Source organism: Dyella sp. 01L423 (genome assembly GCF_056399945.1).
In genome coordinates, this window is the sequence record NZ_JBFTSI010000005.1 from 337165 (window position 1) to 394835 (window position 57671).

The following is a 57671-nucleotide window of genomic DNA, read 5'->3' on the forward strand; positions in this document are numbered from 1 at the left end:
CTTCGTGTTCGGCAGCGACCTGTGGCTGATGGACGTGGCCACCGGCAAGGAGATCCGCCTGCAGGGTCTGCCCAAGCCGCTCTCCATCGCTACCTCCGCGTGGTCGCCGGACCAGCGCTATCTGGCCTTCAACCAGGTCAATGCGCGTGAAGGCACCAATGAGTTGTGGCTAGTCGATATCGGTGCGCGCACCACACGTCGCCTGATCTCGTTGCCGCTGAACACCGTGGCCGGCCGCGGCTACCGCTGGATGCCGGACAGCTCGCAGCTGCTGGTGCAGTTGCAGCCAGAGGGGCAGGGCGCCGCGCCGGTCGGCAACAGCATTCCGACCGGTCCCGATACGCAGCAGACGCAGGCCGGCAGTGGCGTGAAGGCGATCCGCACCTACGAGGACATGCTGCGCAACGAAGACGATGCGAAGCTGTTCGAGTACTACCTGCGTTCGCAGTCCGCGCTGGTGTCGCTGGACGGCAAGGTCACCAAGCTTGGCGAGTCAGCCCTGACGCTGGGTATCGCGCCATCACCGGATGGGCACTATTTGCTGCGCGAACGCGTGGAGCGCCCATTCTCCTATCTCGTTCCCGTGGACAGCTTTCCGCGTCGTATCGAAGTGCTCGATCGCGACGGCAAGCTGGTGAAGGAGATTGCCCATCTGCCCTTGGTGGAAGGCTTGCCCACCGGCAACGACGCCGTACCCACCGGCGTGCGCGAGATCACCTGGCGCGCCGATGCACCGGCGACCCTGGTGTGGGCCGAGGCACAGGACGGCGGCGATCCGGCACGCAAGACGGACATCCGCGACCTTGTGCAGATGCAGTCGGCGCCGTTCGATCAGGCACCAGTCACGCTCGCGAAACTCGGCAGTCGCTACGGCGGTGCGTACTGGGCCAACGGCGATCTGGCGCTGATCGACGAGTTCTGGTGGAAAACGCGCCACGTGAAGCAATGGCGCGTATCACCCGACCACCCGACGCAAGCGCCGGCCCTGGTGCGCGAGGGTTCCTCGGAGGACCGTTATCACAACCCCGGTACGCCCGCGACCATGCTCGATGAGCACGGCGAATCGCGCCTCATCGTCACCGCCGACGGTCAAAGCATCTACCGCCTCGGCGAAGGCGCTTCACCCGAAGGCGACCGCCCCTTCATCGATCGCGTCAACCTGCAGTCGGGCAACAGCACGCGACTGTTCCAGTCGCAGGCGCCTTACTACGAGGCCCCGCAGGTCTTGCTGGATGCGGAGGGAACGCGTGCGCTGGTTTCGCACGAATCGCCCACCGAGCCGACCAACTACTACGTGCGTGACCTGGCCGCGAACGGCAAGCTGCACGAGCTCACCCATTTCCCGAATCCGCTGCCGCAGTTGAAGGGTGTGAAGAAGGAGCAGATTCGTTACAAGCGCAAGGATGGGGTGGAGCTCACGGCGACTTTGTATCTGCCGCCCAACTACGATCCGAAGAAGGACGGCCCGCGCCCGATGCTGATGTGGGCTTATCCGGCCGAGTTCAAATCGGCGGATGCGGCGGGACAGGTCACCGACTCGCCGTATCGTTTCAACCGCATCAGCTACTGGGGTCCGCAGGCGTTCCTCACCATGGGCTATACGGTGCTGGACAACTTCTCCGTGCCCATCGTGGGCGAGGGCAGCAAGGAACCCAACGACACGTACATCCCGCAGCTCGTGGCCAGTGCGGAAGCCGCAGTCGATGAAGTAGTGCGCCGTGGCGTGGCCGATCGCAACCGCATCGCGGTGGGCGGCCACTCCTATGGCGCGTTCATGACCGCCAACCTGCTGGCGCATACGCGCCTGTTCAAGGCCGGCATCGCGCGCAGCGGCGCGTACAACCGTACGTTGACGCCGTTTGGCTTCCAGTCCGAAGAGCGCAACTACTGGCAGGCAACGGACGTCTACAACACGATGTCGCCGTTCAACTATGCGGAGAACATCAAGGACGCGCTGTTGATGATCCACGGCGAGCAGGACAACAACTCCGGCACCTTCCCGATCCAGAGCGAGCGCATGTATGCCGCCATCAAGGGCTTGGGCGGCACCTCGCGCCTGGTCCTGCTGCCGAACGAGGCGCATGCCTATCGTGCACGCGAATCGATCATGCAGATGCTGGCGGAGATGAATAGCTGGCTGGAGACGTATGTGAAGCAGGCGAAGCCGGCATCGGAAGCCATGAAGTCGGCCGCACCGTAGCCATAGAAGCAAGAGCGCCTTCGGGGCCGAGCGGCCCTTCGCAGGTCATCCCTGCGGAGGCCCTTGACCGTCATCCCTGCGAAAGCAGGGATCCAGCGCCTTGGCACTCCGTGGCGCAATGAAGGCGCTGGATTCCTGCTTTCGCAGGAATGACGGCAAACGGGAGGTGACGGGTGCGAGCTGGCACGTGAACCGTTTTTGTCGCGCTGCACAAATCATCTCTCGTTGCGGTAGTCTTGGACGTCCAGACATCCGCAACGTGGCATCGATGAACCAGCACCGCAGTCCTGAGTTCGCCCCGCACGACGCGCCTCTGCGCGAAGACGTTCGCCGTCTCGGTACCCTGGTCGGCAATATGCTGGCCGAGCAGATCTCGCCGGACTTCCTCGAGGAGGTCGAGCGCATCCGTACCGCGGCCATCGAGCGCCGCGTGGAAGACGCACCGCTGGACGTGCTGGGCAGCTTGCTTACCGGGCTGGACACGGACAAGGCCGAGTCGCTGGCGCGCGCGTTTGCCACCTATTTCCAGGCGGTGAACATCGCCGAACGCATCCATCGCATCCGCCGCCGTCGCGACTATCAGCGCGAAGGCGGAGCGCCTCAGCCCGAATCGCTGCTCGACGTGCTGATGCGGCTGAAAGCACAAGGCGTGGAAGCGGGCGAACTGATCGAATGGCTGGAACGGTTACAGGTGGAACCAGTTTTCACCGCGCACCCGACAGAGGCCGTGCGTCGCTCGCTGCTGGAAAAAGAGCAGTCCATCGTGCGCGCCCTGGTCGATAACTTCGATCCCACGCGAACGCCGCAGGAACGCAAGGAAGACGACGACCGCATCTTCATGGCCTTGAGCGCCGGTTGGCAGACTGCCGAAGCGTCGTCGGTGAGTCCTACCGTGCAGGACGAGCACCACCACGTCGGCTTCTATCTCGCCAATCCCATCTATCGCATCGTGCCGGCGCTCTACGAATCCTTGGCCGATGCGCTGCAGACCGTCTATGGCGTGGCCGTGCCGATTCCGCGCCTGCTGAGCTTCGCCACTTGGGTGGGTGGCGACATGGATGGCAATCCGAATGTCGGCGCCGCCACCATCGCCAACAGTCTCTCCACCCAGCGCGCGCATGTGCTGGAGCATTACATCGAAGATATCGCCGGCCTCGCGCGCCTGCTGAGCCAGACGGAAGATCGCGTGCACGTGGGCAGCGATCTGGCCAACCGCCTGCTCGACTATCGCACGCGTTTTCCCGAGGCCGCCGCCAAGGTGCGGCCGCGCCACGCCGATATGCCGTACCGCAGCCTGCTCACCATCATCGGTGCACGTCTGCAGGCCACGCTTGAGGACGATCATCCCGAGGGTTACACCTGCGCCGACGAACTGCTGGACGACCTGCGCCTGATCGCGGTGAGCCTGATCGATCACCATGGCCTGCATGCCGGCGCTTATGCGGTGCGTCGCCTGATCTGGCGCGTGCGCACGTTCGGCTTTCATCTCGCGCGTCTGGATGTGCGCCAGGATTCGCGCGTGCACGACGATGCGCTGGGGCAACTGTTGAAGGACGATGACTGGTCCTCGCGCAGCGCAGATGAGCGCACCGAGCGCCTGCGTCCGTACGCTGGTGGCCAAGAATCGCTGCCCCATAGTGACGACGCCACTGTCACTGCGCTGCACGACGTGTTCGCCACCCTGCGCGACGCGCGCGGACGTTACGGTGCGGATTCGCTGGGTCTGTACATCATCAGCATGGCGCGCTCCGCCGCCGACGTGCTGGCGGTACTCGCGTTGGCGCGTTACGGCGGCCTGAGCAAGGAAGGCCGCGTGCCGCTGGACGTGGCGCCCTTGTTCGAAACGGTGGACGACCTGACCAATGCGCCAGCGACCTTGCGCGCGCTGCTCGATGATCCCGTCTATCGCGACCATCTCGCTTCGCGCGGCAATCGCCAGTGGGTGATGCTCGGCTATTCCGACAGCGGGAAGGATGGCGGTACGCTCGCTTCGCGCTGGGGTTTGCAGCGCGCCCAGGTGGAATTGCTGGAGGTGGCGGCCGACGCCGACATCCGACTGTCGTTCTTCCACGGTCGTGGCGGCTCCGCCAGCCGCGGCGGTTCGCGCATCACGCCCGCCCTGATGTCCTCGCCGCGCGGTTCGGTGGCTGGCGTGTTGCGCGTGACCGAGCAAGGCGAAGTGATCCATCGCAAGTACGGCATCCGCGCACTTGCCCTGCGCAATCTCGAACAGACGGTGGGTGCCGTGTTGCGCGCCTCGCTGCGCCCACGCACGCAAGAGGCGCGCGAAGACGACTGGCGCGAACGCATGAGCCGGCTCGCGGCGCGTAGTCGCGAGCAATACCGAGCCTTCGTGGATCGCGACGGTTTCGTCGACTACTTCCGCTCAGCCACGCCGATCGACGTGATCGAGCGCATGACTTTGGGTTCACGCCCCGCACGTCGCCGCAGCATGCGTGGCGTGCAGGATCTTCGGGCGATTCCGTGGGTGTTCGCGTGGACGCAGTGCCGCTCGATCCTGCCGGGCTGGTACGGACTGGGCACGGCACTGGAGTTCGGCGCTGCGGAATATGGCGAGCAGGCGATGTCTGAAATGGCGCACGACTGGCCGTTCTTCGCCAACATGTTAGACGACGTGTCGATGGTGCTGGCCAAGAGCGATCTTGGCATCGCCGAAGCTTTCTCCAGACTCGCCGGCCCGTCGCACGAGCCGTTCTTCGGATTGATCCGGGAGGAATTCGAGCGCACGCGCCATTGGCTGATGCAGCTCAAGCGCAACGACAGCCTGCTGCAGAATGCGCCACGACTGGCGACTTCCATCGACCTGCGCAATCCCTACGTCGATCCGATGAGCCTGCTTCAGGTCGACCTGCTCAAGCGCTGGCGCGAAGGAGGGGAAAGCGACGAAGCGTTGCTTGCTGCGCTGGTGGCGTGCGTGAATGGTGTGTCGCAGGGGTTGCAGAATACGGGTTGAGACTGAGGCAGTCGCGCACAGGGTGCGCTCCCACAACGAGCGCTCGTTTGTGGGAGCGCACCCTGTGCGCGACTGCCCTTCGCGTCAACCGTCCAGCTCTGCCCAACGCGCATACGCCGTATCCAGCTCCGCCTGCAACTTGGACAACGCTTCGTTCGCCTTGGTAAGTGCCGCGTTGTCCTGCCGGAAAAACTCCGGATCGTTCATCGCCTCGCTGCGCGCGGCAATGTCGGCTTCCAAAGTTTCAATTTTCTTCGGCAACTGCTCCAGCTCTCGCGCATCCTTGTAGCTGAGTTTGCGCTTTGCCTCTGCGACTGGCGCCGCGGCGACTGCGACGGTCTTCTCAAGCGACTTGATCGAGGGCGCCAATGCCGACGGCCGCTGGCGCAGCCAGTCGGTGTAACCGCCCACGTATTCGCCGATCTTGCCGTGGCCTTCGAGCACCAGCGTGCTCGACACCACGTTGTCGAGGAATTCGCGGTCATGCGACACCAGCAGCAGGGTGCCCTGGTATTGCGTGAGCAGTTCTTCCAGCAACTCCAGCGTTTCCACGTCCAGATCGTTGGTGGGTTCGTCCATCACCAGCAGGTTGGACGGCTGCGCGAACAACTTGGCGAGCAGCAAGCGATTGCGTTCGCCACCCGACAGCCGCGTGATCGGCGCACGCGCGCGTTCCGGCGAAAACAGGAAATCCTGCAGGTAGCCGATGATGTGCTTGCGCGAACCATTGAGCTCGATGAATTCGCGGCCTTCGGCCACGTTGTCCAGCGCGTTGAGCTTGTCGTTGAGCTGCACGCGATGCTGGTCGAAATAGGCGATCTGGATGCCGGTGCCCAGCGTGGCGTGGCCGCGATCGGGCTTGAGTTCGCCCAGCATGATCTTCAGCAGGGTGCTCTTGCCGGCGCCGTTGGGGCCAATGATGCCCACGCGGTCACCGCGCATAATGGTGGTGCTCAGGTTCTCGATCAGCACGCGGCCGCCGTAACTCTGGTGCACGTGCTCCAGGTCGATCACCTTCTTGCCCGACGCCTGCGCATTGGCCATCGTCATCTTGACGTTGCCGGAGAGTTCGCGACGCTGCGAACGTTCCACGCGCAACGCCTTCAGGGCGCGCACGCGGCCTTCGTTGCGCGTGCGGCGTGCCTTGATGCCCTGGCGGATCCACACTTCTTCCTGCGCGAGCTTCTTGTCGAAGTGGATGTTGGCCTGTGACTCGGCGTGCAGGCGTTCTTCGCGGCGGCGCAGGTAGTTGTCGTAGTCGCCGGGCCAGTCGGTGAGCTGGCCGCGATCGATCTCGACGATGCGCGTGGCCAGAGCACGCAGAAAGCTACGGTCATGCGTGATGAAGATGATGCTGCCTTCGAACTGGCGCAGGAATGCTTCGAGCCAGCCGATGGCTTCGATGTCGAGGTGGTTGGTGGGTTCGTCGAGCAGCAGCACATCAGGCTTGCGCACCAGCGCCTGCGCCAGCAGCACGCGACGCTTCATGCCGCCCGAGAGCGCAGCGAAATCGGTATCGCCGGGAAGCTCAAGCCGCGTCAATACATCGGTGACGCGTCGGTCAAGATCCCAGCCGTGCTGCGCTTCGATCTGCGTCTGCACATCGCCCAGCGCATCCATGTCGCCTTCGGCGAGCAGGTGGTGGTAACGGGCAAGCAATTGGCCTAGATCGCCAAGGCCTTGCGCGACCACATCGAACACGCTGCCGGCCGTGTCTTGCGGCACCTCCTGCGCCATGCGCGCAACGACGACGCCGTTTTGCACACGCACTTCGCCATCATCGGCTTTGAGTTCGCCGCTGATGAGTTTCATCAAGGTGGATTTGCCTTCGCCATTACGACCGACGATGCATACGCGCTCGTTCGTCTCGATGGAGAGGTCGACATGTTCGAGCAGGAGGGGGCCGCCGATGCTGAAGTCGACGCGCTGAAGTTGGATTAGGGACATCCGGACATTTTAGGGGATGCGTCGTGTCGATCGTTCGCTTTTGCTGCTCAATCCCGACGCACGCCTGCCGATAGGGTCAGTTAGAGGGGAAAAAGCCGTGGCCGATGAACGGGGTGGGCGTCTGGCGGAGTAATTGTTTTTTAACGAAAAAAGTTCGCGCCTACACGCAAATAAGCCTTTCGCCATACGCCATTTGCGGGCACACTCCCTTGACGCGTAGACATCGCTTTCACGGTGAAATTTACGTTACGACGGCGCCGGTGCGCCGTCGCTGTTTTATCGTCCATGGAAACATGGACTTATGTGATCTAATTCAAGTATTGTCTTGACCCGTGGCGCTGTGTTGCGGTTCAGGGTCTGTAACGCCGGTTGAAGCGGTGGCGAGAGCGAGGAACTGGGGTGGCTATCAAGTCCAACACGCTGGCCAGGGGAGCATCCTGGCGCCAAGGTCTACTGGCACTGCTGGTAGGCGTCGCCGGCTGTTTCGCGAGCGTGGCTCATGCGGGCTATGCCGCCATCGTCATCAATGAAACCGACGGCCAGGTCATCACCGCGGTGAATGCGGACGAGCCGAACCATCCGGCCTCGCTGGCCAAGATGATGACGATGTACCTCGCCTTCCAGGCGATCCAGAACGGCACGCTCAAGATGGACCAGGAGCTTCCCGTTTCTTCGTGGGCTGCCGCCAAGGCACCGACCAAGCTCGATCTGCGCAACGGCCAGACCATCACGGTCGAAGACTGCGTGCTCGGCATGATCACCAAGTCGGCCAACGATGCCGCCACCGTGGTCGCTGAAGGCCTGGGCGGTTCGGAAGGTCACTTCGTCGAGATGATGAACGCGCAGGCCCAGCTGCTGGGCATGAGCAACACGCGCTTCGCCAACGCCTCGGGCCTGCCCGACCCGGAAGACACCACCACGGCCCGCGACATGAGCAAGCTGGCCATGGCGCTGTACCACGACTTCCCGCAGTACGCGCATTTGTTCTCGACCAAGGACTTCATGTTCCGCGGTCATCTGGTGCGCGGCCACAACAACCTGATGGACAAGTACCCCGGCATGGACGGCCTGAAGACTGGCTTCACCAATGCCTCGGGCTTCAACCTTGCCTCCACCGCCGTCAAGGACGGTCGCCGCCTGTTCTCGGTGGTGATGGGCGGCCGCACCGCCGGCACCCGTGACCGCCTGATGGCGCGCCTGCTCGACGACGGCTTCGAGAATCAGGAAACGCCGGCCGAGCTGGTGGCGCAGGCTGGCGAAGCGCCGGCAGGCCTGGCCAGCGGCAAGGCTCGCCGCGGCAAGGGTAGCGTCGCCGCCAAGGGCACAGCCCTGGCCGATGCCACGCCGGCCTCGCGTCGCCACCATCGCCGCGGCTCGAAGACGGACACCGTCGCCACCGCGGCGACCTGCTCGAAGAAGAAAAAAGGCGCCACCTGTCCCGCCACCACCGCCCGTAGCACCAAGGTCGCTGCCGCTGCCGGGCAGAAGGTCGCCTCGGCGGGTGGATCGCCGGACAAGTAAGCGTTGCTTCAAACCAGATCGCGATAACGGGCTGCCTGCGGGTGGCCCGTTTTGTTTTGGGGCGCGGGCCGGGTGATTTCGGCCATACGTTGCGGTGGATTGGCGCGGGCGGCACTCTTGGGGTGTCTGCTTTCGACCCGGGGTGGACCTGGACAGGAAGAACAAATTGAGCATTGGGGAGGCTATGAACTATCGACGCATGGGGGCGTTTTCGATGCTCGTGCTTCTGGCATCGATTATTCCAGGGCTGATCCTAGCCATGATGCTCGGGTGGAAGCCCTTGCTTTTTGGACTTGCACCGGATGACGCGGGCGCCAGCTTTCGGCTGATCGATCGCATCGCTACAGGTGCGGCGGCGAGCCTAACCTACACATGGTTTCTCTGGCCCGTTACTAAGCGGCTTCTGGCTCATGTGGTGATTGTTTTCGTTGCCGTGGAGGCAGTTCAATCGATAGGCGGGCTGCTGCTAGGTGGATCCATTGCCGATGCGCTTGTCTGGCAGGCATTTCTCGTCGATGCGCTCTATGCCGCCGTCGGATTGACGCTGGTAGTTGGATGGCGATCGGTACGCTTAAGCATGGCATCGTAACGTCAGCTTCCGACTCGAAGCGCACGTTCGCAAAGCCAAAGGCAAGAGTTACCGGCAACGATTCAACTAGATCTCATGAGTCAGAGACTCAAGGCAAGCACTTCCCGTGCAGAATCAACGCACGCGAAAGCAAGGCCATCTGCGCATCAAGCTCACCAACTCGTTAAGTAAAGGTACGCCATGAAGCTCACGCTGAAAGCCTTGCTATTGGCATCCGTTGTCGCTCTGGCTTCCTCGCTCACAGTTGCCGCGCCACTGGCATCATCGGCAGACACCATTGCGAAGCACGCGGTCGCTGCCCCTTTGCTTGGCACATGGTCATTGGACACCTCACGCATGCCGGTGCCGCTCGAACAGCGTCCGAAGAGCGTGCGATTTACGTTCGACGATGCAGGCAACAACGCCTGGAACATGCACGTCGATATCGTTTATCGCCCCGGCGAGGAGGTGCATTCCGTCAGCACGCCGGTGCTCGATGGATCGTCCACGGTCATCACGAACAGCCCTGAGGCGGATACGGGGACGTTCAAACAGCCGGCGCCCAACGTGCTGATCATGGCGTTGCAGAAAGAAGGAGTGTTGGTTTCGACGCGAATTTATTCGGCATTGCCGGATGGACATACCATGGTCGAAACCGCGGTTTATCCTGGACAAAGTGGCACGCCCGTGATGAAGACGAACTACTTCACACGCGTTCGCTAGGTCGACGATTCGAGACGGCAACACGCATGTCCCAAAAAAAACGGGCCGCTTTCGCGGCCCGTTTTCGTGTTGAAGCAAGCGATGCTTACTTCAGCTTGGCATCGGCGCGCAGCGCTTCGGCCTTATCGGTCTTTTCCCACGAGAACGCGGTGTAGGTCTTGCCGTCCGGACCCTTCACTTCGTACGGGGTGCGGCCGAAGTGACCGTAGCTGGCGGTCTGCTGGTACATCGGGTGCACCAGGTCGAGCATCTTGATGATGCCGTACGGGCGCAGGTCGAAGTGCTTGCGGATCAGCTTCTCGATCTTCTCGTCGGCGATCTTGCCGGTGCCGAAGCTGGTCACCGAGATGGAAGTCGGCTCGGCCACGCCGATGGCGTAGCTGATCTGCACTTCGCAACGGTCGGCAATGCCGGCGGCGACAATATTCTTCGCGACATAGCGGGCAGCGTAGGCAGCCGAACGGTCAACCTTCGACGGATCCTTGCCCGAGAACGCGCCACCACCGTGACGGGCCCAGCCGCCGTAGGTGTCGACGATGATCTTGCGACCGGTCAGGCCGCAATCGCCCACCGGGCCGCCGATCACGAACTTGCCGGTCGGGTTGATGTGGAACTTGGTGCCCTTGTGCAGCAGCTTGGCCGGCAGCACCGGCTTCAAGATGTGCTCGCGCACGGCTTCGATCAGATCCTTCTGCTTCACGCTCGGATCGTGCTGGGTCGACAGCACCACGGCGTCGATGGCGGTGGCGACACCGTCTTCGTAACGCAGAGTGACCTGGCTCTTGGCGTCCGGGCGCAGCCACGGCAGCGGCGAGTTCTTCTTCTTGCGGACCTTGGCCTGCTGCTCGACCAGACGGTGCGAGTAGTAGATCGCAGCCGGCATGTAGTCCTTGGTCTCGTTGGTCGCGTAGCCGAACATCAGGCCCTGGTCGCCAGCGCCCTGTTCTTCCGGCTTCTTGCGGTCCACGCCCTGGTTGATGTCGGGCGACTGCTTGCCGATCAGGTTCAGCACGCCGCAGGTCTCGCCGTCGAAGCCGACGTCGGAGGAGTCGTAGCCGATGTCGACGATGACCTTGCGGGTCAGCGCTTCCAGGTCGATCCAGGCGCTGGTGGTGATCTCGCCGGCGACGATCGCCACGCCCGTCTTCACCATCGTTTCGCAGGCCACGCGCGCACGCGGATCCTGCGCGATGATCGCATCGAGGACGGCATCGGAGATCTGGTCGGCGACTTTGTCCGGGTGGCCTTCAGAAACCGACTCGGAGGTGAAGAGGAAGTTGCTCATCGCGGTATATATCCTTCCTTACGGATAGAGAGATGAAAGGGGGTGGCGCATGATACACGGCCTACCCCCGGATTGCAGCCTCAGCTTGGCGCCGGGACATGACGATTTCATGCCGATTCAGCCATTTGGACGGCTTTGCGGCTCATTCCGGGGCACTCCCGGGCATGCCTGGGCTGCCTTAGGGCTCCAGGGCAAGCCGTCAGAATACTCCAAGGAAGTCGTAGGGGGTCCCCTGGCTGGGTGCGAGCACGGGCTCGGATGGTTGCCTCAGCGGCGGGGACTGAAGCCGTCGTCGCTCCACTCGTCGCTGCCCACACCGTGATGCACGAAGAACAGCCCGTCCGGGTCGTAGCGGCGCTTGGCGGCGGCCAGGCGCGGGTAATTGGCGCCCCAGAACGAGCGCTGCCAGTCGCGCTCGAAGTAGTTGCTCTCCGAGACGTAGGAGCCCGCGCCAGGTGCGACCTTGAGCAGGGCGTCCATCGACTGATCGATGCGGGCCGCGTCGCGCCGGGCCTGCCCGAGGTCGGGCGCGGCCCCTGGCATGCCGGGGAACGCGGGATCGCCCTCGCTGCCGGTGATGGCGAGGGCGAAGGCGTCCATCGCACCCGGGTTCATGGCGGTGTCGCGCGAACGGGCGATGGCATCGGCAGGGCCGCCGGCCAGGCCCTTGTTGAAGTGCAGCGAAAAGCCCCAGTGGCGCGTCGCCTCGAACATGGCGTCGGCGAGCGCATCGAGTTGACGTTCGTCCAGCAGCGACTGCGGCAGCCACCCCGAGCGGTAGCCGTGGATGAACTGACCGACCTGACCTTCGTCACCGGCCCACAGCACATGATTGCGCGGTGCCTCGGGGCGTCTGTCGGACACGATCAATTGCGGCGCGTGCTGGCGGAAGAATTCCGCGTCCCAGAAATGCCGCGCGGGCAGGGCAATGACGTGGGCTTCGTCCTTGAAGCGATACGCAGGGCGCGCCTTGATCCATGCAAAGAACGGCGCCCACACCTGTTCGGCCTCCTGCTGACTCAGGCCCTGGAACACCATCGAAAGGTGCAGCATGTTGCCGCCGTGGAACTTCAGCTGCTCGCCCCAGTGCGGATTGAACAAGGCATCGCGGTAGAAGCGCATGGTTTGCCCGATCAGTTCGCGAAACGCCTGATCGGAGTCGGCTTCGATGGCGCCGAACACCGCGCCAAAGGTGTCGGGCAAATCGTGCGTGAGCAGGGTCAGCCTGGTCACCACGCCGATGCTGCCACCGCCTCCGCCCTTGATGGCCCAGAACAGTTCCGGCTCGCGGCAGGCGTTGACCACATGCACCTTGCCGTCCGCCGTGACGACCTCGGCCTCCAGCAGGTTGCCGCTGGCCGTGCCAAACCGTTTGGAGAAGCTGCCGAAGCCGCCGCTCTGCACCAGGCCGGCCACGCCTACTGTCATACAGCCGCCGCCTTGCACGTAGCGCCCGCCCTGGGTGGTGACCGCGGTGTATGCGTCGACCCACATGGCGCCTGCTCCCACCGTCACCGCGGAGCGTGCTGCCTGCGTATCTGCGCAGCCCTGCGGCACAAACGCGTCTTGCAGCTCGATGTGGTTCATATGACGGGTCCAGATCAGCAAGGAGTCCGGTGCGTCGGACGTACCCTGGTAGCTATGGCCGCCGCCTTTCACCACCAGCCGCAGATGATGTTCACGGGCGAAGTTCACCGCGGCGACCACGTCGCTGGTCTGCTCGGCGGCCACCGCATAGACGCTGGGACGCGAGGTCCAGGCGTCCACCCAGCCGCTGGTCTGGGTGAGCGAGGGCGTGTCGCCGAGGAAATAGGGATTTCTGACCCGCTTCAGCGCCTCCTGGCAGGCCGCGTTACCGGCATCGCAGGGCTCGAACGGCGACTGCAGCCGCTGCAGTCGACCGCCCACGGCGCGTCTGAGCTGCTCCCACTGCGCTTCGCTGGGCCAGCCCGGATCGCCGGGACGCACGCGGGCACGCAGATGGGTGATGCCTTTGAGCGCCTCACGCGCCGTGGCGATCGAGAGCGACAGCGCCCAGGGCAGCAAGGGCAGGGCGAGCGCAGCCTTCAGCAGATCGCGGCGATGCATGGCGGACTCCGGGTGGGATGGCATGTCGTCACTGTGCCCCGGCGAGCATCCAGGACAAGCGCGAAGTGACCAATAGAGCCGTAGCCGGGACGAGTTGTGGGCTGGCGGTGACAGGATGGGCCCGTCCAGGAGAGCCAGTTGGACATACCTGTCGAGACATCCATAATCAAACACTCCCCACCTGATGTAGGAGCGAGCGAATGAAGCGATTGAGCTGGCTGGCGTTCGGCCTGATTTCTCTGCTGGCTACGGCCATCACGCACGCGGACAGCGCGCCGCCCTCGCACTGGCAGCCCGATATCGCTGCGTTCGTCGCCGCCGACCATGAGCATCCACCCGCCCAGCATGGCGTGCTGCTCATCGGCAGCTCCTCGATCCAGTTCTGGAAGTCGCTGGGGCAGGATTTCCCCGGCATTCCGGTGATCAACCGCGGCTTCGGCGGATCGGCGCTGCCCGATTCGACTTATTACGCCGACCGCATCGTGTGGCCTTACAAGCCCAACCTGATCGTGATGTACGCCGGCGACAACGACATCAACGATGGCGCGACGCCCGACCAGGTGCTTGCTTCATTCCAGAAGTTCGTCGCCCGCGCCCGCGAAGGCGTCCCCAACGTGCCGATCGTTTATATCTCGATCAAGCCCAGCATCGCGCGCCTCGCGCTTTGGCCGAGCATGAGTGCGGCCAATCACGAAATCCGCGATTGGGCGGCCACCCAGAAAAACGTACGTTTCGTGGACATCGCCCCCGAGATGCTCGACGCGCAGGGCAAGCCGCGTCCCGAGCTGTTCCGCCCCGATGGCCTGCATATGCTGCCGGCCGGTTACGCGTTGTGGATTGCCACGTTGAAACCCGTGCTGGCCGCGTATGGCTTCGTGGTGAAACCTGGCGCCTGATTTCCCTCGTGGTGCGCTGTCTTCGCACAGCTTCCTGCGTCCCACCTCGCATGAACCTGCTTTGTTGTTCGGCTAGCCTGCGCCGGCAACCAACAGGGGGAAGTCATGATCGGACGGTGGTGGTTTGTGGCAGCGGGATTGCTGTGCGGCACGGTGTGCGCGCAGTCGGTGCAGGCGCCGGCATTGAAGGCGGGCGACAGCTGGGTCTACGTCGACACGGTGGAGTCGGGCCCGCAAGGTTGGTCGCGCAAGAATGAAACCGTCACCGTCGAGCGGATCGAAGGCGACAGTATGCTGATCGCCAACAAGCAGGAGGGCTCCAGCCAGCCGCCCGTCGAACGTCTCGTCGGGCTCGACTGGAGCCGTACGCGCGATGTGAATGGCAAGCAGCAAGTGGTCAATCGGCCGTTGGCGTTTCCGCTCATGCAGGGCAAGAAGTGGCGCGTGGAATACACCGAAGCCAACCCGAACCGGCAGCACACCAGCGAAACCTTCGGCAGCGAGTACACCGTGGTCGGCTGGGAAGACGTGCAAGTGCCGGCCGGCGCATTCAAGGCACTGAAGATCGAGGCGCAGGGTCAGTGGAGTGCCGTGGTGGCGCCGTCGATCTCCAGCGATGCGCGCGGACATGTGGACGCGGATGGCGCGGTGAGCGTTTCGCAGAGCCAGGTCACGCGTCCGCATACGGCGAGCGGTCGCCTGTACAAGGCATTCTGGTACGTGCCTGAGCAGAAGCGCTTCGTGAAATCCGTCGAGGAGTATTACGACAGCAAGGGCGTGCGTTCGTCGCGTTACACCGAGGAACTGCAATCGTCGAAACTCGCCGGGTGATGCACTCTTCTCAATAAACCAGCGCTCGCGCCTGCACGAAGGCGAAAAAGAACACCGCGTTCGGATCATTGCGCACGGCCTGCAATTCGCTGCGCATGCCTTCGACCGTGGCGGAATCGACCTTGTCGGCAGCCACCAACTGGTCGGCTGCCGACAACAGCACCTCTTGCCAGAATTCGATCATCTGTTTGCGCTTGCCGGGCTGGCGGTTGTCCAGGTGGAAGCTCTTTACTTCGGTCTGCACGTCGCGATAGCCGCTCGCCAACAGCAAATTGCCGAGCTTTGCGCCGATGAACGGATCGCCGCCGCTGTCGTACTGGTAATCGTTGAAGGCCATCCAGTAACGCAGCAGGTGCGGCGAGTAGGGGTCGAGGAAGAACGACGAATTGAGCACCTCGGTCACATAGACCACCGCGCCCGGACTCAACACGCGGCGTACTTCGCTGAGCACGCGCGCGGGGCTGGGCATATGTTCGAGCACCCAGCACAGATAGGCGGCGTCGAAGCTGCGGTCCGGGAACGGCAGGTCGGTGGCATCGGCCTGCTGCAGGGTATAGCGCGAAGTGCACCATGCCGACTGCGCGAGATTGCGCTCAGCCGCCGCCAGCTGTGCCTCGGAACGGTCCACGCCGGTGAGTTCCAGGTGCGGAAAGCGCCGCAACAGAATTTCCGTCTGCGCACCGACGCCGCAGCCCACTTCCAGCAGACGGTTGGCCTCGCTGAAATCAATCCGGCTGAACAGGATATTTTCGAACATGCGCGCCTGGCGCGTCAGTCGCGACTGCTCCTCGGACGAAAAGCCGTGGATATAGGGAAATTCACCGGTGACGATGCTGTTCAAGATCCTTCCCCTCGCCGAGGAGTGCAGGCTGTTTACTCTACGCCTGTGCCTGTCTAGGGAAGGTGTCGCGTAGCCGTCAGCGTGCCGTGCTCGGCGGCTTCGCGTGTGGATGCGACTGGATGAAGGCCAGCACGTCGACCAGCGTCGGCGCACCATCGCGCAGTGGCCGCGACAACGCAAATAACAGAGCTTCGTGGCCCACACCGGGATAGGTCCGCAGTGTGCTGTCTCCGTGCGCGGTCTGGGTGGCGCGGTACAGCGAGATGGCGTTCGACGGTTCCACCTCGTCGTCGTCGGTGCCCTGCAACAACAGCATGGGCGGCTCCTCGCCGCGCACGTGCGACACGGGTTGCCCTCGGCGCTGCAGCTCCGTTGTGCTGCCGAACACGCCGCGCATGATGGCGTCGTCCTGCGGCACGGGTACGAAATCGTAGCAACCGGCCAAACCGATAAAGCCCGCAAGATCGGCGGGCTTCATCTCGTGGGCCTCCAGCCAATGCGGATCAGTGGCCAGCAGCGCGGCGATCTGGCCACCGGCGGAGTGTCCCATCACGAAGATGTCGTCCGGCGAGCCACCGATCCCGGTCGCGTGTGCGTGTGCCCAGGCGACGGCGTTGGCGGCGTCCTGCATGAAGCCATCCAGCGTCACCTGCGGATATTTGCGGTAATCGGGAATCACGGTGATCACGCCGTGCGCCGCCAGCGCCGTGCCCACGAAGCGGTACCAGGCGCGTTCGCCGCGTACCCAGGTGCCGCCATAGAAAAACACCACGATAGGCGCATGGCTGGCTTGCGCAGGTGCATACACGTCCAAGGCCAAGCCATGCTCGCGGTCGAAGACGATGCCGCTCCGCGGCGTGATCGCGTGATGCTGATCGGTGGCGTTAAGGCCGGCAAATAACGTGGCCTCGCAGCCGCTCAAAAGCACGGCGACCACCAGTACGAGACACCGGCGCAAGAGCCGGGTGAACGACAAGCTGTTCGACAGCGGAAGTGTCATGGAGGGCGAGGGTGGTGAGGCCTGCTCATCATGCCTTGAAGTATCACGCAAAGGCTTGCGGCGAACTCAGGCCGCCAGGCGCGTGCCTTCCTGCAGGCCGTCGAAATAATCGCGCGTGAGGCGCAGCTGATCCAGCGCGTTCTCCGCCTGGTTCACCACATGGCGGAAGGCGGCGTTTTCCGCACGATCCTTCGCGTACCAGCCCAGGTGTTTGCGCGCGATGCGCACGCCCTGCAGTTCGCCGTAGAACGCGTACAGGTGTTCCAGGTGATGCACGAGGATGTCGCGCACCTCGGCGGGCGTCGGCTCCGGCAGGGCCTCGCCGGTGCTGAGGTAATGGCTGATCTCGCGGAAAATCCACGGCCGGCCTTGTGCGCCGCGTCCCACCATCACGGCGTCGGCGCCGGTGACGTCGAGTACATGCCTGGCCTGTTGCGGTGTCACCACATCGCCATTGGCGAACACGGGAATGCGCACGCTGGCCTTCACGGCGGCGATGGTCTCGTACTCCGCGTCGCCTTCGTATTTGTCGGCACGCGTGCGGCCATGCACCGCGAGCGCGGCGATGCCGGCGTCTTCAGCGATCCTGGCAATGCTCAGCGCGTTCTTGTTCTGGCGATCCCAGCCGGTGCGGATCTTCAGCGTGACCGGTACGTCCACGGCATCGACCACGGCCTTCACGATACGCGCCACCAGCGGCTCGTCCTGCAGCAGTGCCGAGCCGGACCACACATTGCAGACCTTCTTGGCCGGGCAGCCCATATTGATGTCGATGATCTGGGCGCCGTTGTCGGCGTTATAGCGCGCCGCTTCCGCCAGCATCGCCGGGTCGTAGCCCGCGATCTGCACGCTGACCGGTTCGGGTTCGCCGTCGTGGTCCATGCGCTGCAGCGACTTGCGCGTGCGCCAGAGGCGGGGATCGGCGTTGGTCATCTCCGACACGGCCAAGCCCGCGCCCAGCCGTTTGCACAGCAGGCGGAAGGGCTTGTCGGTGACCCCGGCCATGGGCGCAAGCACCACGGGCGGGTCGATACGGTAGGGGCCGATCTGCATCCGGCCATTGTACCCGGCCTAGAAAACACCTGCTTTTTGTGGGAGCGCACCCTGTGCGCGACAGGCGTCCGAGCGCCATCGCGACAACCGGCTATCGCGAGGCGCTCGGACGCCTGTCGCGCACAGGGTGCGCTCCCACAGACGAAAGGTTCTGCGTCAGTGCGCCAGCTTGGCCGCCAACGCTTCCGCCGCGGCACGATCATGCTTGTGCTTGAACAGCACCATGAACAACACGGCCACGATCAGCGAATAGCTGGCGAAGGTGATCCAGATCCCGTGCCAGTCTTTGCTCTGGTCCGGATAGGTGAAGAACGCCTCGATCACCAGGCCGCTGATCGAGCTGCCCAGCACCGCGCCGACGCCGTTGGTCATCAGCATGAACAGGCCCTGCGCGCTGGCGCGGATGGACGGGTCGCTCTGGCCTTCCACGAACAGCTGGCCGGAGATGTTGAAGAAGTCGAACGCCATGCCGTACACGATGCACGACATCACGATCATCCACAGGCCCGAACCCGGATTGCCATAGGCGAACAGGCCAAAGCGCAGCGTCCATGCCAGCATGCTGATCAGCATGACCGTCTTGATGCCGAAGCGGCGCAGGAAGAACGGAATGGCCAGGATGAACAGCGTTTCGGAAATCTGCGAGATGGACATGATGATGGCGGGGTAACGCACCGCCACCAGATCCTTGTACGCATCCATCTTGGCGAAGTCGTGCAGGAAGGTATCGCCATACGCATTGGTCAGCTGCAAGGCCGCGCCCAGCAACATGGAGAAAGTGAAGAACACCGCCATGCGCGTGTCGCGAAACAGCTTGAACGAGGTGAGGCCGAAGGTGTCCAGCCACGACTGGTTGTCCCTGCGCTGGAAGCGCGGCGGGCAGGGCGGCAGCGTGAAGGCGTAAAGGCCCAGCAACAGAGACGCGCCCGAGGCCACGTAAAACTGGCCCGACGAGGTTTCAAGGCGCAGCAGGCTCACCGTCCACAGCGCGGCGATGAAACCTACCGTGCCCCACACGCGGATCGGCGGGAAATCGCGCACGATGTCCTTGCCGTCGCTCTTGAGCGCGTTGAACGCCACCGCTACGGAGAGCGCGATGGTCGGCATGTAGAACATCATGTTGATCAGCATCACCCAGAACATCAGGCCGGGCGACTGCACCATAGGCACGCAGAACAGCACGCCAGCGCCGCAGATGTGGAAGACGCCGTAGAGCTTCTCGGCGTTGATGTATTTGTCCGCGATCACGCCCGCGATCGACGGCATGAACAGCGAGGCGATGCCCATGGTCGAGAAGATCGCGCCGAACTGCGCGCCCGACCAATGCTTGGTCTGGAACCAGTACGCGCCAATGGTGAGCAGCCACGATCCCCACACAAAAAATTGGAGGAAGTTCATGGCAATCAGGCGCAGGCGCAGATTCATCAGCGTATGTCTGTCTGTGTAGCGGTTACGGGTGAGGGCGGCACGCCAGCCCCCCCAGGCGGGCGCGAGCCGGACCTGTGTGGACGAGCCGGTGATCCCCCTGCAGAGGGCTTGGGACGTCCCAAGGCCGTGTCAAAACGGGCAGACTAGAGGACCACCGCGGTGGCGACAAGCTGCGCCGCCACGAAGAAACCGGCCCCATTCCCCGAGGAGACGCCCGTGAGCCTGTTTCTGACCATTGCCCTGGTGCATCTGGTGGCTTTGTTGAGCCCCGGTCCGGACTTCTTCTTTGTGTCGCAGACTGCGGTGAGCCGCACCCGGCGCCAGGCGATGTTCGGCGTGCTGGGCATCACCCTGGGCGTGGTCGTATGGTCCGCCCTGGCTCTGGCGGGCCTGCAATTGCTGCTACAGCGGCTGGCCTGGCTGGAGCGCCTGATCGCGATTGCGGGCGGCCTCTATCTGACCTGGGTGGGCATCAAGATGCTGCGCGGCGCGATCAAGGCGCCGGTGGCGACGGGTGAGCCGCGCGCCGTGCTCCAGCAGAGTGACTGGACCACCTTGCGCGCGGGACTGCTCACCAACCTCTCCAATCCCAAAGTAGTGATCTATTTCGGCAGCGTGTTTTCTGCCTTTCTCGGTGACCGCGTCGACGCCGCCACGCGTTGGGGCTTGTGGACCCTGGTCGTCGTCGAGACGTTCGTCTGGTTCACCCTCGTGGCGGGCGTATTCGCTTTGCCGGCCATGCGCCGCGGTTATCTGAGGCTGTCGCGCTGGATCGATGGGTTTGCCGGCGCGGTGTTTGTGGCGTTTGGCTTGCACCTGATCTTTGCGCGCAAGGCGTAACCGAAAACCTGCGACCCACCGTGTGGGAGCGCACCCTGTGCGCGACCGTCCCCTGTCAGGCTGCCGCTCCGGTGGGTTGTCGCGCACAGGGTGCGCTCCCACAGCGGTGAGATTTCGCCGGAACACGGCGCCTAACCCTTGCAGGAGCGCACCTTGTGCGAGACGTTTCCGCTCAGTGGAGGATGGTCGCGCACAAGTGCGCTCCTGCAAAGGTAATACCGCGTCGATGCAAGTCAGGGCAGCAACTTGCCTGGATTGAGGATGCCCTCGGGATCAAAGGCTGCCTTCACGTTGCGCATCAGTTGCAACGTCGATGGCTCCAGCGCGAGCGGCATGAATTCCTTCTTCACCAGGCCGATCCCGTGCTCGCCCGATAGCGTGCCTTCCAGCGAAATCACCAGCGCGAAAACCTCTGCGAGACAGGCATGCGACCGTTCGCGTTCCGCCTCATCGCGCGGCAGCAGGTTCACGTGCAGGTTGCCGTTGCCCGCATGGCCGAAGCTCACGATCAACACGTCGTGCTTCTTCGCCAGCTGCTTGATGCCATCCACCAACTCAGGCAGATGGCTCACGGGCACCACCACGTCCTCGTTGATCTTGTTAGGCGAGATGGTGCGCTGAGCGGGGGATAGCGCCTTGCGGGCCGACCACAGCGCCTGCGTTTCCTCGGCAGTCTCGGCCACGCGCAGGTCTTCCAGGCCATCGCCGCGAGCGGCGCGGGAGACCGCATCCACGGCGCTGGGCAGGGTCTCCGGCTCGCCGTCTACTTCGATCATCAGCATGGCGCCCGCCAGCGGCACGGTGTCGCCGCCGTAGTCGCGGGCGAGCTTCAACGCCACGTCGTCGATGAATTCCAACGCACACGGCGTGACTGGCTGGGCCATGATGCGCGCCACCGCGCGCGCCGCTGCCGAAACATCGCGATAGGTGGCGCGAAGGGTGCGCAGCGCCGAGGGCTTGGGTGTGAGCTTGAGCGTGGCTTCCGTGATCAGCGCCAGCGTGCCCTCGGAGCCGATCAGCAAGCGCGTCAGGTCGTAACCCGTCGCGCCCTTGCTGGTATAGGTGCCGCAACGGAAGCCGTCGCCGGTGCCGGCCACCGCGCGCAATCCCAGCGTGTTCTCGCGCGGGCTGCCGTATTTCACCGTGCGCGGGCCGGCGGAGTTGCAGGCGAGATTGCCGCCGATGCTGCACCAGGGCGACGACGAGGGGTCGGGCGGCCAGAAGAATCCGTACGGCTTCAAGGCTTGTTGCAGATCGCCGTTGAGCACGCCCGGCTCGACCACGGCGAGTCGATTGTCCGGATCGATGCGCAGAATGCGGTTCATCCGCTCAAAACTCACCACCACGCCGCCGTCGACCGGCACGGTAGCGCCGGTCGTGTTGGTGCCGCGACCGCGCCCAATGACGGGCACGCGGAGTTCGCGACAGGCGACCATCAGGGCTACGGTCTGTTCGTGCGTGGTGGGAAACACCACGGCATCGGGCAGCGCGTTGCGCCGCGAGTTGTCATAGGCGTAGGCAAGTCGTTCGGCCATGCCTGTGGCCATGGACTCGCCTGGAAAATGCGCGCGTAGCGTATCGAGCAGGGCATCGGGTAGCTTCATGCCGGCAGTATCCCACTGTCCGCTGCCGCTTGCCCTTGATGCGCGGTCAATGCGCGGGTTCGGCAAACTTTGCCGCTGGCTGCTCGGCGGCGGCCGGAAGCAGCGCCTCGATCCGATCGCGCACATAGGGGTAGAACGGGTTCGAGCTGATGCGCAACGCCGCATCGAAATTGAGGATCAGCGTACCTCGTTCGCCACGAGGCGCCTGAGTGCCTAGGCGAATGCCGAAGTTTTCGGACAGGTCGGGTGCGGTTCCGTACAGCGGGTCGCTGGGCGGAAAGGGCAGCGCGATGTGCGACAGCGAAAAGATGGTGTCCGGGTAAAGGATGGCAAGCGGCGCCGTGCTGGCCGTGCTCTGGCCGGCCTCCCTCGTGCGTGTCACGGTGTGGTCGTCATTCACCTCCGCGTTGGCGATGACCGTGCTGCGGTAGGCCTGCGGCCCGGACGGAAGCATGCGATTGACCGCGGTGAGTGCGCTCGGCTTCAGCAACGTATCGAAGCGCTGATTTCGGTTCACGTCGAACAACACCACTTCGCTGCCATTGGCGGGCACGTTCGCGTAAAGCGTATGCATGACGGCCGAGGCACTCACCGTATCGTCGACCACCGATTGGAAACTGAGTATCGGCGGCAACCGGCCAAGCTGATGTTCGCGCGCCATGCGCAGCATCTGGCTGCGGATCGCATCGGTCAGCAGATACGACTGCCGCGCCGCATTCACTGGGAACGAGTTGTACTTGAACGGGTTGTATTCGGGCAGCAGATCCAGCCACGCGGCCTTGGCGAATCGCGGCAACAGCGACGGCAGGCCTGCGAGTCCGGCGAATCGCGCAAAGCTGGTGACTCCGATCATCGGCGAGAGCAGCACGAGCCGCGTCGGCATGGGCAGCTCAGTGTGTTCGCACGCATCGAGCGTGTACTTCACCGCGAGCGCGCCACCATTGGAATAGCCCACGATATGGATGGGCGCGTCGGGTCCCACCCGTCGCCGCGCTTCACGCATGGCCAGACGTGTTGCCGCCAGCCATTGCGGCCAGTCCGCCGTAGTCAGTGCCGCCGGCACCGTGCCATGGCCTGGTACGCGCAAGCCAATCGCGACGAAACCATGGGCGCGGTACAGCTCCGCGATATCGCGCAAGCTATAAGGCGAATCGCTCAAGCCATGGATAAGCACCACGGCGCCCACCGGCGTGCCCCTTGGTTCCAATACATACGAGCGATTCCAGTCCTGCGCGAAATGCCCCGGATACATCGGCGCACCGTCAAAGTATCGATTCACCACGACACGCTGCGCCGGCTCCAGCTTGTCGGTGACTTCAGCCTTCACTTCAGCGAACGCTTTTTGCTCCGCGGCCAGATAGCCGGCCCAGTCGGTGGCGTCGATCTGCGACGGTGAAAGCTCATCGGGAACGAAAGTCTGCCACGGCGCGAGCGGGTCGCCTTGCTGCGAATCCCAGGCGCGAATGGCCAACAGGGAAACGAGGAAGACCAGAATGATGATGGCCGTCCATTTGCCGGTACCGATCAGCATGCGAACCATGATGCCCCCGCGTCCTGGCGTCACCGGATGGCGACCGTTCTTTGCAGTGTGCGCCGCCAAATATGTGCAAACCGTCGACGACGGCGCGTCAGCCTAGCCGGCTTCGAACGCGCCGCGCCACCAGTGCATCTCGGCGCGATCCGTCGGGCCGTCATAACCCACCACGTCGAACCGGCAGGCCCGATGAGCATGCTGCGGATGTTCGGCCAGCCACAGTTCGGCGGTGCGGATGAGCTTGCCCTGCTTGCTGCCGTTGACCGAGGCGGCTGCGCTGCCGCAGCCGCTGGTGAGGCGATGGCGCACCTCCACGAACACCACGGTGCCGCCATCCATCATCACCAGATCCAGCTCGCCATAGCGCGTGGTGTAGTTGCGCGCCAGCAGTTTGAGGCCGGCGCGCTGCAGTTCTGCGCAGGCGCGTTGTTCGAAAACTGCGCCGGCAGCGCGCATCAGGGCGTGCGCGTTTTAATGGGTGGTGGACTGCTCGGGCTGGAGCTGCTGCGAGGTGCCGGCCTCGGTAGGCGGTGCCATGGCCGGTGCGCTATCCATCTGCAGGCTGCCATTGAGAGGACGGGCGAGGCCATCCTGGAACCTGGCCCATACCAGCACGCGACGGACGCGGCCGAACTGGTCGGAAGTCAGCTGACCGCTGGCGCCGGGCAGATAGCTGCCAGGATGCGCGCGCAGCCAGTCGACATAGGGCGCGAGGTTCCATGCATCCATGCCGAAGGCGAACAGGCGCGCGGAGGTGCCGCGCGCTGCGGGCAACTGGCCCGCGATATCGCCGTGGTTGGGCAGGCCCGGCTGTACGTCGAACAGCCACGGCGAGTCGCAGAATTCGACACCTTCGAGATCACGATTGGCGCTTGCATCATCGACACCGGCATAGATGTGCGAGGTGCCGTACGCCTGCAGATTGATCTTGGCGAGCTTCAGCTGCGGCAGCAGCAGTCGCGCCTGCTGCGGACGCATGCTGATGAAGATGCCGGTGTCCTTGTTGGCGCTGGCGTCGCCGCTGTCCGTCGGCATGCCCAGGCCCGCAATGGTCGAGGCGAAGTTGACACCGCTGCCGGGCAGGCTGCCCACGCCGGCGACCTTGCCCCCGCGCGCTTCGAGTTCCGCCTTGAACGACTTGGACGCGCGTTGCGCGAAGTCATCGTTGCTGACGATGACGAAGGCATTGACGATGCCATTGTCCGCCATGTGGTCGGCCGCCTGGGCGCCTTCGGTTTCCGGCAGCAGGCCGAATTCGCTCACGCCGCTGGCGGGCAGGCTCTTGTCGTCAGGATGGTTGAGCGCGAGCAGCGGCACCGGCAATTGAGGCAGGCCGAACAGCGCCGACACTTCACCGCGAGTCAGCGGCCCAATGATGAGTTGCGCGCCATCGTCCACCGCTTGCTGGTAAGCCTTGATGGCGCCTGCCGAGGTGCCGGCGCTGTCGTAGACCTTCACCGGCGGGCGCGGCATATGGTTGTGTGCGGAATCGGCATAGGCAGCAAAAAAGCCCTCGCGGATGGCGGTGCCGGCGGCAGCGAGATTGCCGCTGGTCGGCAGCAGCAACGCGACGTGCGCCGGCATCTTGAAGCCTTCGCGCACATTGGCGCCTTCGCCGGGCATCAGCGTGCCCACTTCTTGTTCCAGCGCGGGTGCCGGATGCGCCACGGCGACGCCAAGCTGGGTCAGTGCTTCATTGACCCACGGCAGCATGCGATCGCTGGGTTGCATCGCCGCAGCGCGCTGCTTCAAGGGATCGATGCCAAGTTGGGTGAGCAGGGCGACGACCTGCTTGCGGTTCTGCGCCTGGTCGAGGCCGCTCAATTGGCCGTCCATTTCAACACGCGTGCGGGCCGCGCCCCAGAGATCGCCGGTCTGCTGCATGGCTTGAGAACGCAGCTCAAGCAAACGCAGCTGCAGTGCCGGCGGCACGCTGATATTGGGCTGGGTGGTCAGTTGCAGTGCGCGCGGCGCATTGTGCTGTTTCAGCGCCACTTCGGCTTGCAGCAGGTCCAGTCGCGAGGGCTCGTCACCCGTGAGTCGCTGGCGACGGATGCCGTCGAGCAGTGGTGCTGCGCGATCGAGCTGGCCTTCCTGCCGGTAGGCTTCGGCGGCGAGCAATTGATAGTGGTCGCGGTTGCTGCCGGTCTGGGCGAGTGCCAGATAGGCCTGGGCGGCTTCGTCGAGCTTGCCCTGTTGCACCAGCGTGTCGGCTTGCTGGCTCGCAGCAATTTCGGCCGGCGATCTTTGCGCGGCCGGCGGCACGCAGCCGCTCAGTGCCAGTGAAATCAGCAGGGCAACGCCTGCGGCGCGGGTCAAGCGCATGGCCAAATCCCTTCGAGCTTTTTGACGACATGGTCGGCGGATGGGCGATGATAGCCCATTGGGTTGCCGCCCCGATGCATAGGAAACAGCAAGATGTCACAGATTCAGCCAGGTCTGCTATGGGTGGTCGCCACGCCGATTGGTCATCGCGATGACTTTTCCGCGCGTGCCATCGAGACGCTGCAATCGGTGGCGGTGATTGCGGCCGAGGACACCCGGCACAGCCGTCCCTTGCTGATGCACTACAACATCGGCACGCCGCTGGTGGCGTTGCATGAGCACAATGAGCGCGAGGTGGTCGATGCCATCGTGCGCCGGCTTCAGGGTGGCGAATCGGTCGCGCTGATCTCCGATGCGGGCACGCCGCTGATCAGCGATCCGGGGTTTCGCCTGGTGCGCGCGGCGCGTGCGGCGGGTATCCGCTGTGCGCCGGTGCCCGGTGCATGCGCGGCCATTGCCGGACTTTCCGTGGCCGGACTGCCGAGCGATCGTTTCGTGTTCGAGGGATTTCTTCCACCCAAGGCCGCGGCCCGTCGCACGCGTTTGCAGGAACTTGCGGGCGATAGCCGCACGCTCATCTTCTATGAGTCCTCCCACCGCGTGGCTGAAAGCCTTGCCGACATGCGCGATGTCTTTGGCGAAGCGCGTGAAGGCGTGCTCGCCCGCGAAATGACCAAGCTGTTCGAGACCGTGATAGGCGAACCGCTGGGCGAGCTGGCCACACGCGTTGCCAACGATCCGAACCAGCAGCGAGGCGAAATCGTGATCCTAGTGGCGGGGCGCGGCGAGGAGACCGATGAGCGCGAAGCGGAAGGTCGACGCGTGTTCGCCCTCCTGCGTGAAGAGCTGCCTCCTGCAAAAGCCGCCAAGCTCGCTGCCGCGATTACCGGCGCCCCGCGCAAACTCCTCTACGAAGGCTGAAGCGGCAACCTGTGTAGGAGAGCACTTGTGCGCGACCGCGGCACATCAGCGCTCCGCGGTCGCGCACAAGTGCGCTCCTACCGATGTATTTCGACGCTTCGCGGGTCGTTGAGACTTAAATCCATTAGAATCCGCGGTGGAGTCGGCCGGACAGTCGCGTCGCGCGCAAGCGCATCGAGGAAAGTCCGGGCTCCACAGGGCAGAGTGCCAGGTAACTCCTGGGCAGCGTGAGCTGACGGCCAGTGCAACAGAGAGCAGACCGCCGAACGGCATCTTCGGGTGCGCGTGGTAAGGGTGAAAGGGTGCGGTAAGAGCGCACCGCACGCGGGGCTAACGTCGCGTGGCACGGTAAACCCCACTCGGAGCAAGACCAAATAGGGGAACGATAACGCGGCCCGCGTTGTTCCCGGGTAGGTTGCTGGAGCCTGGTGGTGACGCCAGGCCGAGAGGAATGACTGTCGCGCCGCAAGGCGTACAGAACCCGGCTTACAGGCCGACTCCACCTCCTTCACGACCGGTCGTCACCCCTCTCGCCGTCATCGGCGGGGTGGTGACGGCCGTGCGGCAGGGCCATGAACGGCGATTCATTTCCGATCGCCTCAAAGGCCTCGTCCAGCGTGACGGATGGCATGGTTGAAAAGTAAAAAAACCTAACCTTTCAAACACCTTCGAGTGTTTCCTCAGAAAGGGCTGGAATTACTGCCAGATCATTGCCTTTCTCATTGATTCACAAGAAAAATTTCCTTGACAGTCTCAGGGGGCGAGACTATCGTGGGTTCCTGTGTGAAATCGTGGGAATTCGTGGAGTCTATTGGCCGTGTTCCAGGGCGAAACCGCCATCACTGTTGACGACAAAGGCCGGCTGGCCATACCGACCGCGTATCGCGAGTTGGTGGCCGACGCCTGCGCCAATCGTCTGGTGATCACCTACAACCCCTTCGAGTCGGGCTGCCTGTGGCTGTTCCCGTACGCGGAGTGGGAAAAGGTGCGCGACCAGGTCAACGCGCTTCCCAAGGTCAAGGCTGCCCATCGCGACATGCAGATGAAGCTGGTCGGTGCCGCGGCGGTCGTCGAGCCCGATTCGGCTGTACGCATCCTGCTGCCGGCGAGCCAGCGGGCGACCACGGGCATCGAGAAGAAAGCGGTTCTGCTGGGCATGGGCAACAAGTTCGAGCTTTGGAGCGAGCAGGCTCACCTAGCCAAGATCCGCCAGACCATCGGCGAAGACGAGATCACCAACGAGATGGCGGAGCTGCAGCTGTAACCGGCAACGGTGACAGCGCGGCGGATGGAACGGGACGGGAGCGGGAGTGCGGCGGCATGGCCGAGCAGTTAGTGCACATCCCGGTGATGCTGGGTGAAGCAGTGGAGGGACTCGCCGTGCAGGCTGGCGGGCGTTATCTCGATGGCACCTTTGGACGCGGCGGTCACGCTCGCGCGGTGCTGTCACGCCTGGGTCCCGACGGTCGGCTGTTGCTGATGGATCGCGATCCCCAGGCCATCGCCACCGCGCAGGCCGAATTTGCCAGCGATCCGCGCGTGTCGATCCGCCACGCCAATTTTTCCAGCATGGCCGAGTGGGACGAAAGCGCCGGCGGCCTCGACGGCATCCTGCTCGACCTCGGTGTGTCCTCGCCCCAGCTCGACGAAGCCGCGCGCGGTTTCAGCTTCATGGCCGATGCGCCGCTGGACATGCGCATGGATACGACGCAGGGCGAAAGCGCGGCGGAGTTCCTGGCCCACGCCTCGGAGAAAGAACTCGCCGACGTGCTGTGGAACTACGGCGACGAACGCTTCAGCCGCAAGATCGCCCGCGCCATCGTCGAAGACCGCGTGGAGAACCCGATCACCCGCACTGGCCAATTGGCGTCGCTGATCGAGCGCCTGATCGGTCGCCGCGAGCCGGGCAAGCATCCGGCCACGCGCAGCTTCCAGGCGCTGCGCATCCATGTGAACGGCGAACTGGAGGCGCTGGAGCATGGCCTCAACGCGGCGCTCGAGCTGCTCAAGGTCGGCGGCCGCCTGTCCATCATCAGCTTCCATTCGCTGGAAGATCGCGCGGTGAAGCTGTTCATCCGCGACCACTCCGGCCGCGTGCAGGGCAGCCGACGTGGTCCGCCGGTGGAGGCTGCGCCTGCTCGCCTTGCAGCGGTGGGCAAGGCCCAGTTCCCGTCCGATGCCGAGCTGTCCGTCAATCCGCGCGCCCGTTCGGCGGTGCTGCGCGTGGCGGAGAAGCTCGCATGAAGGTACTGGGTGGCCTCTTCATGTTCATCCTCCTGGCGGCGGTGCTTTCCAGCGCCATCGCGGTGGTGTGGACGCGTCATGAGAGCCGCGTGTTGTTCGTCGAGCTGACCCGCCTGCAGAACCAGCGCGACGACCTCAACATCGAATACGGCAAGCTGGAACTGGAGCAGGCCACCTGGGCCGAGCCGCGTCGCGTCGACGACGAGGCCCGCCAGGCGCTGGGCATGCTCAATCCCAAGCCGCAAGACATCCAGTTGGTGCGCCGATGAGGCCGCGCCAGCGCACATCCTCATCTTCTTCCCGCCGCAACGGCGTGGCGCCCAGCGCCCGCCGCCGCATGCTGGTGGTGAGCTGTGTGCTGGCCGTCGCCTCACTGGGATTGGTGGCGCGCGCGTTCGACATGCAGGTGGTCCGCAAGGACTTCTATCAGAACCAGGCCGACGCCCGCATCCTGCGCGAAGTGCCCATCGCGGTATCGCGCGGCACCATCTTCGATCGCAATGGCGAGCCGCTCGCGGTGTCGACGCCGGTGGTGTCGATCTGGGCGAACCCGGCCGAAGTGCTGGACAACGAAGACAAGCTGCCGGCGCTGGCCAAGGCCATCGGCATGGATCCGGATGCGCTCAAGCAGTATCTGGCGCAGCGCTCCGAGCGCGAGTTTGTCTATCTGAAGCGGCAGATGTCGCCCGACGCTGCGCAAGTCGTGCTCGATCTGGCGGTGCCGGGCGTGGATGGGCGGCGCGAGTTCCGTCGCTTCTATCCGTCCGGTCCGGTGACCGCGCATGTGCTGGGCTTCACCAATATCGACGACCACGGCCAGGAAGGCCTGGAGCTGGCGTTCGACGACTGGCTGGCCGGCAAGGAAGGCCGCAAGCGCGTCATTCGCGATCGCCAGGGTCATGTGGTGGAGGATCTGGACCTGGTGCGCGCGCCGCAGCCGGGTCGCGACATCACGCTCAGCATCGACCGTCGCATCCAGTTCCTCGCCTATAACGAATTGAAGAACACCATCGAGCAGTCGGATGCCGACTCAGGCTCCATGGTGATCATCGACGTGCGCAACGGCGAAGTGCTGGCCATGGTGAACTGGCCGACGTACAACCCGAACGCCTTGCGCGGCAGCAACCCATCCAGCCGCCGCAACCGCGCGATGACCGACGTGGTGGAGCCCGGTTCCACCATCAAGCCGGTCTTGATGGCCGCCGCACTGTCCAGCGGCAAGTACACGCCGACGGGTCCGATGGTCGACACCGGCAACGGCCACTTCTTCTATATCCGCAAGGACATTCGCGACACGCACTCGAACGGCATGCTGTCGCCCACCGGCATCATTGCCAAGTCCAGCAATATCGGCGCCGCCAAAGTCGCGCTGACGCTGGATACCGATCTGATGTACCAGACCTATCGCGCGTTCGGCTTTGGCGCCAGCACCAACAGCGGGTTCCCGGGCGAAGCCTCGGGCTATCTGAGGCCGGGCAAGAGCTGGGGCATGCTGGAAAAGGCCATCCTGGCGTATGGCTACGGCCTTAACGTGACGCCGCTACAGCTCACCAATGCCTACGCCACCATTGCCGACAACGGCGTGATGCACCTGCCCACCTTCGTGAAGGGCTCGGACAACGAAGCCAAGCAGATTATCGACAGCAAGGTCGCCAACGAATTGGTGCAGATGATGGTGGCTGTGACGCAGCCGGGCGGTACGGGCGCGCCGTATGCATGGATCGCCAACTATGGCGTGGCCGGCAAGTCCGGAACGGCGCACAAGGCGACGGCCGGCGGCTATTCCGAAAAAAACTACAGTTCCGCCTTTGCCGGCGTGGTGCCCGCGTCCAATCCGCGTCTGGCGGCGGTGGTGATTGTCGACAATCCGAGGAAGGGCAGTTACTACGGCGCGCTGGTTTCCGGTCCCGTGTTCTCCAAAGTCCTGGACGGCGCACTGCGGTTGCTGGATGTGCCGCCGGACAATATTGGCCGCTGGTATGTCGGCGGGCCTTTGCAGGGACAAAACGGCCTGACAGGAAACAAGCCGCCCACGGTCGAAACCGTGGATGACGCACCGGTCGACGAGGCTCCGCAATGACCGCCCGCCTCGACCAGCTGCTTCAAGGCATCGCCGAGACCCCTGGTGTCGGCGATATCGTCGTTTCAGGACTCACGCTGGATTCGCGCCAGGTACGTCCCGGTGACGCGTTCTTTGCGCTGCGCGGCACGCGCGAGCACGGCATCGCCTTTGCGCGCGGCGCCGTCGAACGCGGCGCACGCGTGGTGTTGGCGGAAGCGCCGGCCGCGCACGCCGAAGGCATCGACGTGCCGGTGCTGTGGGTCGATGGCCTGCACGGCAAGGTGGGCGAGATCGCCTCGCGTTTCTTCGGCCGTCCTTCCGAAGCGCTGCGCGTGATCGGCGTCACCGGCACCAACGGCAAGACCTCCACCGTGCAGTTGCTCGCGCAGGCGCTGGAGTATCTGGGTCATCGCGCCGCCACCATCGGCACGCTGGGCGCGGGCCTGCATGGCCGCATCAACGAAGGCGAGCGCACCACGCCGGACGCGATCAATGTACAGGGCCTGCTGGCCTCGTTCCGCGATGACGGCGCGACGCATGTGGCCATGGAAGTGTCTTCGCACGCGCTCGAGCAAGGCCGCGTGGCTGCGGTGGCGTTCGACGTCGCCGCGTTCACCAATCTCACCCGCGACCATCTCGATTACCACGGCAGCATGGAAGCCTATGGCGAAGCCAAGGCGAAGCTGTTCGCATGGCCCACGCTGCAGGCGGCCGCGATCAATATCGACGACGCGTTTGGCCGCACGCTCGCCCAGCGCTTGCCGCAGGGCGTGCAGGCGCTGCGCCTGAGTGCGGAAAATCACGCTGAGACCGATGTGCGCGCGCTGAACATTGTCACCTCGGCCGAAGGCCTGGCGTTTGATGTGCAGACGCCGTGGGGCGCGCATGCCGTGCGCAGCCGTCTGCTTGGCCGCTTCAATGTCGCCAATCTCCTTGCAGTGATCGCCTGTCTGGGTGCGCTCGGCGAATCGTTCGAGCGCGTCGTCGAGGCGGTGGCATCGCTGGAGCCGATCAACGGACGCATGAATCGCCTTGGCGGTGTCTCGCAGCTGCCGCTGGTGGTGGTTGATTACGCCCACACGCCGGATGCACTGGAACAGGCGCTCAGCGCATTGCGCGCGCACTGCGAAGGCCAGCTGATCTGCGTGTTCGGTTGCGGCGGCGAGCGCGATGCGGGCAAGCGTCCGCAGATGGGCGCCATCGCCGAGCGTCTGGCGGACCGCATCATCGTGACCGACGACAACCCGCGAGGCGAAGACGGCGACGTCATCGTGGCGCAGATCGTGGCCGGCCTGCGCAAGCCCGACCTGGCCACGGTGCAGCGCGACCGCGCGCAGGCGATCGAGCTGGCCTTGTCCTTGGCGCAGGCCGGCGACGTCGTGCTGATCGCCGGCAAGGGTCACGAAACCTATCAGGAAGGTGCGCACGGCAAGCGCCCATTTGACGACCTGGCCGTGGCACGCCAGGCGCTGGAGGTGCGCGCATGATGCGTCTGAGCGCCATCGCCCTGTGGGCCCGCGGCCACCTGATCGGTGCCGATGTGGACGTCATGCGGGTGACCATCGATACGCGCAAAGTGCAGCCTGGCGATCTGTTCGTCGCCATCAAGGGCGAGCGCGTCGACGGCCATGATTTTCTGGCCGATGCGATGGCTCGCGGCGCCGCGGCCGCGCTGGTGACGCGCAAGGTTGATTCGCCGCTGCCTCAAGTGGTCGTGGACGACACCGAGCTCGCCCTGGGCGACCTGGCCAGTGCGGTGCGCGCGCAGACCAACGTGCGCGTCATCGGCATTACCGGCTCCAATGGCAAGACCACGGTGAAGACGCTGACGGCGTCGATCCTGTCGCGCCACGGCCGCACTCATGTCAACGCCGGCAACTACAACAACGAGCTCGGCCTGCCGCTGACCTTGCTGGCGATGCCGCAGGATACCGAGTTTGCCGTGCTTGAGATGGGCGCCGGCAAGCCGGGCGACATCGCTTATCTGGCTGCCATCGCGCGGCCCGATATCAGCCTCGTCAACACCATTGCTCCGGCGCATCTTGAGCGCATGGGTAGCGTGGAAGGCGTGGCCGAAACCAAGGGCGCGCTGTATCAGGCTTTGCCGGTCGACGGCGTGGCCATCATCAATGCAGACGATGCGTTCGCCAGTTTCTTCTCGGGCCTGGCCGGTTCGCGTCGCCAGTTGCGCTTTGGTTTGGATCACAAGGCGGATATCGGCGCCGACATCGTCGACCAACGCGTGGACGGCTCGCACTTTGTGCTGAGCACGCCGGTGGGCGACGCGGATGTGCACCTGCCGCTGGCGGGTCGCCACAACATCGCCAACGCACTGGCGGCCGCCGCTATTGCGCTGGCGCTCGAAGTGCCGCTCGACACCATCGTGGAAGGCCTCGAGCAGGTGCCTGGCGTCGCCGGTCGCCTGCAGCTGGAGCGCATGCCCGCTGGCTGGACGCTGATCGACGACAGCTACAACGCCAACCCCGGCTCGGTCGGCGCCGCCATCGACACCTTGGCACTGGCAGAAGGCGAGCGCTGGCTGGTGCTGGGCGACATGGCGGAGCTCGGCGACAACGCGGCGGCGCTACACGCCGGCATCGGCGAGCGCGCCCGCCAGCACGGCATCGACCGCATGTTTGCCGTAGGGCCGTTGAGCGCGGCGGCAATCAAGGCGTTCGGCGAGCGCGGCGAGCATTTCGCCGACAAGGCGGCACTGACCGCCGCACTCAGGCAACAACTGCACGGTGGCGTGATCTGCCTCATCAAGGGCTCGCGTTCCGCCGGTATGGATCAAGTCGTAGCCGCACTGCGCGGCAGTAAGGGAAATGGGGAGGGCGCATCCGATGCTGCTTGAACTCGCAGACTGGATGGGCAGGCACTTCACCTCCCTGCATTTGTTCCAGTACATCACGTTCCGCACGATCATGGCCGCGCTCACCGCGCTGTCCATGTCGCTGTTGTTTGGCCCCACGCTCATACAGAAGCTCGCCGATCTCAAGGCCGGGCAGGTGGTGCGCAAGGATGGCCCGCAGACGCATCTGTCCAAGGCCGGCACGCCGACCATGGGCGGGGTGATGATCCTGCTCGCCGTCACGCTCTCCACGCTGCTGTGGACCGACCTGCACAACCGCTATGTGTGGCTGGTGCTGGCGGTGCTGCTGTGCTTTGGCGTGATCGGTTTCTACGACGACTACAAGAAGCTGGTGCTGAAGGATAGCCGCGGCCTGGCCTCGCGCTGGAAGTACTTCTGGCAGTCGGTGTTCGGTCTTGCTGCCGCGCTGTTCCTCTATTACACGGCGCCGCATGCGACGGGTGGCGCGCCGGTCGCCGAAACCGCGCTGTACGTGCCGCTGTTCAAACAGGTCGCGCTGCCGCTGGGCATCCTGTTCGTAGTGGTCGCCTACTTCATGATCGTGGGCTTCTCCAATGCGGTGAACCTCACCGATGGGCTCGACGGCCTCGCCATCATGCCGACCGTGCTGGTGTCGGGCGCGCTGGGCGTGTTCGCCTATCTCGCCGGCAACCGCGTGTTCTCCGAATACTTGGGCATTCCGTCGATTCCCGGTGCGGGCGAGCTGGCGATTTTCTGCGGCGCGCTGTCGGGTGCGGGCTTGGGCTTCTTGTGGTTCAACACGTATCCCGCACAAGTTTTCATGGGCGATGTAGGCGCGCTGGCCATCGGCGCGGCGCTCGCCGCAATCGCGGTGATCGTGCGCCAGGAAATCGTGCTGCTGGTGATGGGCGGCGTGTTCGTGATGGAAACCGCCTCGGTGATGATCCAGGTGGCCAGCTTCAAGATGACCGGCAAGCGCGTGTTCCGCATGGCGCCGATCCATCACCATTTCGAACTCAAGGGCTGGCCCGAGCCCCGCGTGATCGTGCGTTTCTGGATCATCAGCGTCGTGCTGGTGCTGATCGGCCTCGCCACGTTGAAGGTGCGCTGAGATGATCTTCGACGCCACCCAAGCCAAACGACGACAGGGACCCCGCGGCAGCTTCGACATGCTGCTGGTGATCGCGCTCGTCGGTCTGGCCTGCGTCGGTGTCGTGATGGTGACCTCCAGTTCCATTGCCGTGGCCGACAGCCAGCACATAGGCGCGTTCTACTACCTGAAGAAGCATCTGTTGTTCCTGGGTTTGGGCGCGATCGTGGCGACCTTTGCCATGCGCACGGAACTGAAGCTGCTTGAAAAGCACGCTTGGATGATGTTCGGCAGCGCGGTCTTGCTGTTGGTGCTGGTGTTCGTGCCGGGCATCGGCATGAGGCTCAATGGCGCGCATCGCTGGCTCAACTTCCGCATCACCACGTTTCAGCCGGTGGAGGCGGTCAAGCTCATCCTGGTCGTGTACGTCGCCAGCTATCTGGTGCGCCATCGCGAAAGCGTGGAAACCAGCTTCTGGGGGCTGTTCAAGCCGATCATGGTGGCGGGCCTGTTCGTGGTGATGCTGCTGGTGCAGCCGGACTTCGGTTCCGCCACGTTGATGATCGCGGTCACCATCGGCATGATCTGGATGGGGGGCGCCAATCCGGTCTATCTCGGCGGCATGGGTCTGCCGGTGGTGGCGTTGCTGTGGTTCGTGGCGAAGTTCGAGCCGTACCGCATGCGTCGCCTCACCTCGTTCGTCGATCCGTGGGCCGATCCGTTCAACGACGGCTTCCAGCTCACCCAATCGCTGATGGCGATTGGTCGTGGCGAGTGGACGGGCGTGGGACTGGGCTCCAGCGTGCTGAAGCTGTCCTATCTGCCCGAAGCGCACACCGACTTCATCTTTGCGGTTATCTCCGAAGAATTCGGCCTTGCCGGCATCCTGTTCGTGATGCTGCTGTTCGGTGTCGCCGTGGGCCGTGGCCTGTACCTGGGTGCCAAGGGCATGGAGATCGGCCAGCGTTTCGCCGGCTACGTGGCCTGCGGCATCTCGATGATGATCGGCCTGCAGGCGATGGTGTCCATCGGCGTGAACCTGGGTGCCTTGCCGACCAAGGGCCTTACCTTGCCGCTGATCAGCTACGGCGGTTCGTCCATCGTGCTCACCTGCGCGATGGCCGGCGTGCTGTTGCGTACGACCTATGAAATCAATCGCGCGATCGATGCGCGACAGATGGCTACGCGCATGCCGGCCAACGCCGTGCCCGATGCGAACGCCGCTGCCGCGGCACCTGGACGCGAGGCGGTGACCGCATGAGCGCACAGCGTCCCGTGCTGATCATGGCCGGCGGTACCGGCGGTCATATCTTCCCCGGCCTGGCCGTGGCCGAAGCGCTGCGGGCGCACGGCGTGCCGGTGGTCTGGCTGGGCGCCGAGGGCGGCATGGAAACCAAAGTGGTGCCGGCCCATGGCATCGAGCTGGTGACCGTGCCCGTGGGCGGCCTGCGTGGTAAAGGCCTAAAGACGCGGTTGATGGCGCCGATGATGCTGGCGCGCGCGCTGCTCTCATCGTTGTCTGCCTTGCGTCGGATCAAGCCGCGCAGCGTGCTGTCGATGGGTGGCTACGTGGCCGGGCCCGGTGGCGTTGCGGCACGACTCACCCATCGCCCGTTGCTGGTGCACGAACAGAACCGCGTTGCCGGTTTCACCAATCGCAAGCTGGCCGCGCATGCGCAGCGCGTACTTGCCGGCTTCAGCGATACCTTGCCCAATGCCGAGTGGGTCGGTAATCCGGTGCGTGCCTCCATCGCCGGCTTGGCGTCGCCGCGCGAGCGCATGGCTGGTCGCACAGGTCGCCCGCGTCTGCTGGTGCTTGGCGGCAGCCTCGGCGCGCGCGCGCTCAACATCGCGCTGCCGCAGGCGCTGGCACTGATGTCGCCGACACAGCGCCCGGAAGTGCTGCACCAGTGTGGCAACCGTGGCATCGACGAGGCACGCGCGGCCTATGCGAAGGCCGGCGTGGAAGCGCAGATCGTGCCCTTCATCGAAGACATGGCCGGCACCTATGCCTGGGCAGACCTCGCCGTTTGCCGCGCGGGCGCACTGACCCTCGCCGAGCTCACGGCTGCCGGACTCGGCGCCGTCCTCGTGCCATTCCCTTATGCGGTGGATGACCACCAGACCCGCAATGCGGAGGCGCTGGTCGCCGCGCATGCGGCCGAGTTGATTCAGGAGAAAGATCTGGACGTACAGCAGTTGGCGCAGCGCTTGGAAGCTCTGCTGGATAGCCGCGAACGCATGATTGCGATGGGCGAGGCCGCGCGCACGCTGGCCAAACCCGATGCCGCGGACGTGATTGCCCGTGCCTGCATGGAGGTGGCCGCATGACGCCGCGCCGTCTGCTCGCGCACGAAGATCTGATGACCACCTTCCGCCGCGTGCACTTCATCGGCATCGGCGGCGTGGGCATGAGCGGCATCGCCGAAGTGCTGCACAACCTCGGCTATGCCGTGTCCGGTTCCGACCGCTCCAACTCGCCAACCGCACAGCGTCTGGCGAGCCTCGGCATCGTCGTGCACGTGGGACACGCTGCCGAGCACATCGGCGACGCCGACGTGGTCGTCACCTCCAGCGCCATCAAGGCGGAGAACCCGGAGCTGCAGGCCGCTCGCGCCGCGCGTATTCCCGTGGTGCCGCGTGCCGAGATGCTGGGCGAGCTGATGCGCTTCCGTCGCGGCATCGCCATCGCCGGCACGCACGGCAAGACCACCACCACCAGTCTCGCCGCCAGCGTGCTGGCCGAAGCGAACTACGACCCGACGTTCGTGATCGGCGGCCAGCTCAATGCCGCCGGCGCCAACGCGCGCCTGGGCACCGGCCAGTACATCGTCGCCGAAGCCGATGAATCGGATGGGTCGTTCCTGATGCTGTCGCCGGTGATCGCCGCGATCACCAATATCGACGCGGATCATCTGGAGAACTACAACAACGACTTCGCGCAGGTGAAGAAGGCGTTCGACGATTTCCTGCATCGCCTGCCGTTCTACGGCCTGGCTGTGCTGTGCGTCGACGATCCGGAAGTCGCCGCGCTGGCCAAGTCGACCACTCGCCGCGTGATGACTTACGGCATCGACACGCAGGACGCCGACGTGCGCGCGAGCAATCTCTCGCAGCACGGCTTCGAAATGCACTTCGACCTGTGGCTGCCGGGCCGCAACGAAGCTCTGCACGTGAAGTTGAACCTGCCAGGTCGGCACAACGTACTCAACGCGCTGGCCGCCGCGACCATCGGTTGGCAGCTGGGTGTGGAAGCCGAAGCGATCGCCCGAGCGCTGGAAGCGTTCCAGGGCGTGGGTCGCCGTTTCCACCGTCGCGGCGAGATCGCGCTGGACCATGGCAACGTGCTGCTCGTTGATGACTACGGCCATCACCCGCGCGAACTGGCGGCGGTGTTCGCCGCAGCACGCGGCGGCTGGCCCGATCGCCGCCTGGTGGTCGGCTTCCAGCCGCACCGCTATAGCCGCACGCGCGATCTGCTCGACGACTTTGCCAACGTGCTCGCCGAAGCCGACGTGCTGGTGCTGACCGAAATCTATGCGGCGGGCGAAGCGCCCATCGCTGGCGCCGATGGCCGCGCCTTGGCGCGCGCCGTGCGCGCACGCGGCAAGGTCGATCCGGTGCTGATTGACCATCCACGCGATTTCAAGGAAACGCTGCCCGCGCTGCTGCGCGACGGCGATCTGTTGCTGCTGCTCGGCGCCGGCGATATCGGCGCAGCGGCTGTTGAGCTGGCCAACGCCGGCCATTTGAGGACCCACAAGTGAGCAAGACGATTACCGATCCCGCACAGTTTGGCCGCGTCGCCGTCGTCATGGGCGGCAGCTCGGCCGAGCGCGAGGTCTCGCTGGACTCCGGTCGCAACGTGCTCGCAGCGCTGCAGGCGCGCGGCGTGGATGCGCATGCCATCGACGGCATTCCGGCGCTGCTCGATGCAGTGCGCGCGGGTCACTTCGCCCGCGTGTTCAATATTCTGCACGGCGGTGGCGGCGAGAACGGCGAGCTGCAGGGCGCACTGCAGTCGCTGCGCGTGCCGTTCACCGGTTCCGGCGTGCTGGGCTCGGCGCTGTCGCTGGACAAGATCCGCGCCAAGCTGGTCTGGCAGGCGACCGGCCTGCCCACGCCGAAGTTCAAGGCCTTGCCGCGTGGTGCGGACGTGCATGCCGCTGCGCGCGAGATCGGTTTCCCGCTGATCGTGAAGCCCGCCTGGGAAGGTTCGAGCGTCGGTGTCACCCGCGTGTTCGACGAAAGCGGCCTCGATGCCGCCGTCGAGCTGGCGCAGAAGTATCCCGGCGACATGCTGATGGAAACGCTGATCGAGGGCGGCGAGTACACCGTCGGCATCCTCGATCGCCAGGTGCTGGCCACCATCAACATCGTGCCCAAGGGCGAGTACTACGACTACAACGCCAAGTACATCGCCGAAGACACCCAGTACATCTGCCCGGGTCTGCGCGGCGACGACGAGCGCGAGATGCAGGAACTGGCGCTGCGCGCCTTCGATGCCCTGGCCTGTTCCGGCTGGGGTCGCGTAGACGTGATGCGCGACAAGCAGGGCCGCAACTGGCTGCTGGAAGTGAATACGGCGCCGGGCATGACCTCGCATTCTTTGGTGCCCAAGGCGGCCGCCGTCGCCGGCATCGACTACCAGACGCTGTGCTGGCGCGTGCTGGAAACGAGCTTCCGGGAGGGCGTGTGAGGGGAACCGTCCGCCTCGTTGCCTGGGTTTTAGCCATCGCGCTCGTGGCGCTGCCGATCGTCGGCGTGCTGCGCGGATGGTTTGCGGCCAATCGTTGGCCGGTGACCCAGTTGATGGTGCAAGCCGAGTTCAAGCACGTCACCGAGGATTCGCTCCGCTCGGTGGTGATGCCGCGCCTCGGCAAAGGGTTCTTCGCGCTCGACATCGATGGCGTGCAGAAGTCCGTGTCCGCGCTGCCGTGGGTGGAGTCGGTGGAGGCGCGCAAGCGCTGGCCCGACACGCTGATCCTGCGCATCTACGAGCGCCAGCCGTTTGCGCGCTGGAACGAGAAGCAGCTGATCAGCCGCCAGGGCCTGGTGTTCGACGTGCCGGACGTGTCGGCCAACAGCGATCTGCCGGATCTGCGCGGCCCGGATGCGCGCCTGGCCGAAGTGGTGAGCTTCTACGCGGAAACGCAGAAGGCCTTCGCCAACACCAAATTGAAAATCACCGGCGTCTCGCTCACCGAGCGTGGCAGCTGGAGTCTCACCACGAGCAGCGGCGCGCAGATCGTCATCGGCGATCGCGAGCAGGCGGGCCGTCGCCTGCGCCGCTTCCTCGATGTCTACCCACAACTGATGGCGGGCCACTCCGAGGGCTTCGCCTATGCCGATCTTCGATACACCAATGGATTTGCCGTTCGATGGCCGCCCCAGGCGAACACCGTGAACGCTGGAGGCTCACCCCGCACATGAAGACCAAGAACGACAAGCAACTAGTCGTCGGCCTCGACATCGGCACCTCGAAAGTGGTGGCGATCGTCGGCGAGTACGAACCGGGCGAACCGATCGAAGTGATCGGCATCGGCACGCACGTGTCACGCGGCATGAAGCGCGGCTCGGTAGTGGATATCGAATCGACCGTGCACTCCATCCAGCGTGCGGTGGAAGAGGCCGAGCTGATGGCGGGCTGCGATATCCGCTCGGTCTACGCCTCGATCTCCGGCAGCCACCTGGAAACCAAGAACTCGCACGGCACCGCGCCGATCCGCGATCGCGAAGTGACCCCGGGCGACCTGGAGCAGGTGCTGGAAGCCGCCAGCGCGGTGGCGATCCCGGCGGACCGCAAGGTGCTCTATAAGGAGTCGCAGGAATATCGCATCGACGGCCAGGACGGCATCCGCTCGCCGGTCGGCATGAGCGGCGTGCGCCTGGAAGCGAGCGTGCACCTGGTCACCGGCGCGGCCGCGGCGGTGCAGAACATCAGCAAGTGCATCCAGCGCTGCGGTCTCACCGTCGACGAGCTGGTGCCCTCGGCCGTAGCCAGCGCCAAGTCCGTGCTCACCGACGATGAGCGCGAGCTGGGCGTGTGCCTGGTCGATATCGGCGCCGGCACCACCGACATCGCCATCTATACGCAGGGCGCGATCCGTTACACCAAGTCGCTGCCGGTGGGCGGCGACCAGGTGACCAACGACATCGCCTATGGCGTGCATACGCCGACCGCGCATGCCGAAGAAATCAAGATCAAGTACGCCTGCGCGCTGGCGCAGCTGGCGCATGCCGAGGAAACCATCCAGGTGCCGAGCGTGGGCGATCGTCCGCCGCGCCGTCTCGCGCGCCAGTCGCTGGCCCAGTCGGTGCAGGCGCGCTACGAGGAGATCTTCGAGATGGTGCAGGACGAGCTGCGCCGCTCCGGCTACGAAAGCCTGGTGGCGGCCGGCGTGGTGCTCACCGGTGGCGCCTCGCGCATGGAAGGTGCGCTCGAGCTGGCCGAGGAGATCTTCCACAAGATGGTGCGCATTGGCGTGCCGCAGCACGTGAGCGGCCTGGGCGAGGTCGTCGCCAATCCGCTGCATTCCACCGGCGTGGGCCTGCTGCTGCACGGCTCGCGGTCGGGCGGCATGCGGGTGAGCGGTCCCAGCGGCGGCAGCGTGGGCGGCCTGGTCGACAAGTTGCGCGGCTGGATTACCAAGAATTTCTGAATTCAAGAATTGGGCAGGGCATGAGGCCTGGCCTAGGACGAATGGATGTTCGTCCGCCACCTCGGGGCGACAGGAGCGTCAGCACCCGCGGTTACAACGACAACGATGCTCTACGGAGGACGGGAAATGTTTGAACTCATCGAAAAACTCGCACCCAATGCAGTAATCAAGGTCATCGGCGTGGGCGGCGGCGGCGGAAATGCCGTGGCACACATGCTTAATGCAAACATCGAAGGCGTCGAGTTCGTCGTCGCCAATACCGACTCGCAGGCGATGAAGAGCTGCGGCTCGCGTACGCACCTGCAGCTCGGCGCCAACGTCACCAAGGGACTGGGCGCCGGTGCCAATCCGGAAGTGGGCCGTCAGGCCGCGCTCGAGGACCGCGAGCGCATCGAGGAAATGCTCGAAGGCGCTGACATGGTGTTCATCACCGCCGGCATGGGCGGTGGCACCGGCACGGGCGCAGCCCCGGTCGTGGCCCAGCTCGCCAAGGAAAAGGGCATCCTGACGGTCGCGGTGGTCACCAAGCCGTTCCCGTTCGAAGGTCGCCGCCGCATGCAGGTCGCCGCCAAGGGTATCGAAGACCTGTCGCAGCACGTCGACTCGCTGATCACCGTGCCGAACGAAAAGCTGCTGTCGGTGCTCGGTCGCGAAGTGACTCTTCTTAATGCGTTCAAGGCCGCCAACGACGTGCTGCTCGGCGCCGTGCAGGGCATCGCCGACCTGATCACCGCCCCGGGCCTGATCAACGTCGACTTTGCCGACGTGCGTACGGTGATGTCCGAGATGGGCATGGCGATGATGGGTTCGGGCACCGCCCGTGGCGACGACCGCGCCCAGGCAGCCGCCGAGGCCGCCATCAACAACCCGCTGCTGGAAGACGTCAATCTCAACGGCGCCTGCGGCATCCTCGTCAACGTCACCGCCGGTCCGAACCTGACCATGCGCGAATTTGACGAGATCGGCCGCATCATCCATGACTTCGCCAGCGAAGACGCCACTGTGGTGATGGGCACCTCGCTCGATGCGGAAATGCAGGACGACGTGCGCGTCACGGTCGTGGCCACCGGCCTCAACCGCGCCGCCGCCACCCGTCAGCCGCAGCGTCCGGTGGTTGCCCAGCAGGTGGAGATGCGCCAGCGTCCGCGTCCGGTCGTGCTGCGTACCGGTACCGGCAACGAAGTGGTCGACTACGCCCAGCCGGAGGTCACCACCACCAGCCGCGTCGAAACCGGCGGCCCGGCCAAGAGCGCCGACCCCAGCTTCGATTACCTGGACATTCCGGCGTTCCTGCGTCGTCAGGCGGACTGAACAAACTGACTGGGCAAATAATTTGAAGAAAAATTGAACAAATCGCCGGTTTCACTTGTCAGTAACGAATCGCGCATGGGATCCGCCTCGGCGGAACCCTTGCCCGAGTCCGCTTTTCCGCCCTTCGGGACGGGAAGTGGCTTGACTGACGGCGTTCCGGTGCTCGTTCTCGAGTTGTAGGGCCATGCCTCACGGATGAGCATGACCGGCCAGGATGGATTCCTGGCCTGGTCCGACGCCCCGAAACCGGATCCCGTCCCGGTTCGGGGCGTTGCGCTTAAGTTAAGTCATTGAAAGTACTTGGATAAATGCTGCGCACCCCATGAATGGAACTCATTCATGAATGAAAGGAGCATGAAAGGGTGAACAGTGTGTGTGGCGCGGATCGCCTTTTCACAGGTTAAGACTGTGTTAGCATCCGTTCCCTAAATTGGCTGCTGCCCCTTACAGGTACCAAAAAAATGATCAAGCAGCGTACGCTCAAGAACATCATTCGCGCCACCGGCGTCGGTCTGCATACCGGCGACAAGGTGTATATGACGCTTCGCCCCGCTGCCCCGAATACGGGCATCGTGTTCCGCCGTACCGATCTCAATCCGCCGGTCGAAATCTACGCACGTCCCGACAATGTCGGCGACACGCGTCTTTCGACCACGCTCGTCAATGGCGAAGTCCGCGTTTCGACGGTGGAGCATCTGCTCTCGGCGATGGCGGGCCTGGGCATCGACAACGCCTACGTCGACCTCTCCGCGCCGGAAGTGCCGATCATGGATGGCAGCGCGGGTCCCTTCGTGTTCCTGCTGCAGTCGGCCGGCATCGAAGAGCAGAACGTCGCCAAGCGCTTCATCCGCATCAAGAAGCCGATCAAGGTGCAGGACGGCGACAAGTGGGCCAGCTTTGAACCGTTTGAAGGCTTCAAGGTCGGTTTCTCGATCGAGTTCAACCACCCGATCATCAGCAAGCGCACCTCGCGCGCTGAAATCGACTTCTCGACCACCTCTTTCGTGAAGGAAGTGAGCCGCGCCCGCACCTTCGGTTTCATGCGTGACATCGAAATGCTGCGCGAACACAACCTCGCGCTCGGCGGCTCGATGGACAACGCCGTGGTGCTCGACGACTACCGCGTGCTCAATGAAGACGGCCTCCGTTACGAGGACGAGTTCGTCAAGCACAAGATCCTCGACGCGATCGGCGATCTCTACCTGCTCGGCCACAGCCTGGTCGGTGCCTACTACGCCCACAAGTCGGGTCATGAGCTCAACAACAAGCTCCTGCGCACCCTGATGGCCGACGCCACGGCCTGGGAAGAGGTCAGCTTCGCGGACGATCCGGCCACCTCGCCGATCTCCTACGCCCACCCGGCGCAGGCGATCTGATCGCCCCGCGATCAGCTAAGTCCTCGACAAACCTGAACAAACTGAACGGCCGCGTCCCTGGGACGCGGCCGTTCGTTTTGTGATATACCTCGCGCCTTCTATTGGCAGCTGTTCACGTACTGATGACATCAGGGTCTATCAGGTCCGTGGGGGCGTGGTATAAACCCATGAGCACCGACCCCCGGGCCGGTGGCTGGGAAGTGTGTCGATGGAGTAGCAAGCCGGAACCCAGCGTCAGGGGGTTTCGTCGGATCGGGAATCAGAAACTTCGGCGATGGACGCCAACTCGAGGAACAGTTCCCGCAATTCGGGGTCTGTGGTTGAGGCTGCAGCGGCTCTCAAGTGAGAGGCTGCAGCTGGCGAAAGCGGTTTTGACCGATCCGGCACGTTTTCTGTCGGTGGTTGGGGGGCCACTTTCACGGTGACTGAACTGGCGTACGTGCCCACGGCACGTGCGGTCGAGAGGATTTGCGCCTGGAGCAGGCGCAGCCTGGCGGCCAGAGCCGGCGAGGGAGCCAGAAAAACGAGGCGGCCGTCTTTCAGGTTGGCGAAGCGAACCTGATCGCGGAGTGGTGACGGTAACGTCTGGCGCAGTGCGCGATCCAAGGCATCAAGCTCACGGGCTTTACGCGCCAGTGAGGCAATAGGGCCGTAATCGGTAATGGCTTTGAGGCCGGAACCGGAGCGGCGATAAGGCTTAGGGTCATCGCGCTGCATGGATGCCGACATCTTCTGACGTAGAACACTATGCAAATCATACTTGTGTCCCGCACCAAAAAGGTGCCGAAAACCTGGAATCTCGCCGATCGGCGCCTGCGCTGGCGCTTGTTCGCGGTGGCCGCGGCGGGCGTACTCGCCTGTGCGGGTCTGGGCGGTGCCGTGGCGATGGCGGTGGCCAGTCCGCATGACCGGGCGCTGGCGGAAATCCGCCGCCTGCGGCAACAGGTACTGCAGCAGAATGAGCAGCTTGGCGGCGTGCGCAAGGACGCCCAGCGCGATATCGACGCGCTCGCGGTGAAGCTGGGCCAGCTGCAGGCGCAGTCCACCCGTTTGAACGCCCTGGGCGAACGCCTGACCCAGGTCGGCAAGCTGGACGATGGCGAATTCAACTTCGACGAGCAGCCGGCGGTCGGCGGTGTGGAAGACAGCGCGGACAGCGGTTATTCGTTGCCGCAGAACCTCGACACCAGCATCAACCAGCTCGCCAGCCAGTTCGACAGCCAGCAGGCGCAGCTTTCAGCGCTGCAAAGCCTGCTGCTGGATGCAAAGATCGAATCCAATCTCAAGCCCACCGGGATGCCGGTCGAAGGCTACATCTCCTCTTATTTTGGTGGTCGCCCGGACCCGTTCAGCGGTCATAGCGCCTACCACACGGGTCTGGACATCTCCGCGCCCAAGGGCACGCCGGTCCACGCCGTGGCAGAAGGCATGGTCACCTACGCCGGCGAGCGTACGGGCTACGGCGAGGTCATCGAGATCGACCACGGCAATGGCTATATGACCCGCTACGCCCATAACAGCCGCCTGGAAGTCAGCCCGGGCCAGCGCGTGCATGTCGGCGATGTGGTTTCCGAGGCCGGCTCCACTGGCCGCTCCACAGGGTCTCATGTGCATTTCGAGGTCTGGTACAAGGGCCGCGTGGTCAATCCGCTGGCCTTCGTGAAGAACCATCGCTGAGCGCGCCCACAAGGGTGGTTGAGGCTGCCCTTGAAAGCTTTCTGGCGTGCCGCCACTCCATGAACGGGACGATGCTGGGGGAGTCTGCGGCGTAACCGCAAGGGAATGCCGCGTCTCGGTGCCGGGCGATGCCTGTAGTGACGCGCCGTTTGGGATAGCCCGCCGACCCTAGTATCATCAATCCTTTCGTCCTGCCTGGATTTGTCCGGCAGGCCGTTCATGAATCTTAGATCCGGAAGATCGATGCTCAACCGTGCCCTGACGAGCCTTTTTGGTAGCCGCAACGAACGTGTGCTGCGCCAGCTCTCCAAAAATGTCGCGCGCATCAATGCGTTGGAACCCGAATTCGAGAAGCTGAGCGACGAGGCGCTGCGCGCCAAGACGGACGAGTTCAAGCAGCGCGTCGCTGCGGGCGAGGCGCTGGACAAGCTGCTGCCGGAAGCCTTTGCGGTCGTGCGCGAAGGCGCCAAGCGTGTGCTCGGCATGCGCCACTACGACGTACAGCTGATCGGCGGCATGGTGCTGCATTCGGGCCGCATCGCCGAAATGCGCACGGGCGAAGGCAAGACTCTCGTAGGTACGCTGCCGGTCTACCTCAATGCGCTCGAAGGCAAGGGCGTGCACGTCGTTACCGTGAACGACTATCTGGCTCGCCGCGACTCGGCGCAGATGGGCAAGCTGTACGGCTTCCTCGGCCTGAGCACCGGTGTGGTCTGGCCGGGTATGGATCACTCCGACAAGCACGTGGCTTACTCGGCCGACATCACTTACGGCACCAACAACGAATTCGGTTTCGACTACCTGCGCGACAACATGGCGCTCAGCAAGGACCAGCGCTACCAGCGCGGCCTGCACTACGCCATCGTCGACGAAGTGGACTCCATCCTGATCGATGAAGCGCGCACGCCGCTGATCATTTCCGGCCCGGCCGAAGATTCCCCGCAGCTTTATCTGGCGGTGAACAAGATCGTGCCGAAGATGATCCGCCAGGAGAAGGAAGACAGTGCCGGCGATTATTTCGTCGACGAGAAGCAGAAGCAGGTGCACTTGTCCGAAGAGGGCATGTCGCACGCTGACGAACTGCTGCGCCAGGCTGGCGTGATCGACGCGGACAGCGGCCTGTACGATTCGAAGAACCTCGCCGTCGTGCATCACTTGAATGCCGCGCTGCGCGCCAACGCGATCTATCACCGCGACGTCGACTACATCGTGCGCGATGGCGAAGTGATCATCGTCGATGAGTTCACCGGCCGTACGCTGGCGGGCCGTCGCTGGTCCGATGGTTTGCACCAGGCGGTGGAAGCAAAGGAAGGCGTGCCGATCCAGCGCGAGAACCAGACGCTCGCCACGATCACCTTCCAGAACCTGTTCCGCATGTACAAGAAGCTGGCCGGCATGACCGGTACGGCCGATACGGAAGCCTACGAATTCCAGCAGATCTACGGACTGGAAGTGGTGGTGATCCCCACCCACAAGCCGATGATCCGCCAGGACAACGCCGACATGGTCTTCCTTGGCCAGCAGGCCAAGTACCGCGCGGTGATCGAGGACATCAAGGATTGCCACAAGCGCGGACAGCCGGTGCTGGTGGGTACCACCTCGATTGAAGTGTCCGAGTTGCTGTCCGATCTGCTGCGCAAGGAAAAGATCGCGCACGAAGTGCTCAACGCCAAGCAGCATGAGCGCGAAGCGCACATCGTGGCGCAGGCCGGTGCGCCGGGTTCCGTCACCATCGCCACCAACATGGCCGGTCGCGGTACCGACATCGTGCTGGGCGGCAGCCTGGAAGCCGCGCTCGCGCAGCTGCCGGAAGACGCCTCCGACGCCGACCGCACCAAGGCGAAGGCCGAGTGGAAGAAACTGCACGAGAAGGTGTTGTCTGCCGGCGGCCTGCATATCGTGGGTACCGAGCGTCACGAATCGCGTCGCATCGACAACCAGCTGCGCGGCCGTTCGGGCCGTCAGGGCGATCCGGGTTCCTCGCGCTTTTATCTCTCGCTGGAAGACAACCTGCTGCGCATTTTCGCGGGCGACTGGGTCGGCCGCTGGATGCGCATGTTCGGCATGAAGGAAGAAGACGCGCTGGAAGACCGCATGGTCAGCCGCCAGATCGAAAAGGCGCAGCGCAAGGTCGAGCAGCACAACTTCGACATCCGCAAGCACCTGCTCGAATTCGACGACGTCGCCAATGACCAGCGCAAGGTGATCTACGCGCAGCGCGACGAACTGCTGGTGGTGGACGATGTGTCCGACACCATCGCCGACATCCGCGACGACGTCGTGAGCGAACTGGTGCATCGTCACGTGCCGGCGGACAGCATCGACGAGCAGTGGGATATCGCCGGCCTGGATCGCGAGCTGGAAAGCGAGTTCGGCCTGTCGATCGATCTGAAGGCATGGATCGATCAGCAGCATGAGATCGACGACAAGATGATCCTCGAGCACGTGCGCCAGGCGGTCGAGCAGCTGTTCAAGGCGAAGGAACAGCAGACTGGCGTGGAGACCATGCGCCAGCTTGAAAAGCACATCATGCTCAGCGTGGTCGACAACGCCTGGAAGGAACACCTGGCGAGCATGGACTACCTGCGCCAGGGCATCTATCTGCGCGGCTATGCGCAGAAGCAGCCCAAGCAGGAATTCAAGCGCGAGTCGTTCGAGCTGTTCTCCAGCATGCTCGACCGCATCAAGGCCGAAGTGGTGCAAATGCTGGCGCGCGTGCGCGTGCGCAGCGAAGAAGAAGTCGCTGCGATGGAAGCCGAGCAGCAGCGCCTGGCTGACCGGCTGCAGCGCCAGATGCTGGCGAGCGGCGGCGGTGCGCCGGTGGGTGCGCTGGGTATGGACGCCGAAGCAGTGGCCGCCGGCAGCATGGGCGCACCGGCCGGTGCGCCTCAGCAGGACGGTCCGCGCGTCGGTCGCAACGATCCTTGCCCCTGTGGTTCCGGCAAGAAGTACAAGCATTGCCATGGTCAGCTGAGCTGATAAAGAAAAACCCCGCCAAGGCGGGGTTTTTTTTGCCCAGAATTTTTTTGCTTCTCTGTGGGAGCGCACCCTGTGCGCGACAGCCAACGGAGCGATGAATACCATGACGCCGCAGTCGCGCACAGGGTGCGCTCCCACAAGGCTCAATCCCCGTCGGGAACCTTCTTTCGAAAAGGCTCGGCATTGACGGTGATGTATTGCGGTTCTTCCGTGTCCAGGCGCAGCGCCGTGAGCTGTCCACCCCACACGCAACCCGTATCGATCGCATGGATGCCGATGCCCGCGAAACGGCCCAGCGCCGACCAGTGGCCGCAGACGATGCGCGTCTCGCGCCGGCGCATGCCGGGCACTTCGAACCACGGATACATGCCGGGCTTCTGCGTGCCGGGCACGCCCTTGCTCTCGAAGTCGATGCGGCCCTGGATGTCGCAGTAGCGCATGCGCGTGAGTGTGTTGATCGACGCGCGCATGCGTTCGACGCCTTGCAGGCGGCTGTTCCATGCCGCCGGGCGATTGCCGAACAGATTCTTCAGCAGGCGCGGATGGCGCGGGCCACCCAGTTCGCGCTCGATCTCCTGCGCCGAGCGCTGGGCCTGGCGCAGCGTCCACATGGGCGCCAGGCCCGCATGCACCATCGTCCAGTTGAGCTGCTCGTCGTGATGCAGCAGCTTCTGCGAGCGCAGCCATTCCAGCAGCACGGGCGCGTCGTCGGCGAACAACACCTCACGCAGTTCCGGATTCACCTTGGACTGCGCTTCGGGGCGTCGCTGGCCGATCGCCAGCAGGCTGAGATCGTGGTTGCCGAGTGTGACGATCGATTGCTCGCGCAGGCTATGGATCAGCCGCAGCGTCTGCAGCGACTGTCCGCCGCGATTGACCAGGTCGCCGCAAAACCACAAGCGATCCACCGAGGGATCGAAGCGGATCTTGTCGAGCAGGCGTACAAGTTCGGGATGACAGCCCTGCACGTCACCGATTGCGTACGTAGCCATCAGTGCAGGGTACGTGGAATCGACAGGGTGAACGGCGGGATCGCCGCTTCGAAGTGGGTCCCATCATCGGCCAGCATTTGATAGCTGCCCTGCATGATGCCCACCGAGGTCTCCAGCACCGCGCCCGAGGTGTATTCGTATTCGTCGCCGGGACGGATCCACGGCTGCTCGCCTACGACGCCTTCACCCGTGACTTCTTCGACCTTGCCGTTGGCGTCGGTGATGACCCAGTGACGCGTCAACAGGCGCGCGGCGATATCGCCAGCGTTGTGCAGGGTGATCGTGTAGGCGAAAACGTAGCGGTTGTCGCCGGGACGAGATTGGTCGGGGACAAAGCGGGGTTCGACCTGCACGTCGATCGTGTAGGAAGATCTTTCATTCATGGCCCGATTGTACGGGTTGTCGGGGTCCATGGGTAAAGCTGCGGGCCACTCGATGGCATCGAGGGCCATCGAGCGACGGGCCGCGTATCAACCGTGCGGAACACGGGCGAGACGGACATAGTCCTGGGGTGAAAGCGTCTCGGCGCGGGCCTTGGGGTCCACGTCGGCGGCCATGATGGCGCTGCTGTCCATCACGTTCTTCAGGGCATTGTTCAGCGTCTTGCGGCGCTGCGCGAAAGCGGCCTTCACGATGGCATGAATGCGCTCGGGGTCGGCATCGGGCAATTGATCGGGACCCAGCGGCACCAGTCGCACCACGGCCGAGTCCACCTTCGGCGGCGGCCGGAAGGCGCCCGGCGGCACCACGAACAGCGGCTCGACGCGGCAGACCAGCTGCAACATCACGGACAGACGTCCATAGACTTTGCTGCCCGGCTCCGCGGCCATGCGATCCACCACTTCCTTCTGCAGCATGAAGTGCATGTCCTGGATCGCGGCGGCGTGCTCCACGCAATGGAACAGGATCGGGCTGGAGATGTAGTACGGCAGGTTGCCGGCGACGCGCAGGCGCTCCACGCCGTGGCGATGGGCCAGCGCGGTGAAGTCCACTTTCAGCACGTCCGAATGGATGATGCTGAGCTCGCCGACGCTGGCGGCACGCGCCTGCAGGCCAGGGATCAGATCCGTATCCAGCTCGATCGCGGTGAGCTTGCCGGCCGCCGCCAGCAGCGGCAGCGTGAGCGCGCCTTCACCGGGGCCGATCTCCACCACAAAATCATCGGCACGCGGCGAGATGGCGCTGACGATGCGCTCGATATAGCGCTTCTCGTGCAGAAAGTGCTGGCCGAAACTTTTCTTGGGGCGGGCGTTCATGCTTGTCCTTGCGCGAGGTCGCGGCGTCGTGCCACCAGCTCAAGCGCCATCTTTGTTGCTGCAATAAGGCTGGCCGGATCCGCGCGGCCGGTACCGGCCAGATCGAGCGCCGTGCCATGGTCGACGGAAGTGCGGATGAAAGGCAGTCCCAGCGTGAGGTTCACCGTGCGGTCGAACGCTTCGCTCTTGAGCACCGGCAGCGCCTGGTCGTGATACATCGCCAGCACCGCGTCGTAACGCTCGCGCAGCGCCGGCACAAAGGCGGTATCGGCGGGCAGCGGGCCGAGCAGCTGCATGCCTTCGGCGCGCAGAGCGTCGAGCGTGGGGATGATGGTGTCCAGTTCCTCGTGGCCGAGGTGACCGCCTTCACCGGCATGCGGATTGAGCCCAAGCACGGCGATGCGCGGTTCGGCCAGGCCGAATTTGCCGCGAAGCTCCGCATGGACGATGCGCAGCACGCGCGCCAGGGTGTCGCGGGTAATCGCGGCCGGCACGGCGGACAGCGGCAGATGCGTCGTGGCCAAGGACACGCGCAGCTCCGGGCTGGCGAGCATCATCACCACCTCCGCGCCCGCGCGTTCGGCGAAAAATTCGGTGTGGCCACTGAAGGGTATGCCGGCCTCGTTGATCGACGCCTTTTGCAGTGGCGCGGTAACGACGGCGGCGTAGCGGCCCTGCAGGCAGCCGTCGGCGGCCTCGGCCAACGTGGCGAGCACGTGCTGAGCGTTGGCCGGGTCGGGCACGCCCGGTGCCTCGAGGGCGCCGAGCGCGACATGGCGGACGCGCAATTGGCCGGGCTGGCGCTCGACGATGTCGCTGCCGTCGTCGTCGATCAGCTGGACGGTTTGCCCGCAGCGCTGCGCGGCGCGTTCAAGCAGGCCGCGATCAGTCACCGCAACGAAATTGGCCGCCAGCGGAGTGGCGGCCAATCGGATGACGAGCTCGGGACCGATCCCCGCTGGCTCACCTGCGGTGATGGCCAGCCGGGGCAGGGTCTGGGTCTTCAACGCGACCTCAGGACGACTTCTGGGGCTGCGGCGCGTTGGGGTCACGCAGCTCCGGCACCAGGATGTTCACATAGGCGCTGGAACGCATGTCGCGCAGGTAATCCTCATAGGCCTGCTCGGCCTTGCGGTTGCCGATCGCCTGGCGTGCCTGGTTGCGCGAAAGCTCATCGGTACGGTCGCTCTGGCGGCTGCCCAGGCGCTCCAGGATGTGCCAGCCGGCTTCGCTCTGGAACGGCGGGGAAACCTGATTGTCCTTCAGCTCGCCTAGGTGCTGGGCGATGGTCGAGCCCCAGTCGTTTTGCATGAACCAGCCCATGTCGCCGCCATTGTTGGCGGTGGTGTCGTCCTTGGAGTTCTCCTTCGCCAGCTTGGCGAAGTCCTCATGCTTGTTGACCAGGCGGTTGTAGATGTCCTCGGCCTTCTGGTGCGCCTGTTCCGCGGTCAGCAGCTCGCTGGGGCGGATCAGGATCTGGCGGGCGTGGTATTCCTCGACCACCTGACGGCTCGGAGCGCGCTGTTCAATCAGCTTGAGAATGTGGAAGCCGGTGGGGCCGCGCATGGCCGGCGAGACATCGCCCGCCTTCATGTTGCCCACCGCATCGGCAAAGGCCGGCGGGATTTCGTCCATACGGCGAAAGCCCAGGTCGCCGCCGTCGAGCGCGTCCTGCGCATCGGAGTAGCGGATGGCTGCAGCGTGGAAATCCATGCCGCCCTTGATGGCGTCCGTGGCCTGGGTGGCCTTGTCCTGGGCTGCCTTGATGTCGGCGGCGGTGGCGCCGGCCGGCAGGCTCACCTGGATGTGAGCCAGGTGGACTTCACCCGCCTTATAGGACGGGCTGGCCAGCATGTTGTTGATTTCGCTGTCGGTAATGCTCACCTGGTCGCGCACCACGCTGTCATGCAGGCGCTGGGCGACGAGCTGATCGGACAGCTGGCGGCGGAAGGCGGCAAAGCTGTTGCCATCCGCTTCCACGGCGCCGCGCAGCTGCTCCGGCGTCATTTTGTTCTGCTGCGCCACGGCGTTCACGGCCTGGTCGACGTCGGCGTCCGACACGCGGATGCCCTGGTCGTCGGCGCGCTGCACCTGCAGCTTCATCAGGATCAGGCGGTCCAGGACCTGGCGGCGCAACACGTCGATCGGCGGCAACTGGCCGGGATTGCTGGCGTACTGCTGCTGGACCGAACGGACGGCCTCGTTCAGCTCGCTCTGCAGGATCACGCCCTCGTCCACCACCGCCACGATCCGGTCGAGCGGCTGGTTGCCCTGGCCTGCAGCCTGGGGCAGCAGCTGGGCATGGGCGGGCAGGGCGGTCGCGGTGGCGACCGCGAGCAGGAACAACGCGAGAGGCTGCTTCATCAGTACGGGGCCTTCGATCGCCGTGGGCGATAGGGGAAGTTATTGATAACCAAGAATACCATTGCGGATGGCGTTTTCCGACTGGCCGGTGAAACCGCCCATACCCTTGAACTCCACCTCGAACATGATCGCCGTGTTGGCCGAGCCAAGCGCGGTGGTGTAGTCGTAGGTATTCACGTAATGGCGTCCCACCAGGCGCAGAGCCACGCAACAGCTGTCGTACTCCACGCCGGCCAGGGCCTCCACGGTCTTCTTGTCGAGTACCGAGTAGGTCCAGTGGCCGATCAGGCGCCAGCGATCGGAGACGGGATAGACAATCGAGGCGTCGTATTGTTCCAGCAGCGGTGATTCGGTGCCGGGCTGGCGACGGTAGCGGTAGGAGAAGTTGAGGACGCCATCGGTCTTGATGCGCTTTTGCAGCGTAATGGCGCCCAGGTCCGTGAGACTCAGATTCGGGTTCCACTGGTACTGGGACATCAATTTCCAGTCGTCGCTGAGCTGGGTGCTGAGGTCGATGATGTAGTCGGAGCCGGACCAGTTGGTCGGTGCCGGAGCCGTGTTGTTGGTGGTCGGGATCTGCACCCGCTGCTGGGTGAAATAGCGGATCTGGCCGAAGCTCGCCGAGAGGCGCTCCACGCCGTTGTCGTCCAGCAAGCGCGAGGTCAACATGGCGCTGAGGTTGTTCGCGTTCTCTTGGCGGTCGGCGCCGGAGAAGGTGTTGGGCGTGAACAGCTCCCAGGTGTCGAACGACATCAGGTTGGTGTCGAACAGCGGCAAGTTGTTCTGGTTGCGATACGGCACATACAGGTAATACAGGCGCGGTTCGAGCGTCTGCGTATAGCCGGTGCCAAACAGCGAAGTGCTTCGATCGAACACGAGGCCGCTGTCCACGCTGACGATGGGCAGCGAACGACTCGGCGAGTTGCTGGTGAACGGCGACGTCGTGCCAGAGGCGAGCGGCGTGTAGTAACCGTATTGCTGAGTGTTGCCGGTGAGATCATAGCCCGTGTAGCGATACGCGACCCTGGGTTTCACGAACCAGGCAGCGCCACGGAAGTCGGCCTGGATATACGGATAAAGATCCAGGCGATTGCCTTCGACGGAGTCTTCCTTGCGGAAGGCGACCGCTTCGGTATTGGCGCCCACGTCCAGCCAGCGATTGACCGGGTAGTCGACGTTGAAGGTCGCGCGCGGCCAGCGCTTGTACTGCACTGACGTATCCGGCAGCGAGTAGTCGGCGTTCTGGTAGTAGTCCGCGCCGAAGCTGGCATTCCAGAACGCCGCGCCCCACTTGCCTGCGCCGTTGATATACGTCGAAGAAACCAGCTGACTGGTCGTGGTCGTGTAGAAGTCGTTGCCGAAGTCGCGCAGATAGTTGCGGTCCGACGCCAGGTTGATGCCCGCGTTGAGCGACCACGGGCCGTACAGATGGGTGGAGTCGTAAAGCTTCAGCAACCAGCGGTCGGTGCCCTTGGTGTTCTCGGTGCTATCGGGATCGTTCGCGCCGTTGTCGTGCGGCAGGAACTCGACGTTCACCTGGCCCTGGCTGCCCGGTACGAGATAGCGAAACTCGCTTGCCAGCATCACGCCACGATCCGTATAGATGCGCGGGTCAAGCGTGGCGTCATAGTTCGGCGCCAGGTTTAGGTAGTACGGCGCGCTCACCATGAAACCCGAGCGGCTGGAGTTGCCGATGGTCGGGGTCAGGAAGCCGGACTTGCGGTCGTCGTTGATCGGAAAGGTGAAGGTGGGCAGCCAGAAGAACGGCACGTTGTACAAGTACATGGTGGCGTCATGCGCCACGCCTTCACCGGTTTCCTTGTCCATGCGGATGTCTTTCGCATGGAGTTCCCACACGTGGTTGCCCACATCGCAGGTGGAATAGGTGGCGTTGAAATACCGGCTGCGCTGGTCATCCAGCATCTGGCCCTGGGTGGCCACGCCGTTGCCGCGATTGGTCAGCATCTGGTAGCTGACGTTGTCCGCGATCGACGTGCTCGCATCCTGGTTGCCGCGCATATGGTCGGACGAAACCAGCTGGCCGACTTCCTGATAGCGCACGTTGCCGCGCGCGTCGTAGTCGGTGGTGTCGTCGCTGTAGTCGGCGACGTCGGCCTGCATGCGCTGGTCGGCGCGATCCATCTTCACGTCGCCTTCCAGGTGATAGACGCTCTGGTTGGAGCTGTCCACGCGCTGGGCGGCGACATAGGTATTGGATGTCTCGCGGACCGAGCTGTCCTTGCTCATGGTCGGGTCGTAGAACGACAGCATCGCGTTCGGGCGACACATGTTGTAGTTCAGCGGACGCGTCGGGCAGCGGAACGCTCCCAGCGGGCAGTTCGACGCCGCCGGCGGCGCCACGCTCGGCGTGGTGGGCGCGCTGGGCTGGCTGGGTGCGGGTTGCGCTTCGGCTGCCGACTGGGCCTCGACCGGGCCACCGAACAAGGCAAGGGCAGCGGCGACCGCCAGCAGGCGGCGAGGGGGCAGGTGGCGCGGAGGCAGCTTGGGCGTCACGATGGCAGTCTGTCGGCTGTGAGGCTCGTAAAACTAGCAGAAAGGCCTCGTGGACGGCAGTTGGATAGCGCACGCCGGGAGAAGGATTCAGCATGAGCGAGCAGAAAACGGGCAAGAGTGACGACCAATGGCGGGCCGAGTTGACGCCGCAGCAATATGCGGTGTGCCGATGCTCCGCCACCGAGCCGCCGTTCAGCGGCAAGTGGTACCGGCACAAGGGCGCAGGCACCTACGTCTGCGTCGCCTGCCAGGCGCCCTTGTTCGCGTCGGAGGCCAAATACGATTCGGGCTCCGGCTGGCCCAGTTTTTTCCAGCCGCTGGTGCGCAAGGCCATCACCCTGGTGCAGGACGACAAGCACGGCATGCGCCGCACCGAGGTGCGCTGTGCCGCCTGCGAATCGCATCTGGGGCACGTCTTTCCGGACGGACCCAAGCCGACCGGCCTGCGCTATTGCATCAATTCGGTGGCGCTGGATTTCAGCCCGTCCTGCGCTTGATTGCCGGAGCTCAGGCGTCGAGCAATTCGCCCACGTGGGCGGCCACGCTGGTGGACAGGGCGAGCAGGTTGTAGCCGCCCTCCAGGGTCGACACCACGCGTCCTTGCGCATGCGCACGGGCCACGTCGACCAGGCGCTGGGTGATCCAGGCGTAGTCCTCGCTGCCAAGGCGCAGGTCGGCCAGCGGGTCGTTGCGATGGGCGTCGAAACCCGCCGACACCAGCAACAGCTGCGGCTTGAACGCGTGCAGCTTGGGAATCAGCACGCCCTCCCACAGCTCGCGGAATTCATAGGAGCCATCGCCGGGAGAAAGCGGTGCGTTGACGATGTTGCCCACGCCGTGTTCGTCCGCGCTGCCGGTTTCCGGATAGAGCGGCATCTGATGACTGGAGATGAACATCACGCGCGGCTCGCGGGCGAAGATTTCCTGCGTACCGTTGCCGTGATGCACGTCGAAGTCGGCGATGGCGACGCGCTTGAGCCCGTGCGCGGCGACTGCATGGGCGGCGCCGACGGCCACGTTGTTGAACAGGCAGAAACCCATCGCGCGATCGGGCGTGGCGTGGTGGCCTGGCGGGCGCACCGCGCAAAAAGCCATGCCGCCCTCTGATCCCAGCACCGCGTCTACAGCCGCAACCACCGCGCCGGCGGCGCGCAGGGCGGCTTCGGCCGAACCAGGAGACATCAGAGTGTCTTCGTCGAGACGGACCGTGCCTTCCTCGGGTGTGATCGAAAGAATGCGCTCGACATGCTCCGGCGTGTGCACCCGCAGCAACTGCTCGCGCGTGGCGCGCGGCGCTTCCACCCGATCGAGCGCCGCAAAGCGGTCCTGATCCAGCGCCTGCAGCACCGAGCGCAGGCGCGAGGGCGATTCAGGCTGGGCCGGGCCGGGGTCGTGCTGCAGGCAGCTGGCGTGGGTGTAGAGCCGCAGCATCGATGGTCACGCCTGGGGCTTGCGGCGGCGCTCGTGTTGCCACAGCACTTCGCCATGGCCGCTGGCGCGGGCCAGTACGCGCGAGAGCACAAATAGCAGGTCGGACAGGCGATTGAGATAGCGCTGCGCTTGCGGGCGGACCTCTTCCACGCGACCCAGCGCAATCACCTCGCGCTCGGCGCGACGGCACACCGTGCGTGCGAGATGGCAGCAGGACGCCGCCATGCCGCCGCCGGGCAGGATGAAATCCTTCAGCGGCGGCAGCGGATCGTTGAAGCGGTCGAGCACCTGTTCGAGGCTC

47 protein-coding genes and 1 other RNA gene (2 of these 48 only partly in view) are annotated in these 57671 nt (G+C 64.4%); 28 read left to right on the plus strand and 20 right to left on the minus strand.

The genetic code is table 11. The annotated features are described in order from the left end of the window. Together AC1DMY_RS15710 and ppc are read left to right on the plus strand one after the other, a co-directional pair. Positions 1-2200: the 3' portion of a S9 family peptidase gene (locus AC1DMY_RS15710; protein WP_477165858.1), read on the plus strand. It extends 302 nt beyond the left edge of the window; the window shows 2200 of its 2502 coding nt (coding positions 303-2502); the start codon falls outside the window, past its left edge; the stop codon is at positions 2198-2200. Positions 2201-2468: 268 nt separating this feature from the next. Continuing rightward, a complete protein-coding gene (gene ppc / locus AC1DMY_RS15715; RefSeq protein WP_477165859.1) occupies positions 2469-5174 on the plus strand; it encodes a phosphoenolpyruvate carboxylase in 2706 nt (901 codons plus the stop codon). An 84-nt stretch (positions 5175-5258) separates the two neighbouring features. Here ppc and AC1DMY_RS15720 read toward each other — a convergent pair whose 3' ends face one another. Continuing rightward, on the minus strand, positions 5259-7121 hold the full coding sequence (locus AC1DMY_RS15720) for an ATP-binding cassette domain-containing protein (RefSeq protein WP_477165860.1): 1863 nt from the start codon (positions 7119-7121) through the stop codon (positions 5259-5261). 399 nt (positions 7122-7520) lie between these two features. Here AC1DMY_RS15720 and AC1DMY_RS15725 point away from each other — a divergent pair, with 399 nt between their 5' ends. The 3 genes from AC1DMY_RS15725 (at position 7521) to AC1DMY_RS15735 (ending at position 9933) form a co-directional block, all read left to right on the plus strand. Further along, positions 7521-8642: a D-alanyl-D-alanine carboxypeptidase family protein gene (locus AC1DMY_RS15725; protein WP_477165861.1), complete on the plus strand. Its 1122-nt coding sequence runs from the start codon at positions 7521-7523 to the stop codon at positions 8640-8642. A gap of 184 nt (positions 8643-8826) precedes the next feature. Next, complete coding sequence (locus AC1DMY_RS15730; RefSeq protein ID WP_477165862.1) at positions 8827-9231, plus strand: hypothetical protein; 405 nt, start codon at positions 8827-8829, stop codon at positions 9229-9231. Between the two features lie 180 nt (positions 9232-9411). Then, positions 9412-9933, plus strand: coding sequence for a hypothetical protein (locus AC1DMY_RS15735; protein WP_477165863.1), 522 nt, complete (start codon positions 9412-9414; stop codon positions 9931-9933). Positions 9934-10018: 85 nt separating this feature from the next. Here AC1DMY_RS15735 and metK read toward each other — a convergent pair whose 3' ends face one another. After that, positions 10019-11218, minus strand: a complete 1200-nt coding sequence (gene metK, locus AC1DMY_RS15740; RefSeq protein WP_477165864.1) for a methionine adenosyltransferase — start codon at positions 11216-11218, stop codon at positions 10019-10021. 267 nt (positions 11219-11485) lie between these two features. Then, on the minus strand, positions 11486-13306 hold the full coding sequence (locus AC1DMY_RS15745; protein WP_477165865.1) for an FAD-binding oxidoreductase: 1821 nt from the start codon (positions 13304-13306) through the stop codon (positions 11486-11488). A gap of 200 nt (positions 13307-13506) precedes the next feature. Here AC1DMY_RS15745 and AC1DMY_RS15750 point away from each other — a divergent pair, with 200 nt between their 5' ends. Together AC1DMY_RS15750 and AC1DMY_RS15755 are read left to right on the plus strand one after the other, a co-directional pair. Continuing rightward, positions 13507-14202, plus strand: a complete 696-nt coding sequence (locus AC1DMY_RS15750) for an SGNH/GDSL hydrolase family protein (RefSeq protein ID WP_477165866.1) — start codon at positions 13507-13509, stop codon at positions 14200-14202. 105 nt (positions 14203-14307) lie between these two features. Continuing rightward, positions 14308-15033: a hypothetical protein gene (locus AC1DMY_RS15755; protein ID WP_477165867.1), complete on the plus strand. Its 726-nt coding sequence runs from the start codon at positions 14308-14310 to the stop codon at positions 15031-15033. 10 nt (positions 15034-15043) lie between these two features. Here AC1DMY_RS15755 and AC1DMY_RS15760 read toward each other — a convergent pair whose 3' ends face one another. The 4 genes from AC1DMY_RS15760 to AC1DMY_RS15775 all read right to left on the minus strand — a co-directional run bounded on the left by AC1DMY_RS15760 (position 15044) and on the right by AC1DMY_RS15775 (position 19352). Beyond that, entirely contained in the window at positions 15044-15865 is an 822-nt protein-coding gene (locus AC1DMY_RS15760) for a class I SAM-dependent methyltransferase (RefSeq protein ID WP_477165949.1), read from the minus strand. An 85-nt stretch (positions 15866-15950) separates the two neighbouring features. Next, on the minus strand, positions 15951-16874 hold the full coding sequence (locus AC1DMY_RS15765; protein ID WP_477165868.1) for an alpha/beta hydrolase: 924 nt from the start codon (positions 16872-16874) through the stop codon (positions 15951-15953). 66 nt (positions 16875-16940) lie between these two features. Further along, a complete protein-coding gene (gene dusB / locus AC1DMY_RS15770) occupies positions 16941-17927 on the minus strand; it encodes a tRNA dihydrouridine synthase DusB (RefSeq protein ID WP_477165869.1) in 987 nt (328 codons plus the stop codon). A gap of 156 nt (positions 17928-18083) precedes the next feature. Further along, positions 18084-19352: a nucleoside permease gene (locus AC1DMY_RS15775; RefSeq protein WP_477165870.1), complete on the minus strand. Its 1269-nt coding sequence runs from the start codon at positions 19350-19352 to the stop codon at positions 18084-18086. A gap of 219 nt (positions 19353-19571) precedes the next feature. On the opposite strand from AC1DMY_RS15775, the gene rhtC reads away from it, so the two are divergent. Continuing rightward, the gene (gene rhtC, locus AC1DMY_RS15780; RefSeq protein ID WP_477165871.1) at positions 19572-20195 is read left to right on the plus strand and encodes a threonine export protein RhtC; all 624 of its coding nucleotides are present in this window, start codon (positions 19572-19574) and stop codon (positions 20193-20195) included. A 233-nt stretch (positions 20196-20428) separates the two neighbouring features. On the opposite strand, the gene AC1DMY_RS15785 is transcribed toward rhtC, so the two are convergent. From AC1DMY_RS15785 to AC1DMY_RS15800, 4 genes are all read right to left on the minus strand, one after another. Next, positions 20429-21799: an FAD-binding oxidoreductase gene (locus AC1DMY_RS15785; protein WP_477165872.1), complete on the minus strand. Its 1371-nt coding sequence runs from the start codon at positions 21797-21799 to the stop codon at positions 20429-20431. Between the two features lie 46 nt (positions 21800-21845). Next, entirely contained in the window at positions 21846-23339 is a 1494-nt protein-coding gene (locus AC1DMY_RS15790) for an alpha/beta hydrolase (protein ID WP_477165873.1), read from the minus strand. Positions 23340-23432: 93 nt separating this feature from the next. Then, positions 23433-23789, minus strand: a complete 357-nt coding sequence (locus AC1DMY_RS15795; protein ID WP_477165874.1) for a YraN family protein — start codon at positions 23787-23789, stop codon at positions 23433-23435. A gap of 15 nt (positions 23790-23804) precedes the next feature. Further along, a complete protein-coding gene (locus tag AC1DMY_RS15800) occupies positions 23805-25658 on the minus strand; it encodes a penicillin-binding protein activator (RefSeq protein WP_477165875.1) in 1854 nt (617 codons plus the stop codon). Positions 25659-25751: 93 nt separating this feature from the next. Here AC1DMY_RS15800 and rsmI point away from each other — a divergent pair, with 93 nt between their 5' ends. From rsmI to lpxC, 17 genes are all read left to right on the plus strand, one after another. Continuing rightward, complete coding sequence (gene rsmI, locus AC1DMY_RS15805) at positions 25752-26579, plus strand: 16S rRNA (cytidine(1402)-2'-O)-methyltransferase (protein ID WP_477165876.1); 828 nt, start codon at positions 25752-25754, stop codon at positions 26577-26579. A 138-nt stretch (positions 26580-26717) separates the two neighbouring features. After that, an RNA gene (rnpB, locus tag AC1DMY_RS15810) (RNase P RNA component class A) lies at positions 26718-27084 on the plus strand. Between the two features lie 312 nt (positions 27085-27396). Continuing rightward, on the plus strand, positions 27397-27843 hold the full coding sequence (gene mraZ, locus AC1DMY_RS15815; protein WP_046972286.1) for a division/cell wall cluster transcriptional repressor MraZ: 447 nt from the start codon (positions 27397-27399) through the stop codon (positions 27841-27843). A 56-nt stretch (positions 27844-27899) separates the two neighbouring features. Continuing rightward, positions 27900-28823 (plus strand): 16S rRNA (cytosine(1402)-N(4))-methyltransferase RsmH, encoded by a 924-nt coding sequence (gene rsmH / locus AC1DMY_RS15820; protein ID WP_477165877.1) that lies wholly within the window; start codon positions 27900-27902, stop codon positions 28821-28823. Between the two features lie 5 nt (positions 28824-28828). Beyond that, a complete protein-coding gene (gene ftsL, locus AC1DMY_RS15825) occupies positions 28829-29092 on the plus strand; it encodes a cell division protein FtsL (protein WP_169748746.1) in 264 nt (87 codons plus the stop codon). Continuing rightward, positions 29089-30903 carry a peptidoglycan D,D-transpeptidase FtsI family protein gene (locus tag AC1DMY_RS15830; protein WP_477165878.1) on the plus strand — a complete coding sequence of 605 codons (1815 nt, stop codon included), beginning with the start codon at positions 29089-29091 and terminating at the stop codon, positions 30901-30903. The genes ftsL and AC1DMY_RS15830 overlap by 4 nt, the downstream gene beginning before the upstream one ends. Then, entirely contained in the window at positions 30900-32372 is a 1473-nt protein-coding gene (locus tag AC1DMY_RS15835) for a UDP-N-acetylmuramoyl-L-alanyl-D-glutamate--2,6-diaminopimelate ligase (protein ID WP_477165879.1), read from the plus strand. Before AC1DMY_RS15830 ends, AC1DMY_RS15835 begins: the two co-directional genes overlap by 4 nt. After that, positions 32369-33739, plus strand: a complete 1371-nt coding sequence (locus AC1DMY_RS15840) for a UDP-N-acetylmuramoyl-tripeptide--D-alanyl-D-alanine ligase (protein ID WP_477165880.1) — start codon at positions 32369-32371, stop codon at positions 33737-33739. Before AC1DMY_RS15835 ends, AC1DMY_RS15840 begins: the two co-directional genes overlap by 4 nt. Further along, entirely contained in the window at positions 33729-34829 is a 1101-nt protein-coding gene (mraY, locus tag AC1DMY_RS15845) for a phospho-N-acetylmuramoyl-pentapeptide-transferase (RefSeq protein ID WP_477165881.1), read from the plus strand. The genes AC1DMY_RS15840 and mraY overlap by 11 nt, the downstream gene beginning before the upstream one ends. A gap of 1 nt (position 34830) precedes the next feature. Next, positions 34831-36069: a putative lipid II flippase FtsW gene (gene ftsW, locus AC1DMY_RS15850; protein WP_477165882.1), complete on the plus strand. Its 1239-nt coding sequence runs from the start codon at positions 34831-34833 to the stop codon at positions 36067-36069. Further along, positions 36066-37139: an undecaprenyldiphospho-muramoylpentapeptide beta-N-acetylglucosaminyltransferase gene (murG, locus tag AC1DMY_RS15855; protein ID WP_477165883.1), complete on the plus strand. Its 1074-nt coding sequence runs from the start codon at positions 36066-36068 to the stop codon at positions 37137-37139. Before ftsW ends, murG begins: the two co-directional genes overlap by 4 nt. Next, complete coding sequence (murC, locus tag AC1DMY_RS15860) at positions 37136-38575, plus strand: UDP-N-acetylmuramate--L-alanine ligase (RefSeq protein WP_477165884.1); 1440 nt, start codon at positions 37136-37138, stop codon at positions 38573-38575. Before murG ends, murC begins: the two co-directional genes overlap by 4 nt. Then, positions 38572-39507: a D-alanine--D-alanine ligase gene (locus AC1DMY_RS15865; protein ID WP_477165885.1), complete on the plus strand. Its 936-nt coding sequence runs from the start codon at positions 38572-38574 to the stop codon at positions 39505-39507. The genes murC and AC1DMY_RS15865 overlap by 4 nt, the downstream gene beginning before the upstream one ends. Further along, complete coding sequence (locus AC1DMY_RS15870; RefSeq protein ID WP_046972233.1) at positions 39504-40241, plus strand: cell division protein FtsQ/DivIB; 738 nt, start codon at positions 39504-39506, stop codon at positions 40239-40241. The genes AC1DMY_RS15865 and AC1DMY_RS15870 overlap by 4 nt, the downstream gene beginning before the upstream one ends. Continuing rightward, positions 40238-41470: a cell division protein FtsA gene (gene ftsA, locus AC1DMY_RS15875; protein WP_121882535.1), complete on the plus strand. Its 1233-nt coding sequence runs from the start codon at positions 40238-40240 to the stop codon at positions 41468-41470. Before AC1DMY_RS15870 ends, ftsA begins: the two co-directional genes overlap by 4 nt. 126 nt (positions 41471-41596) lie before the next feature. Beyond that, positions 41597-42781 carry a cell division protein FtsZ gene (gene ftsZ / locus AC1DMY_RS15880; protein WP_477165886.1) on the plus strand — a complete coding sequence of 395 codons (1185 nt, stop codon included), beginning with the start codon at positions 41597-41599 and terminating at the stop codon, positions 42779-42781. Between the two features lie 461 nt (positions 42782-43242). Further along, the gene (gene lpxC, locus AC1DMY_RS15885; RefSeq protein ID WP_046972236.1) at positions 43243-44157 is read left to right on the plus strand and encodes a UDP-3-O-acyl-N-acetylglucosamine deacetylase; all 915 of its coding nucleotides are present in this window, start codon (positions 43243-43245) and stop codon (positions 44155-44157) included. A gap of 234 nt (positions 44158-44391) precedes the next feature. Here lpxC and AC1DMY_RS15890 read toward each other — a convergent pair whose 3' ends face one another. Then, complete coding sequence (locus AC1DMY_RS15890; RefSeq protein WP_046972287.1) at positions 44392-44874, minus strand: DciA family protein; 483 nt, start codon at positions 44872-44874, stop codon at positions 44392-44394. Positions 44875-44904: 30 nt separating this feature from the next. On the opposite strand from AC1DMY_RS15890, the gene AC1DMY_RS15895 reads away from it, so the two are divergent. Both AC1DMY_RS15895 and secA read left to right on the plus strand, forming a co-directional pair. Further along, positions 44905-45834: a M23 family metallopeptidase gene (locus AC1DMY_RS15895; RefSeq protein ID WP_477165887.1), complete on the plus strand. Its 930-nt coding sequence runs from the start codon at positions 44905-44907 to the stop codon at positions 45832-45834. A gap of 243 nt (positions 45835-46077) precedes the next feature. Then, a complete protein-coding gene (gene secA / locus AC1DMY_RS15900) occupies positions 46078-48813 on the plus strand; it encodes a preprotein translocase subunit SecA (protein ID WP_477165888.1) in 2736 nt (911 codons plus the stop codon). Positions 48814-48956: 143 nt separating this feature from the next. Here the strand turns inward: secA and AC1DMY_RS15905 are convergent, their stop codons facing one another. The 6 genes from AC1DMY_RS15905 to AC1DMY_RS15930 form a co-directional block, all read right to left on the minus strand. Further along, a complete protein-coding gene (locus AC1DMY_RS15905) occupies positions 48957-49805 on the minus strand; it encodes a symmetrical bis(5'-nucleosyl)-tetraphosphatase (RefSeq protein ID WP_477165889.1) in 849 nt (282 codons plus the stop codon). Continuing rightward, positions 49805-50188 carry a Co2+/Mg2+ efflux protein ApaG gene (gene apaG, locus AC1DMY_RS15910; RefSeq protein WP_046972288.1) on the minus strand — a complete coding sequence of 128 codons (384 nt, stop codon included), beginning with the start codon at positions 50186-50188 and terminating at the stop codon, positions 49805-49807. The genes AC1DMY_RS15905 and apaG overlap by 1 nt, the downstream gene beginning before the upstream one ends. 87 nt (positions 50189-50275) lie before the next feature. Further along, complete coding sequence (rsmA, locus tag AC1DMY_RS15915) at positions 50276-51061, minus strand: 16S rRNA (adenine(1518)-N(6)/adenine(1519)-N(6))-dimethyltransferase RsmA (protein WP_441604397.1); 786 nt, start codon at positions 51059-51061, stop codon at positions 50276-50278. Continuing rightward, entirely contained in the window at positions 51058-52068 is a 1011-nt protein-coding gene (gene pdxA, locus AC1DMY_RS15920) for a 4-hydroxythreonine-4-phosphate dehydrogenase PdxA (RefSeq protein WP_477165890.1), read from the minus strand. The genes rsmA and pdxA overlap by 4 nt, the downstream gene beginning before the upstream one ends. Before the next feature lie 7 nt (positions 52069-52075). Further along, the gene (locus tag AC1DMY_RS15925) at positions 52076-53425 is read right to left on the minus strand and encodes a peptidylprolyl isomerase (protein ID WP_477165891.1); all 1350 of its coding nucleotides are present in this window, start codon (positions 53423-53425) and stop codon (positions 52076-52078) included. Between the two features lie 39 nt (positions 53426-53464). After that, positions 53465-55939 (minus strand): LPS-assembly protein LptD, encoded by a 2475-nt coding sequence (locus AC1DMY_RS15930; protein ID WP_477165892.1) that lies wholly within the window; start codon positions 55937-55939, stop codon positions 53465-53467. Positions 55940-56031: 92 nt separating this feature from the next. Here AC1DMY_RS15930 and msrB point away from each other — a divergent pair, with 92 nt between their 5' ends. After that, positions 56032-56436, plus strand: coding sequence for a peptide-methionine (R)-S-oxide reductase MsrB (msrB, locus tag AC1DMY_RS15935; RefSeq protein WP_477165893.1), 405 nt, complete (start codon positions 56032-56034; stop codon positions 56434-56436). 10 nt (positions 56437-56446) lie between these two features. Here the strand turns inward: msrB and AC1DMY_RS15940 are convergent, their stop codons facing one another. After that, the gene (locus tag AC1DMY_RS15940) at positions 56447-57370 is read right to left on the minus strand and encodes a histone deacetylase family protein (protein WP_477165894.1); all 924 of its coding nucleotides are present in this window, start codon (positions 57368-57370) and stop codon (positions 56447-56449) included. A 6-nt stretch (positions 57371-57376) separates the two neighbouring features. Further along, positions 57377-57671, minus strand: partial view of a cob(I)yrinic acid a,c-diamide adenosyltransferase gene (locus AC1DMY_RS15945; protein WP_477165895.1) — the 3' portion only. The gene runs 272 nt beyond the window's last position; only the last 295 of its 567 coding nucleotides appear in the window; its start codon lies beyond the right edge, outside the window; its stop codon occupies positions 57377-57379.

Excerpts from the sequence above, each read along its gene's own strand:
- AC1DMY_RS15940 (WP_477165894.1), bottom strand. The coding sequence starts at position 57,370 with ATGCTGCGGCTCTACACCCACGCCAGCTGCCTGCAGCACGACCCCGGC.
- rsmH (WP_477165877.1), top strand. The coding sequence starts at position 27,900 with ATGGCCGAGCAGTTAGTGCACATCCCGGTGATGCTGGGTGAAGCAGTG.
- metK (WP_477165864.1), bottom strand. The coding sequence starts at position 11,218 with ATGAGCAACTTCCTCTTCACCTCCGAGTCGGTTTCTGAAGGCCACCCG.
- secA (WP_477165888.1), top strand. The coding sequence starts at position 46,078 with ATGCTCAACCGTGCCCTGACGAGCCTTTTTGGTAGCCGCAACGAACGT.
- AC1DMY_RS15755 (WP_477165867.1), top strand. The coding sequence starts at position 14,308 with ATGATCGGACGGTGGTGGTTTGTGGCAGCGGGATTGCTGTGCGGCACG.
- ftsA (WP_121882535.1), top strand. The coding sequence starts at position 40,238 with ATGAAGACCAAGAACGACAAGCAACTAGTCGTCGGCCTCGACATCGGC.
- AC1DMY_RS15925 (WP_477165891.1), bottom strand. The coding sequence starts at position 53,425 with ATGAAGCAGCCTCTCGCGTTGTTCCTGCTCGCGGTCGCCACCGCGACC.
- ftsZ (WP_477165886.1), top strand. The coding sequence starts at position 41,597 with ATGTTTGAACTCATCGAAAAACTCGCACCCAATGCAGTAATCAAGGTC.
- lpxC (WP_046972236.1), top strand. The coding sequence starts at position 43,243 with ATGATCAAGCAGCGTACGCTCAAGAACATCATTCGCGCCACCGGCGTC.
- murC (WP_477165884.1), top strand. The coding sequence starts at position 37,136 with ATGACGCCGCGCCGTCTGCTCGCGCACGAAGATCTGATGACCACCTTC.
- AC1DMY_RS15795 (WP_477165874.1), bottom strand. The coding sequence starts at position 23,789 with ATGCGCGCTGCCGGCGCAGTTTTCGAACAACGCGCCTGCGCAGAACTG.
- AC1DMY_RS15745 (WP_477165865.1), bottom strand. The coding sequence starts at position 13,306 with ATGCATCGCCGCGATCTGCTGAAGGCTGCGCTCGCCCTGCCCTTGCTG.
- AC1DMY_RS15750 (WP_477165866.1), top strand. The coding sequence starts at position 13,507 with ATGAAGCGATTGAGCTGGCTGGCGTTCGGCCTGATTTCTCTGCTGGCT.
- AC1DMY_RS15775 (WP_477165870.1), bottom strand. The coding sequence starts at position 19,352 with ATGAATCTGCGCCTGCGCCTGATTGCCATGAACTTCCTCCAATTTTTT.
- rsmI (WP_477165876.1), top strand. The coding sequence starts at position 25,752 with ATGTCACAGATTCAGCCAGGTCTGCTATGGGTGGTCGCCACGCCGATT.
- mraY (WP_477165881.1), top strand. The coding sequence starts at position 33,729 with ATGCTGCTTGAACTCGCAGACTGGATGGGCAGGCACTTCACCTCCCTG.
- AC1DMY_RS15765 (WP_477165868.1), bottom strand. The coding sequence starts at position 16,874 with ATGACACTTCCGCTGTCGAACAGCTTGTCGTTCACCCGGCTCTTGCGC.
- AC1DMY_RS15785 (WP_477165872.1), bottom strand. The coding sequence starts at position 21,799 with ATGAAGCTACCCGATGCCCTGCTCGATACGCTACGCGCGCATTTTCCA.
- AC1DMY_RS15790 (WP_477165873.1), bottom strand. The coding sequence starts at position 23,339 with ATGGTTCGCATGCTGATCGGTACCGGCAAATGGACGGCCATCATCATT.
- ftsW (WP_477165882.1), top strand. The coding sequence starts at position 34,831 with ATGATCTTCGACGCCACCCAAGCCAAACGACGACAGGGACCCCGCGGC.
- AC1DMY_RS15720 (WP_477165860.1), bottom strand. The coding sequence starts at position 7,121 with ATGTCCCTAATCCAACTTCAGCGCGTCGACTTCAGCATCGGCGGCCCC.
- AC1DMY_RS15835 (WP_477165879.1), top strand. The coding sequence starts at position 30,900 with ATGACCGCCCGCCTCGACCAGCTGCTTCAAGGCATCGCCGAGACCCCT.
- AC1DMY_RS15905 (WP_477165889.1), bottom strand. The coding sequence starts at position 49,805 with ATGGCTACGTACGCAATCGGTGACGTGCAGGGCTGTCATCCCGAACTT.
- AC1DMY_RS15730 (WP_477165862.1), top strand. The coding sequence starts at position 8,827 with ATGAACTATCGACGCATGGGGGCGTTTTCGATGCTCGTGCTTCTGGCA.
- rsmA (WP_441604397.1), bottom strand. The coding sequence starts at position 51,061 with ATGAACGCCCGCCCCAAGAAAAGTTTCGGCCAGCACTTTCTGCACGAG.
- AC1DMY_RS15735 (WP_477165863.1), top strand. The coding sequence starts at position 9,412 with ATGAAGCTCACGCTGAAAGCCTTGCTATTGGCATCCGTTGTCGCTCTG.
- AC1DMY_RS15840 (WP_477165880.1), top strand. The coding sequence starts at position 32,369 with ATGATGCGTCTGAGCGCCATCGCCCTGTGGGCCCGCGGCCACCTGATC.
- msrB (WP_477165893.1), top strand. The coding sequence starts at position 56,032 with ATGAGCGAGCAGAAAACGGGCAAGAGTGACGACCAATGGCGGGCCGAG.
- murG (WP_477165883.1), top strand. The coding sequence starts at position 36,066 with ATGAGCGCACAGCGTCCCGTGCTGATCATGGCCGGCGGTACCGGCGGT.
- AC1DMY_RS15800 (WP_477165875.1), bottom strand. The coding sequence starts at position 25,658 with ATGCGCTTGACCCGCGCCGCAGGCGTTGCCCTGCTGATTTCACTGGCA.
- AC1DMY_RS15830 (WP_477165878.1), top strand. The coding sequence starts at position 29,089 with ATGAGGCCGCGCCAGCGCACATCCTCATCTTCTTCCCGCCGCAACGGC.
- AC1DMY_RS15895 (WP_477165887.1), top strand. The coding sequence starts at position 44,905 with ATGCAAATCATACTTGTGTCCCGCACCAAAAAGGTGCCGAAAACCTGG.
- apaG (WP_046972288.1), bottom strand. The coding sequence starts at position 50,188 with ATGAATGAAAGATCTTCCTACACGATCGACGTGCAGGTCGAACCCCGC.
- ppc (WP_477165859.1), top strand. The coding sequence starts at position 2,469 with ATGAACCAGCACCGCAGTCCTGAGTTCGCCCCGCACGACGCGCCTCTG.
- dusB (WP_477165869.1), bottom strand. The coding sequence starts at position 17,927 with ATGCAGATCGGCCCCTACCGTATCGACCCGCCCGTGGTGCTTGCGCCC.
- AC1DMY_RS15890 (WP_046972287.1), bottom strand. The coding sequence starts at position 44,874 with ATGCAGCGCGATGACCCTAAGCCTTATCGCCGCTCCGGTTCCGGCCTC.